A 56,327-nucleotide genomic window follows, 5' to 3' on the forward strand; every position below is an offset into this window, starting at 1 on the left:
GATCGACGGGCTGGTGATCGAGACCGACGACGCGGTGCCGCTCTACCTGCGCAAGAAGGGCCATCTCCTCGGGCTCCAGGCCCGCGGCCACTGGGGCGAGGACGGCTGGACCTGCGCCGAGCGGAAGCCCGCCGGCGACGAGACGCCGCTCGGCGAGACCTTCGTCAAGGAGGAGTGCCGCAAGGCCCTCGGGCCTAAGAGCGTGACGGTGACCCGCGACCTCTACGGCCACCAGGGCGCCGACCCCCGCGCCTTCGTCAGCCGGACGCGGATCGTGGTGGCGGCGACGAAGTAGCGACGATCGGCGCGGCGCGCGGTGGGCCTCGTGGCGGACCGGTTGCAGACGCGGCGGGACCGTTCCCGAGCCCTCGCGGCACGACGGAAAACACCCTTCCACCGCTCCGCATACCACAACCCCCTGGCAAAGGCCGGCAACCTGTGCTGGATATCCCGGTGCAGCAGCCGTGAAGCGCCGAGAGCGTCGCCGGCCAATCCCGGGGACGCGGTCTCGTCGTGCGCAGGTCCGGAGAGAGCACTGGGACGGCCCGGCCGCGCCTGACGCCCGACGCGCTCGCCGAGCGCGTCGCCGGGCTCGGGACGGGCGAGCGGCTCGCGGTCGTCGGCCTGACGCGCGACGGCGTCGGCGAGGTGCTGGCGGGGCGCGAGATCGGCCGCGGGGTGCTGCTGGTCGCCGCCGAGGAGCTTCGGACCGCCCGCGCGGTGATCGACCGCCTGCTCGACGACCTCGCCGACCTGGCGCTCGCCCGCTGGCCGGACTGGCCGGGACGCGACGGATCGGCGCCCGAGGTCTCGGGCCCGTGGCTGAAGGCGGCCGCGACCTTCGCGGCGGCCGGGCGGCCGCCGCGGTTCCGCCGGGCGGCGCCGGCGCTCGAGTTCGCGCAGCTGCTGCAGGCCCTCGATGCCGGCAGCGTGATCCTGGTGGCGGAGGTCGATCCGGCCTCGCCGGCGCGGGCCGCCCCGGTGATCGAGGCGCTGGAATGGTGCGCCGGCCTCGGCGCCGCCTGCGTCGCCGCCCTGCCGGCGCAGCCGCCCGACGCCCCGCCCTACGACCGCATCCTCTACGGCGCCTGCGCGATCGACCGGGTGCCGATGCCGGCCGCGTCGCGCTTCATCCCGCCTCACTCGCCGCCTCGCTCGCGGGCCCACCCGGCGAGCGCGATCGAGCGCCGGGTCGAGGCGGCGCTGGCGGGCGACCCGGAGCTCGCCGGCCTGTTCGTCGGCAATGCGCCCGTGCGCGTGCCGGGCGACGGCCGGCAGCCGTGGGTCGACCTCCTGTGCCGGGAGCACCGCATCGTCGTCGAGCTCGACGGGCCGGAGCACCAGGCCAACCCGAAATTCGGCGACGACCGCCACCGCGACTACGAGCTGATGGTCGCCGGCTACCTCGTGCTGCGTCTCACCAACGCGCAGGTCGACCACGACCTTCAGCGCGCGGTCGAGAAGATCCGCGCCGTCGTCCGGCTGCGCCGCCCCGCCCCCGCTGGAGACCCGACCCGATGAGCGAGACGCCGACGCCGCCCCAGGCGCTGATCCTCTGGCGCCTGCTCGGCCGGCAGGGCACCGCGCTGAACAGCGAGATCGCGCCGAAGAAGGCCGAGCGCGAGGCGCTGGTGCGGGCCGGGCTCATCGCGGTCGAGAAGGAGGGCCGCTCCTCGCGCCTGACCGTGACCGACAAGGGCTGGAACTGGGCCGGCGGCCACCTGCGCGAACCCCTGCCGCCGACCATGCGGGTGTTGCAGGACTGGCTGACGCGCCTCCACCACCACCTCGACGCCACCGGCGCGACGCTCGCCGAGTTCGTCGGCCCCGCCCCCGAGCGGGCGCCGCCGGCACCAAAGGTGCAGGCGAGATCCGCCAAGGCGCCGCGCAAGCCGAGCCCGCGCGAGCCGAGCCCGCGCAAGCCGAGCCCGCGCGAGCCGAGCCCGCCCGAGCAGGCCCCGCCCCCGCTCCGCACCCGGATCGAGGAGGCCTACCTCGCCTGCACCGGTGGGCGACGGGCCGAGGCGGTGCGCCTCAGCGCCCTGCGGGCCGCGCTGCCCGACCTCGACCGCGCCGCCGTCGATGCCGGGCTCGCCGCGATCCTGCGCGGCGACGCGACCATCCGGCTGACCCGGATCAGCGACCCGAAGGCCCTCGACGCCGCGGAGCGCGACGCCGCCTTCGATCCGGCCGGCGAGCCCTTCCACGAGATCTGGATCCAGGCATGAGCGATGCCCTCGACGCCCTGCGCCGCGTCAATTTCGACTGGGTGCGCACCCTCGACAGCGTCTGGCTCGACGCCGCGCCGACCGGTGCCCCGAACGAGGCCCTGGTTCCGCGGATCGTCGAGGCGCTGCACGCGCAAGGCCCGGGCGCCCGACCGCGGGGCCGGGTGCTCGTCGGCGAGCCGGGGATCGGCAAGACCCACCTCGTCGGCCAGATCCGGCGCGCGGTGTGGGAATCGGGCGGCTGGTTCGTGCTCCTCGACGTGCTCGGGCTCACCGATTTCTGGCGCAGCGCGGCGCTGAGCTACCTCACCGCCATGATGCACCCGATGCCGGACGGACGGCGCCAGTCCGACGCGGTGCTGGCCGGCGTCGCCCGCCGCTTCCGCGTCGAGGAGCAGGTCGAGCAGGCGTTCAACACCCCCAACATCGACACCCGCCGGATCGTCGACCTCCTCGTGCGGGCCCTGATGCACGTCGATACCGGGCGCGCGCTCAAGCACCAGGACGTCTTCCGCGCCCTGTGCCTGCTGCGCTCGCAGGATCTCGCGGCGGTCGGCCTCGCCCATGCCTGGCTGCAGGGCTACGAGGCCGACCCGGCCGCCCGCGCGGCCCTGGGCTTCACCACCCCGCCGCCCTCGCCGATCGACCTCGTGCGCGGCATGGCCTGGATCATGGGCTTGAGCGGCCCGACCCTCGTCGCCGTCGACCAGATCGACGGCGTGGTCGATACGAGCCGCCTGACGCTCGACGACGATTTCGACGCGGGCCCGGGCCTCGCCGAGATGCTGGCCGCGGGCCTGATGGAGCTGCACGAGGGCGCCGGCCGCGGCATGACGCTGGTCACCTGCCTCACCGATTCCTGGCGGCGGCTCGCGGAGCGCGGGCTGAAATCCGCCTTCGACCGGTTCGAGCCGCCGACGGTGCTCGAGGGGCTGAACGTGCCGGCGGCCGCGGCGGCGCTCATCCGCAGCCGCCTGGGCCCGGCCTACGCGGAGGCCGGCTTCACGCCGCCCTTCCCGACCTGGCCGTTCAGCGAGGCGGCGATCACGGCGGCGTCCCACGCGGCGATGCGGCCGCGCACGCTGCTGATGCGCTGCGACGCGTTCCGCCGCGACTGCCTGGCGGGCGAGGCCGTGACGATCTGCGACGACCTCACCGGGAAGGCGCCCGACCCGGCGACCGCCGCGAAGGCCCCCGGCTTCGACCTCGCGGCCGCCCGGCGCGCGGCCGACATCTCCGGCATCCTCGACGACGAGGAGGGCGGGCTCGGCGAGCTCCTGCGCGCCGCCTTCGACCTCTACGCCCTCGAGGACGACCCGCACGACGCCATCGACGTGGTGAGCAAGGGCGAGCCCGAGCAGCGGCTGCCGCCGCTCCATGGCCGGCTGACCTTCCTCCACCGCGACGAGAACGACCGCGAGCGCCACGTCTGCTACCGCGCCCTGCTCCAGCCGCACCCGATCGCGTTCCAGGCGCGCCTGCGCGCCGCGCTCACCGCCTCGGGCATCTCGACCAGGATCCCGGGCCGCGAGCTGCTGGTGGTGCGCCGCGGCCCGGTGCCGCCCGGCGCCAAGACCGACGCCCTCGTCGACCGGTTCCTGGCCGCCGGCGGCAAGCTGATCGACCCCTCGGACGACGACCTGCGCACCTTCGTCGCCCTGCGGTCCTTGCGCGACAAGGCGCTGCGCGACGGGGAGATGGACCGCTTCGAGCGCTGGATGCGCGACACCCTGCCGGTGCGCGGGACGGCGTTCTTCCGCAACGCCGGCCTGCCGGGGGACGGCACGGCGGCGCAGCCGGTGCGCCCGCGCCGCGCGCCCCTGCCGCCGCTGCCGCCCCGGCAGGCGAGGACCGAGCCCGACTTATCGCCCATCAGGGCCGGCGAGGCGGCGCCCTCGCCGCGGGACGGAGGCGAGCCCCGCTCCGCGGCCGCCGCGCCTCGCGGCGCGCCGGCACGAGCAGCCGGGACACCGGAGGCGGGGCTGGCCGGGGCTACGCCTTCCGCCGTCGCGGTGCCCACGCCCGGACCGGGCGTCACGGCCGAACCCGTCTCCGGCCGAGGCCGCGGGCCGGCCGCGAGCCCGGCACCACACGCCGCCCCGGCCCCCGTCCCCGACGCCATCCCGGTCGGCCACCGCCTCACGCCCGACGCCCCGCCGGTCGCCCTGCCGATGCGGCTCCTGCCGCGCCACACCGCGATCATCGCCGGCTCCGGCTCGGGCAAGACCGTGCTGCTGCGCCGGCTGGTCGAGGAGGCGGCGCTCGCCGGCATCCCGGCGATCGTGGTCGATCCCAACAACGACCTGTCGCGCCTCGGCGACCCCTGGCCGGAGCGGCCCGACAGGTTCACCCCGGAGGACGACCGCAAGGCCGGCCTCTACGCCGAGCGGGTCGAGGTGGTGGTGTGGACGCCGGGGCTGCATGCCGGCAACCCGCTCTTCCTCTCGGTGATGCCTGATCTCGCAGCGAGCGACGACCGCGACGAGCGCGCCCAGGCGATCGAGATGGCGGCCGAGACCCTCGGGCCCCTGGCGGGAGCCGGCAAGACCCTCCAGCGCGGCGTGCTCGCCGATGCGCTCCGGGCTTTCGCAAGCCGGGGCGGCGGGACGCTGGCCCGGTTCACCGACCTCCTCGCCGACCTGCCGGACGGCACCAGCCAGATCGGCAATGCCCAGAAGCTCGCCGCCGCCATGGCGGACCAGCTGCTCGCCGCGGTCGCCACCAACCCGCTCCTGCGGATCGAGGGGGCGGTGCTCGATCCGGCCCGCCTGTTCTACGGCGCCGACCCGGCCCGCACCCGGATCTCGGTCGTCAACCTGTCGGGCCTCGCCTCGGAGGCCGCGCGGGAGGACTTCGTCAACCGGCTGCAGATGGCCCTGTTCGGCTGGATCAAGGCGCATCCCTCGACCCGGGGCATGCTCTACGTCGTCGACGAGGCGCAGACCTTCCTGCCCTCGGGGCGCACGCCGCCGAGCCTTGGCAGCGGCATCAAGCTGGTGGCGCAGGGGCGCAAGTACGGGCTGGGCATGATCGTGGCGACGCAGGTGCCCAAGGGCATCCACAACCAGATCGTGTCGAACTGCACCACGCAGTTCTTCGGCCGACAGAGCGCGCCGGCCACCATCGCGGCCGCCCAGGAGATCATGGCGGCGAGCGGCGGCGCGGCGACCGATATCGGCCGGCTCGGGGCGGGGGAATTCTACTTCGCCACCGAGGGGTCGGGGAAACCGGCGAAGCTGCGCACGCCGCTCTGCCTCAGCCACCACCCGGCCAACCCGCCGACGCCCGAGGAGGTCGTCGCCCGCGCCCGGCGCTCGGCCGCGTCCGACGGACCGGCCGGGACCTGAGTTCCGACGGCCGCCCCCTTCCGGGCGCGCTCCTCGTAACCGTGAGATTGTTGACCTTCGGTGTCGGCCGGTGCCGCCTTGCCGTATGGTCACGGGGAACGCGCCAGGGATCCGACCAAACCCCAGATGGATGCCGTCAACCTCAAGTCTTACTCCCACGCCTTTCAGCACATCATCGAGGAATGCGGCCTCGCGGGCAGCTGGCACTGGTCCTTCGCCTCGGGCGAGCAGCGCTGGTCGCCGGGATTTTTCCGGCTGCTCGGCCTGACGCCGGACCTTGCCGCCGCTTACGACCTCTTCGTCGACCTCGTGCACCCGGACGACCGGGGGCGGCTGCCGTCCCCGAGCGAGATCCGGCACGGCGTCCTCGCGCCGCACGAGACCGTCCGGCTGATCCGGCCGAGCGGCGAGATGCGCACCCTCTCCGTCGTGTCGGAACTCCGCGTCTCGCCGGAGGGACGCCCGCTCTCGGCGCGCGGGGTCGCCCTCGACATCACCGACGGCGAGCGGCTGAGGCGGATGCAGGTGGCGGAGCAGCGGCAGCGCCACGCGCTCTACCTGACCTCCTACACGGCGACGTATTCCCTCGGTCCCGACCTCGTCCACGACTTCCCCACCGAGGTGGCGCAGGTGCACGGGCTGACGATGGAGGAGATCCAGGTCGATCCGTTCCTGATGGTCGTGCCCGGGGAGCGCGACGCCCTCCGCAACCGGGGCTGGGAGATGCACGACGATCATGCCCGCTTCCAGGCGACGGCGCATGAGCGCCTCGCCAACGGCGAGGTGCTGCGGTTCCGCCTCGTCGGCGTGCCGGTCTGGAGCGGGACGGGCGAGTATCGCGGCTGGACCGGCATGAAATACCCGATCCTCCAATCCGGGGTGTCCGTGTCGGGCCGCGACGCCGCCGAGGGTCCCGGGCTGCGCCTCGCGCTCGAGCAGGCCGTGCGGGGCCGCCACCTGCGGGCGGCCCGGGCGCTCCTCGACTGGTCGATGACGACGCTCGCCGCGGCCGGCGGCCTGTCGCTCTCGACGGTACGGCGCCTGGAGGAGGATGCCGAGGGCCAGGGCTCCCGCTCGCGCCACAAGGCGGTGGCGGCCCTGCGCGAGGCCGGCATCCGCTTCATCGCCATGGACGACGGCACGTTGGCGGTGGCGAAATGCTGAGGCCCGGTGGCCGGACCGCCCGGCACGGCCCCACCGCTTGAGCAGGCGGCGGGTTGTCGTGCATAGGGACGAGCCGCTCGACCGTCCCGAATCCGCGCGAATGAATGCCGCCGACCTGAAGTCCTGCTCGGACGTCTTCCTGCACATCATCGAGACGCACGGTTTCGCCGGGTTCTGGAGCTGGTCCTTCGCCTCGAACCAGCAGCACTGGTCGTCGGGCCTGTTCCGTATCCTCGGGGTGGATCCGTCCGTCACGACGGCCAGCTACGATCTTCTCGTCGGCCTCCTGCATCCGGACGACCGGATGCGCATGGCGAGCACGGCGGAGCTCCTGCAGGGCTACGTCTCGCCGGACGTCCTCGTTCGCCTGATCCGGCCGAGCGGCGAGATGCGGGCGCTCTCGGTCCTGTCCGAGCTCCGCGTCTCGCCGGAGGGCCGGCCGCACTCGGTCAGCGGGATCGTCCTCGACGTCACCGACCGCGAGCGGCTGCGGCGGATCCAGGCGACGGAGAAGCGCCGGCGCCAGGCGCTCTACCTCACGTCCTACACGACCACCTACGCGGTGGGCCCGGACCGCATCCACGACTTTCCCGCCGAGATGGCGCAGGTGCACGGCCCGTCCCTGCACGAGATCAACGTGAACCCGTTCGTGATGATCGTGCCCGAGGAGCGCGCGGCGTTCCGCGAGCGGGCCCTGGGCGTCCACGCTCCGCGGGCGCACTTCCAGGGCACGTCGCACGAGCGTCTCGCCGACGGCGAGGTCTGGCAGTTCCGCATCGTCGGCGTCCCGCTCTGGGACGAGGCGGGGCGCTATCTCGGCCGGGCCGGGCTGAAATACGCGATCGGCCCGTCGGGGGAGCCCGTCCACGCGGCCGAACCGGCGAGGAACAACCAGATCCGGCGCGCGCTCGAGCAGGTCGTGCAAGGGCGCCACCTGCGGGCGGCGCGGGGCCTGCTCGACTGGTCGATGGCGACGCTCGCCGCGGCCGGCGGCCTGTCGCTCTCGACGGTGCGGCGCCTGGAGGAGGATGTCGAGGGCCAGGGCTCCCGCTCGCGCCACAAGGCGGTGGCGGCCCTGCGCCGGGCCGGCATCCGCTTCGTCGCCATGGATGACGGCACGCTGGCCGTCGCGAAGGTCTGAGGACCGCCGGAGGGCGCGCGGACGGGGCCCGGGGGCGGTCCCCTACCCGCCGAAGACCGAGGTCAGCTGCTGCCCGCCGCGGTTGATCGTCACCTCCCACATCGAGGCGGGGGTCCGGGTCATCCGCTCGAGGTCCTTGGTCGAGGCAACCGGGGCGCCGTTCACCGCCACCACGAGGTCGCCCTTCTGCAAGCCGACCCGGTTGGCGACGGTGCCGGCCTCGACCTCCGAGATGATCACGCCGTCGCCCTGGGCCTGGGTCGGCATGTCGAGCTGCAGCTCCTCGATCACCGCCGGCGACAGGTTGACCGCGGTGGCGCCGAGGAAGGGCGAGCGGGTCTTCACCTTCAGGGCGTCGCGGGGCCGCGTCTCCGGCGCCGGCCCCAGGCGCACCGGCAGGGTCGTGCGGGTCGCGCCGCGCAGGACCGTCAGCTTGGTCTCGCCCTTGATGCCCTTGAGCGCGAAGCGGTAGCCGAAGGCTTCCGGGTCGTCGACCGTCTGCCCGTCCACCGCCAGGATCACGTCGCCGCGCTTCAGGCCCGCCTCCTCGGCCGGGCTCTTCGGCTGCATCGAGGCCACCAGCACCCCGGTCGGGTGGTCGAGGCCGACGCTATCGGCGATGTCAGGCGTCACATGCTGCAGGCGGGCGCCGAGCCAGGGCCGGCGCACCGTGCGGGCCCCGCCCTTGGCGGTCTCGACCACCGCCTTGACCATGCTGGCGGGGATGGCGAAGCCGATGCCGTGGCTGCCGCCCGACTGCGAGTAGATCGCCGTGTTGATGCCGACGAGGCCGCCGTTGAGGTCGACGAGCGCGCCGCCCGAATTGCCCGGGTTGATCGCCGCGTCGGTCTGGATGAAGAACTGGTAGTCCGCCGAGCCGACCTGGGTGCGGGCGAGCGCCGAGACGATGCCCTGCGTCACCGTCTGGCCGACGCCGAACGGGTTGCCGATCGCGATCACGAAGTCGCCGACCTGGAGCCCCTCCGAATCGCCGATCTCCATCGGCGTGAGGCCGCCGGTCGGGCTCTTGATCTTGAGGATGGCGAGATCGGTGCGGGGGTCGCGCAGCAGGATCTGCGCCTCGAACTCGCGCCGGTCGTTCAGCGCCACCTTCACCTCGTTCATGTTCTCGATGACGTGGTTGTTGGTGACGATCAGCCCCGAGGCGTCGACGATGACGCCCGAGCCGAGCGAGCGTTGCGCCCGCTCCTGGGGCAGGTTCGGGCCGGCATCGCCGAAGAAGCGGCGCAGGAACTCGTCCATCGCGCCGCGGTTGCCGGCGCGCTTCTCGACGTGGGTGCCGTAGACGTTGACGACGGACGGCGCGGCGCGCTTGACCAGCGGCGCGAAGGAGAGCTGCACCTGCGCCTTGGATTCGGGCAGGGCCCGGTTGTCCGTCAGGGCGCGGAACGGCGGCACCGACTCGGCCTGCGCGGCCGCCGATTGGGCGACCCCGAGGAGGAGCGCGGCGAGCAGCAGGGGGGTCGTCGGGCGGCGCATCGGCATTCGGCTCCTCAAGGGTCTGGACGCTCTCTCACATGACAGCACTGCGCTGAAAAGATGGCGCTCGCGGCCCGCCCGTCATCCCCGCGTAGAGGTCGCACAGCGCGTCCGCATGCGCCGCGAGGGTCATCGGGGCGGCCCAGTAGCGCGCATGGGCGGCGCGGCCGAGGGTGCGCACCACGGCGTCGTCCTTCAGCCGGCGGAAGGCGTCGGCCAGGGAACCGGCCTCCGGCGCGACCAGGAAGCCGGTCTCGCCCTGCCGGATCTTCTCGCCCGCCCCGGCCCGGTCGGAGGCGACCGCCGGGATGCCGGCGGCGAGCGCCTCGTAGACCGTCAGCGGGCCGGTCTCGAGCCAGCGCGCCGGCGCCGCCACGGCGCGGGCGCGGGCGCGCAGCAGCGCCTCGACCTCCGCCGGCGCGCGCCAGCCGACCACCTCCGCTCCGGGCACGGCGCGCAGTTCCGCCGCGAGCGGCCCGTCGCCGACGAACAGGGACGGCAGACCCGCCCGGTGGGCCGCCTCGGCGACGAGGTCCGCTCCCTTCTCGCGGGTGAACCGGCCGACGAAGGCGACGGCGTCGCCGCGGGCCGGATCGGCCGGGGCGGCGCGCTCGACCCGGACCGGGTTGTCGATCCGGTGGTGGCGGAAGACGGTCGCCCCCAGCATCGGTTCGAGCCGCGCCCGGCTGCCGTCGGAGACGTGGACGAGGTCGAGCGGGCGGCGGGCGAAGCCGCGGGCAATCGCCTTTCGCTGCACCAGCGAGCGCGCTACCCGCACCGCCTTGTGCGCCCGCGATTGCGGATCGCACGGTGCCGCGAGGCAGCTCCCCGAGAGCGGCCGCAGGGCGCAGGGCTCGGCCGCGTCGAAGCGGTAATAGACGCCGTTCGGGCAGGCGAGGAAGTAGTCGTGCAGGGTCACCGCCACCGGCAGGCCGCTGCGGGCCAGCACGGCGAAGACCGCGGGCGAGAGCGAGCGGGTCCATTGGTGCAGGTGGACGACGTCCGGCCCCGCCGGCAGCCCCGCGAGGGCCGCCTCCAGGCGCCGGGCCGCCTCGCGGTTCCAGATCCCGTCGATCGCCCCGCGCCAGGCCGGCCGCTCCCACACGTCGGTGAGGCCGAGCCCGATCCGGCGGATGCGGGAATGGTCGAGCAGCGGGTCGGCCGGCCCGTCGACCCCGTGGATCAGCGTGACGGCGACGCCCCGCTCGGCGAGGCCGCGCGCGGATTCGATCGCGACCTTCTCCGCCCCCCCTTTCGGGGTGGCGAAGTTCGTCAGGATGGCGGCGTGCATGGCTCGAGCCCTCGCGTCGGCGGACCCTAGCCGGCGAGACGCCACCGTCCCGTTAAAGACGCGAGGGACGCAACAGGCTCGGGCCCCGCGCGTTAGCCGGGCAGACCGTCCCGGCACCGGGACGCTCCGAGAGGAGAGAGCCCGATGGGCAACGACACCAAGACCCCGAACCAGGACCAGCCCGGCTTCCGCCGCGACAGCGCCTCGCCGGAGGACAAGGCGCGGCCGGAGAACCAGCAGAGCAAGCTCAACGAGCGCCTCGACGAGGGCCTGGAGGAGACGTTTCCCTCAAGCGATCCCGTCTCGGTGAAGATCACGAAGTAGCGACCGGCCCCCGCCGACTGGCCCCTGCCGATCGGCCGCAACGAGGAACGCCGCCGCGGGTCCACCCGCGGCGGCGTTCCTCGTTCAGGCGCGTCCGCGCCTGAGGCTCCATGCGCGTCCGCGCGCGGAGTTCACTGCACCTCGAGCAGGCGCCGGGCGATGACCTGGGCCTGGATCTCGGCGGCGCCCTCGAAGATCGACAGGATGCGGGCGTCGCAGAGCAGGCGGCTCACCGGGTACTCGAGGGCGAAGCCGTTGCCGCCGTGGATCTGGAGCGCGTTGTCGGCCGCCGCCCAGGCGACGCGGGCGGCGAGCAGCTTCGCCATCCCGGCCTCGAGGTCGCAGCGCTTGCCGGCGTCCTTCTGGTGGGCGGCGAAGTAGGTGAGCTGGCGGGCGATCGCGATCTCGACCGCCATCATGGCGAGCTTGTCGGCGACCCGCGGGAACGAGACCAGGGGCTTGCCGAACTGCACCCGCTCCTCGGCGTAGCGCAGGCCGACGTCGAGGGCCGATTGCGCCACGCCGACGGCGCGGGCCGCGGTCTGGATGCGGGCCGATTCGAAGGTCTGCATCAGCTGGGCGAAGCCCTTGCCCTCGACCCCGCCGAGCAGGTTGGCCTCCGGCACCGCGAACCCGTCGAAGGCGAGCTCGTACTCCTTCATGCCGCGGTAGCCGAGCACCTCGATCTCGCCGCCCGACAGGCCCGCGACCGGGAAGGGGTCCTCGTCGGTGCCGCGGGGCTTCTCGCCGAGCAGCAGCGACAGGCCCTTGTGGCCCGGCTCCTCGGGCTTGGTGCGCACCAGCACGGTCATCAGGTCGGCGCGGACCGGGTGGGTGATCCAGGTCTTGTTGCCGGTGATCCGCCAGGTGTCGCCGTCCTTCACCGCCTTGGTGCGCAGCGAGGCGAGGTCCGAGCCGGTATTCGGCTCGGTGAACACCGCGGTCGGCAGGACCTCGCCCGAGGCGATCCTGGGCAGGAAGCGGCTCTTCTGCTCCTCGGTGCCGCCCCCTAAGATCAGTTCGGCGGCGATCTCCGAGCGGGTGCCGAGCGAGCCGACGCCGATATAGGCCCGCGACAATTCCTCCGAGACCACGCACATCGAGATCTTCGGCAGGCCCATGCCGCCGTACTCCTCCGGGATGGTGAGCCCGAACACGCCGAGCTCGGCCATCTGGCCGATGACCTCGAGCGGGATGTAGGCGTTCTCCCGGTGCCACTCGTGGGCGTGGGGCGCGACCTCGGCCTGGCCGAAGCGGCGCATCTCGGCGCGGATCGCCTCCATGTCCTCGTCGAGGCCGGTCTCGCCCACCGTGGCGGAGCCCTGGCCCTCGCGGATCAGCCGCACCAGGGCGGCGCGGTTGCCCGCGGTGTTGCCCTCGGCGATCAGGGTCTCGACCGCCTCGGAGCGGTGGCGCGCCACCTCCTGGGCCTTGAGCCCGAGCGAGGTCGTCGGGCGCACCATCTCGCCCTGGCTCATCGGGATGCCGGCAAAGAGCTGCTCCAGGTACTCGCCCAGCCCGATGCGCACGAGGAGCGTCTCGGTCTCGCCCAGGCGGCCCTGGCCGGCGAGGTGGGCGGCGTAGTTGCCGAGCTGGGTGATCGCCTCGGCGTAGGTCGAGACCCAGGCGAGGCCGTGGGCGGCGTGCTGCTCGGCCTCGAGGCGCTCGGGCGAGAGCCGGCCGTCGGGCCCGAGCAGGCCGGCCCGCACCCGGCGGGCGGCGTCGGCGGCGAGCGCCTTGGCGGCGAGGCCGGCTTCCTGCGCCAGGGTGACGAGGTCGGTCGGGGCGGGGGCGGCCTGGGCGGACATCGGTCAGGTCTCCGGTGGTTTTGCTGCGGCGCATACAAATAGCGGCGAATCGCCGGCCTGTAGAGGGGCCAGCCTGCCGCTGGGATCCGACTTTTTGGGGAGCGACGGTTATTGCGCCGTGACGCCGCCGTCGATCACCATCTCGGCCCCGGTGACGAAGCCGGCCTCGTCCGAGGCGAGGTAGGCGGCGAGCCCCGCGATCTCCTCCGCCGCGGCGTTGCGGCCGAGCGGCACCGAGGCGCGCAGGCGCTCGGACAGCTCGTCGGGGGTGTAGCGGCTGCCGGCGGCGAGATCGCGCAGCATGTCGGTCTCGGTGAAGCCCGGATGGATCGAGTTGCAGCGCACGCCGTAGCCCTGGCGGGCGCAGTGCAGGGCGACCGACTTGCTCAGGAGCCGCACCGCTCCCTTCGAGGCGTTGTAGGCCGCGAGGTTGTGCCCGCCGACGATGCCGGAGACCGACGAGAGGTTGATGATCGCCCCGCCCCGCCCGGCCGGCGGCTTCATCGCCCTGACCGCGTGGCGGCAGCCCAGGAAGGTGCCGTCGACGTTGATCGCCTGGACGCGGTGCCAATCCTCCAGGGTGACGGATTCGATCGTGCCGACCACGGCGATCCCGGCATTGTTGACGAGAACGTCGAGCCCGCCGTGGCGGGCGACCGTGCGGTCGACGGCGCGGGTCCAGTCCTCGTCCCTCGTGACGTCGAGGGAGCAGGGATGGAAGGCCGGGTTCTCCGGCGCGACGCGCTCGGCCGCCGCCGCATCGATGTCGGCGAGGATCACCGCCGCCGCTCCCTCGCGGGCGAAGCGACGCGCGATCGCGAGCCCGATCCCCCGCGCGCCGCCCGTGACCAGGGCGACCTTGCCGGCCAGACGCTGCATCCGGATATCCTCCCTCGCGTCCCGCCTCTTGCCTCGAGCCTTTCCGTTGCGCTCTTGCCCCGGGCGGTCCGCCAGGGTGGCGCGGCGGGCGGGCGGCCGCAAGCGCCGGCTTCGGGGCCCCGCCGCGGCGGGCGCCCGCCCTTCGGCCGGGTGGCGTTCCGCACGGCACGGAATGCCTCGCATTTTCGCATTCCGCCGCGTGCCCGACGATTGACAACCGATCCGGGAGGCGCCCTTATGTCTAATCATATTAGCGGCCCGAGCCCGTCACTCGCCTCGCCTTCATCCAATGGGAGATCTGCATGAACAAGCGTATCTTCGTACAGATCACCCTCGGGCTGGGCCTCCTTGCGGCCACGACGATGATGGCGCACGCCCAGGACGCCCTGGCGCGGGTCAAGGCGGCGGGAATCCTGAAGGTCGGCACCGAGACTGCTTTCGCGCCGTTCGACTTCATCGACGCGACGGGCGAGCATGCCGGCTTCAACGTCGATGCGTTCAACGAGGTCGGCAAGGAACTCGGCGTCAAGATCGCCTGGGTCGAGCTGCCCTGGGACGGCGTGCTCCCCGCGCTCGAGGCCGGGCAGTTCAACATGGTGGCGGGGCCCGCCACCATCACCAAGGCACGGATGGAGCGCTACCGGTTCCTGTCGCCGGTCGCCGAGGCGACCGTCGCCGTCCTGCGGCGCACGAAGGACGACACGATCAAGGCGCCCCAGGACATCGCCGGCAAGACCGTCGGCGCCGGCAAGGCGACGGCGCAGCTCGCCCAGTTGAAGACCTACAGCGCGACGCTTCCCCGCCCGGTCGAGACGCGCGAATATCCGGGCTTCAACGAGGCCTATGCCGACCTCGCGGCGGGGCGCATCGCGGCCGTGGCGAACTCGCTGCCGAACATCGCCTACGTCGCCTCGAAGCAGCCCGCCGTCTTCGCGGTCGTGAAGCCGCCCTTCGGCCAGAAGAGCTATTTCGGCTACATCGGCACGAAGAAGCCGGACGACCAGGCCCTGCTCGATGCCGTGCAGACCGCGCTCCTGAAGATCAAGGCCGACGGCCGCATGGGAAAGATGCAGGAGAAGTGGTTCGGCACGGCCTTCGACACGCCGGACGTCGCGGCGGAGCCGAGCTTCTGACGCCGTCCCCGGCCCTGAGCGCCCGATGTCCGCCCGGCTGTTCGAACTGATGCTGAAGGCGGCCGGCTACACGGTCGTCATCAGCTTCGCCGCGATCGGGATCGGCCTCCTGATCGGCCTCGTCGTCTGCGCCGCCAAGCTCTCGCCGAGACCGTGGCTGCGCTGGCCGGCGAGCCTGTTCGTGAGCTTCTTCCGGGGCGTCCCGCTCCTCGTCCAGCTCCTCCTGATCTACAACCTCCTGCCGGCGATCGGCATCGCCGTCCCGAGCGTGGTGGCGGCGCTGACCGGCCTGTCGCTCTGCACCGCGGCCTATCAGGCCGAGAACCTGCGCGGCGGCTTCCTCAGCGTGCCGCGCGGCCTCCTGGAGGCGGCCGACATGGCGGGCCTGTCGCCCTGGCAGCAGTTCCGCCGCATCCGCGCCCCGATCGCCCTGCGGCTCACCGTTCCGGCCCTCGTCAACGAGGCGATCCTGATCCTGAAGGCGTCTTCGCTGGTCTCGGTGGTCGGCGTCATCGAGCTGACGCGCACGGCGCAGAACCTCGCCGCCTCGACCTACGAGCCGCTCCTGTTCTACTCGGTCGCCGGCGGCCTCTACCTGGCGATCAACTGGATCGTGGCGGCCGGCGGCAGCCTGACCGAGCGCGCCCTGCGCCGGGGGCGGCTCGCATGAGCTTCGACGGATCGGTCATCCTCGCGGCGCTGCCGGCGGTCCTGTCCGGGCTCTCGGTGACCCTCGGCATCTGGGCGGCGGCGACCGTGCTCGGCATCGCCCTCGGCTTCGCCGTCGCGGCGCTCAGGCGTTTCGGGCCGCGTCCGGTCGGCCTGTCCTTGCGGCTCGCGGTCGAGGTGCTGCGGGGCACCCCCTTCCTGGTCCAGATCTTCCTGCTCTATTTCGGCGGTCCGTTCGTCGGCCTGAGCCTCGATCCGGTGCCGGCCGGGCTGCTCGGCCTGAGCCTCTACGCCGCGGCCTACTTCTCCGAGATCTTCCGGGCCGGTTTCGCCGCCGTGCCGCGGGGCCACGTCGAGGCGGCGCAATGCGTGGGCTTGAGCCAGGCCCAGATCGTCCGGCGCATCCTGATCCCCGAGATGACGATGCTGGTCCTGCCGCAATGCGTGAACATGGCGGTGATCCTGGTCAAGGAGACGGCCGTCCTGTCGATCATCGCGGTGCCCGAGGCGACGGCGGTCATCAGCGCGCTCGGCTCGCAGCAATACGCCTTCGTGGAATCGCTCTTCCTGCTCGCCATCATCTACTGGGGGCTGGTCGAGGCCTGCGGCCGGGCCGGCCGGGCGCTCGAAACCCGGCTCTCGAAGTTCAGGTTCGCATGACGCTCCCCGCTCCCGCCATCGCCATCCGCCGCCTGTCGAAGAGCTACGGCCGGACCGAGGTCCTGCACGGCATCGACCTCGAGATCGCGCGGGGCGCGACCACCTGCCTGATCGGCCCGTCGGGATCGGGCAAGTCGACCTTGCTTCGCTGCATCGCCTTCCTGGAGGAGGCGACGAGCGGCACCATCCTGATCGACGGGCAGCCGCTCGGCTTCGAGGAGCGGCCGGACGGACGACGCGTCCGCCTGAGCCCGCCGCGGATCCGCAAGGTGCGGTCGGGCATCGGCATGGTGTTCCAGCAATTCAACCTGTGGCCCCACATGACGGCGCTCGGCAACGTCACGGAGGCGCTCGTCACCGTGAAGGGACTGTCGCGCCGGGAGGCCGAGGCGCGCGGCATGGCGCAGCTGCGCCGCGTCGGGCTCGAGGCGCGGGCCCGGCACTACCCGTCCGAACTGTCCGGCGGCCAGCAGCAGCGCGTCGCGATCGCCCGCGCCCTGGCGCTCGAGCCGGAGATCCTGCTGTTCGACGAGCCGACCGCCTCGCTCGATCCCGAGCTGACCGGCGAGGTGCTGAACGTGATGCGCGATCTCGGTGGCGAAGGCATGACGATGGTGGTCGTCACGCACGAGATCGGCTTCGCGGCGACCGTCGGCCAGCGCATCGCCTTCCTGGATCACGGGCGCGTCCTCCTGAACGGGACGCCGGCCGAGCTGTTCGCCGCGCCGCGCCATCCGCGCCTGACCCAGTTCCTCGAAACCTACCTCGATCGCGGAGCGGCCATGCTGCTGAAGCCGGCATGAGCGGGCCCGCCCGACCGAACCGGGCCGGAACCGGCGGCGAGACCGGCGCGAGAACCCCGGACGCGGCACGCGGAGCGACTTCGGCACCCCTTGCGCCCGGCGCGCCCGGATCCGGCGCGACCAAGGGGACGACCAAGGGGGCGACCAAGGGCGCGACCCGGCACGACCACATCGTCGAGGACATCCGGTCGCGCATCGTCGACGGGGGCTGGCCGCCGGGATCCCAGCTTCCGGTCGAGACCGAGCTCGCCGAGCGCTACGGCGTGTCGCGCATGACCATGAACAAGGCGCTCGGCCAGCTCGCGCGCGAGGGCTTCCTCATCCGGCGCAAGAAGAGCGGCACCCAGGTCGCGCAGCCGCGCGCCGAATCGGCCGTGGTGGCGATCGCCGACATCCGCGACGAGGTGCGCCGCTCGGGCCGGGCCTACCGCTTCCGCCTGATCGCCCGCCGGGTGCGGCCGGGCCGGGAGGAGGACGCGCTGCTTCTCGGCGGCGCCGCCGGGAGCGGGGAGATCCTGTGGCTGCAGGGCGTGCACCTGGCCGACGATCGCCCGTTCTGCCTCGAGACCCGGCTCATCAACCCCGCGGTCGCCGAGGGTGCGGGGGGCCAGGACTTCACCGAGATCGCCCCCGGGGCCTGGCTGCTCGAGGCCGTGCCCTGGAGCGTGGCGAGCCATCGCGTCCGGGCGGTGAACGCGACCGCGTCCGAGGCCAAGCTCCTCGAACTCGCGGTCGGCGAGGCCTGCCTGGAGATCGTCCGGCGCACCCAGGCCGCGGGCGACTGGGTCACGGGCGTGCGGCTGCTCTATCCCGGCAGCGAGCATCAGCTCGTCGCGAATTTCGGCCCGGGATCCGGCGACGCGCCCGCCCGGGGTTGAACGCCACGGGCCCGGAGCAGCGCCCGATCTTCGATGGTGCAGCAGCGCCCGAGGGCGCGCGCGACCCGGGGACGGGCTCACGCCTGCGCGGTCGCGAACCGCCCGTAACCGCCGTCGCAATACAGGAGGGGATCGGCCGCCCGGTCGCCGATCGCGCCCACGATGCGGGCGATCAGGACGGAATGCGTGCCGTAATCGCAGCACGCGTCGATCGCGCAGAACAGCGTCGCCTGCGCCTCCTCCAGACAGGGCAGCCCCTCGATCGCGTCACCCGCATCCTGCAGCCGCCGCCAGGTGCCCTGCGCGAAGCGCATCGCCGACGGCGCCCCGGCGATCGCCGCCGCGAGATCCCGGTGCGGCGACGCCATGATGCCGAGCGAGAAGGCGCCGCGCCCGCGCAAGGCCTCGTGCGCCGAGGCGGTGCGGTTGACGCAGACGAGGAGCGAGGGCGGGTCCATCGAGACCGAGCTGACGGCGGTCGCCAGCATCGCGTGACGCTCGGCCCCCCCGCGCGGTGGCGATCACCGCGACGGTCGAGCCGACGCCGCGCCAGATCTGCCGGAAGGTCTCGGCATCGCCCGGCCGGAGCACGGGGCGGGTCTCGTCGTTGCTCGTCGCACCCGCGCCCCGATCGGGGCCCCTGCCACGCGGCCCCTCCCGGGGCGTCCGGACCGCCATCGTCATGCTCGCGCCCTCCCCCGGGCCAGGGCGTGGCGGGTCGGCGGCGTGGACAGGCCGAGACTGGCCCTGAGCGTCGTCCCCTCGTACTCCTCGCGAAACAGGCCGCGGCGCTGCAATTCGGGCACGACGAGGCGGGTGAAGTCCTCGAGGCTCGACGGCAGGGTCGGGCACATCAGGATGAAGCCGTCCGCCGCGCGGGTCTCGAACCATTCCTGCATGAAGTCGGCGACCTCGGCCGGCGTGCCGGTCAGCCCGTTGCCGGTGTGCCGCCGGGCGTAGTGCGTGATGAGTTCGCGCATCGTGTGGCCCTGGCTGACGAACTCCTTCAGCTCCTCGAACATCGCCTTCGACCCCTTGGCGGTCGCGGGCATCCGGTCCATCGGGAAAGGCTTGTCGAGGTCGGCGCCGTGAAGGTCGGTCTCGAGGAATTCCTGGAGCATCAGGAGCCCGACATCGGGGTGCATCAGCCTGACCAGCGCTTCCGCCTTCGCCTCGGCCTCCTCCCGCGTCTCGCCGACATTGATGACGATGCCGGGCATGATCTTGAGATCGTCCGGGTCGCGGCCGTAGGCCGCCATCCGCCCCTTCACGTTGGCGTAGAAGGCGCGGTTCTTCTCGATGTTCGAGGCGAGCGAGAACACCATCTCGGCGGTGCGGGCGGCCAGCTCCATGCCCTGCTCGGAGCCGCCGGCCTGCGCGATCACCGGCCGCCCCTGCGGCGTGCGGGCGATGTTGAGCGGGCCGCGGACCTGGAAGTGCTTGCCCTTGTGGTCGAGCGCGTGGAGCTTGTCCTTGTCGTGATAGACCCCGCTCTCCCGGTCGAGGAGCAGGGCATCGTCCTCGAAGCTGTCCCAGAGGCCGAAGACGGTGTCGATGAACTCCTCGCCGCGCTCGTAGCGCTCGGCGTGCGGCGCCAGCCCCTCGCGGTTGTAGTTGTAGCCGGTCTCGTCGTGGTCCGAGGTCACGACGTTCCAGGCGATCCGCCCGCGGGAGATGTGATCGGCCGAGGCGAACAGCCGGGCGACGTTGTAGGGCTCGTAGTAGCTCGTCGAGGCCGTCGCCACGAACCCGATCCGGTCGGTGTGCTGCGACAGGGCCGTGATGGCGGTGATCGGCTCGAAGCGGTTCATCTTGGTCGGATTGCGGGCGAGCGCGCCCGCATCGCCGACCGCGCTCGCGGGGCTGTCGGCGAAGAACATGAAGTCGAGCTTCGCGGCTTCCGAGATCCTGGCGCAGCGGGTCAGGTGGCCGAGGTCGTTCGCGCCGCGCACGTCGCTGTCCGGATGCAGCCACGCCGCCGGGTGGAAGCCGAACGTGTAGACGAACGTGCCGAGCTTGAGCTTGTCCGGTCGGGGCACTCGCGGTCTCCTGAGAAGCGGGGTCGCGGGCTGCGGGGCCGCGGACATCCCGGCGCGGTCTTTCCGGCCTCAGTATGCCCGGGCGCGGACGTCCGGAGAGGGGAGAGAATCTGCTACACGCTTTAGAAAATCTGTCGGATCGTACGGGAGCGGCGACACCGTCGCGTCGGGGTCTCCGTGCCGGGATCGTCATGCTGGAATCGTCATGTCCCCCCTCCCACCGCTGAAGGCGCTGCAGGCTTTCGACGCCCTCGGGCGGACGGGCAGCCTCGCGCTGGCCGCCGCCGATCTCGGCGTCACGCCGGGCGCGATCAGCCAGCAGCTGCGCAAGCTCGAGGCGGCGGTGAGCGCGCGGCTCGTGGAGCAGGCCGGCCGCGGCCTGCGCCTGACGCCGCTCGGCGCGACGTACCACGCGCAGATCCGCCAGGGCTTCGCCGCCTTCGCCGAGGCCGCGACGATCCTGCGCGACGCGACCGCCGACGTCATCGTCCTCTCCTGCCTGACGACCGTGCTCGGCAAGTGGATCGGCCGCCGGATGCGGGACTGGACGGAACTCGACGCCCAGGCCCGGGTCTCCCTCGTGGGCAGCGACGCGGAGCCGGACCTGTCGCAGGGCGCGGTCGACCTGCGCATCTATTACGGCGGCCGGCTCCATCCGCCGCACCGCGCCGAACTCTTCGTCGATCACATCGTGCCGGTCTGCGCGCCCGCGCTGATCGAGGGGCACCGGCTGTCCGGCCCCGAGGACATCCTGCGCTTTCCCCTGCTGCACATCGTCTGGGATCCGCGGTTCGGCGCGAATCCCGGCTGGACGGAATGGGGCCGGCTGATCGGAGCACGGCCGCCGCCCGCCAACCTGACCTACGGGCTGTCCGGCAGCGCGATCGATGCCGCCCTCGCCGGCCAGGGCTTCGTCCTCGGGCAGCTCGCCTTCATCGGGCCGGAACTGGAGACGGGCAAGCTCGTCATTCCCTTCGACCTGCGTCTGCCCCTGCCCGAGCCCTATTACCTGGCCTGGAACCCCGACTCCCTGCGCAAGACCGGCGCGCGGGCGTTCCACCGCTGGCTCCTCGGCGAGGGCCGGGCCCAGGGCCTCGTCTCCGCCACACCGCTATGAGGCCGCGACGGCGTCGATCTCGACCACGAAGAGATCGACCGGGTCGCCGCCGCCGATCGTCGCCCCGCCCTCCCCCAGGAGCGCGTCGCGGCGCGCGAGCGGCACCCATCGGCCGTCCACCACGACGGACGACGCATCGACGGCGACCACGACGATCCAGCGCCCGCTCGCCGCGAAGGGCGGGACGAGACCGGAGAGCCGCGTCACCCGCTGGCGGACAGCCGATCGCCGGGTCATCACGTTGAGGTCGGTGACCGGCCCGGCGACGAGGCGGGCTTCGGCCGGCGCGTCGCCGGGGAAGGCCAGCGGCACGCGATCCCGCGTCAGGCGATGCGCGCCGTGGCCCTCGACCGCGAGATCCATGCCCGCGCCGTCGAGGATCGCCAGCGTCCGGTCGATGCCGGGAAAGAGCGAGAACGGGCCGTCCGCAGCGACCGTCGCCATGGAGACGCGCCAGTCGAACCCGCCGAGCCCGGTGCCCGGGGGGTGAGCGGCGATCTCGACGGTCTCGCCGCCGCCGTTCTTCCAGGCCATGCGCAGGTGGTCTTCGGCCTTCAGGTGGCGCATGGGGCGTGATCCTTCGCATCCGACGCGGGGCGGTCGGGGGTTGGGCGAAGCGCTGGTTCCCCCCTCTTCCCCGGACAGCCTTGCCGTTGCCGGACACGGCCGGCAGGCCTGGTTCAGGGTGAAGCGCCCGGCCGCCCATCGCGGCACCGGCCCCTCTCGGCCAGAGCAGCGCCCGATCGCGTTGCGATCGGGCGCTGCTCGAGTCCTTTCATCTTGCTGCATTTTCTGTGACGAACCGTTATCCGCTTCGTCGCAGAAAATGCTCTAGGCGCCCTTCAGGGCCTCGGCCGCCGCAGCGAGGCGGCCCAGGACCGCGCCGAGGACGGGCCGGAGGCGCGCGGCCTTGTCGGCATCGAGCGCGAAGGGCGGCGCTTCCGTCGTCAGGTGCGACACTTGCGCCAGTTCCATCTGGATCGCGTGGATGCCGGCCTCGGGGCGGCCGTAACGGCGCGTCGTCCAGCCGCCCCGGAAGCGGCCGTTGACGACGCTCGTGTAGCCGTCGGCGGCGGCGCAGATGTCGGCCGCCGCGCGCTCGATCGCCGGGTCGCAGGTCCGCCCGCCATCGGTGCCGATGTTGAAGTCCGGCAGCGTGCCCGGGAACAGGAACGGGATCCGCGAGCGGATCGAGTGGCAGTCGTAGAGCACCGCGATCCCGTGCCACGCCCGCACGCGGGCGATCTCGCCGGCGAGCGCCGCGTGGTAGGGCGCGTGGAACCGGGCGACCCGGTCCGCGACGTCGGCCTCGCCCGGACCGGCGCCCTCCCGCCAGATCGGCGCGCCGTCGAAATCGGTGAGGGGCACGAGTCCGGTGGTGTTCTGCCCGGGATAGAGGCTCGCCCCCGTCGGGTCCCGGTTGGCGTCGATCGCGTAGCGGTGGACCGTCGCCCGCACGGTCGTCGCGTCCGGCAGCAGCCTCTCGTAGAGCCGGTGGATGTGCCAGTCGGTGTCTCGCAGCCGGCTTCCCTCGTCGTTCAGCCGCGCGAGGATGTCCGGCGGGAGCCACGTCCCGGTATGGGGAAAGGCCAGGATGACGGGCGAGGAGCCCCGGGCGACCTCGAACGGGCTCACCGCGCCGCCTCCAGGCCCGGCAGGAGGCCGGGGGACGGGGCGCCCTCGATCGCACCGTCCGCCACCAGGGCGGCCGCGGCGCGCAGGTCGCCCGCGAGGTAGCGGTCCTCCTCCAGGGACGGGACGGCGGCGCGGATCGCGGCGAGCGCCCGCTCCAGCTCCGGGCTCGTCCGCAGCGGCCCGCGCAGCTCGACGCCCTGCGCGCCGGCCAGGGCCTCGATGCCCAGGATGCCGAACAGGTTCTCGGTCATCGGCAGGAGGCGGCGGGCGCCGTGGCAGGCCATGGAGACGTGGTCCTCCTGGTTGGCGGAGGTCGGCGTCGAATCGACCGAGGCCGGGTGGGCCCGCTGCTTGTTCTCGCTCATCAGCGCCGCCGAGGTCACCTCGGCGATCATCAGCCCGGAATTGAGGCCCGGCTTCCTCGCCAGGAAGGCCGGCAGGCCGAAGGACAGGGCCGGGTCGACCAGGAGCGCGATCCGGCGCTGCGCGATCGAGCCGATCTCGCAGACCGCGAGCGCGATCTGGTCGGCCGCGAAGGCGACCGGCTCGGCGTGGAAGTTGCCGCCCGACACGACCTCGCCGTCGGACAGGACGAGGGGATTGTCGGTCACGGCGTTGGCCTCGATCTCGAGCGTGCGCCCGGCCTGCCGCAGGAGGTCGAGGCAGGCCCCCACGACCTGCGGCTGGCAGCGGATGCAGTAGGGATCCTGCACGCGCTCGTCGCCCTCGACGTGGCTCGCGCGGATCGCCGAGCCGTCGAGGAGCGCCCGCAGGGCCGCGCCGGCATCGATCTGACCCTGATGGCCGCGAAGCTGGTGGATCTCGGGATGGAACGGGGCGGAGGAGCCCATCGCCGCGTCGGTCGACAGCGCGCCGGTGACGAGCGCGCTCCGGAGCGCCCGGAAGGCCCGGAACAGCCCGGCGAGCGCGAGCGCCGTCGAGACCTGCGTGCCGTTGATGAGCGCGAGCCCTTCCTTCGCCGCCAGCACGACCGGCTCCAGCCCGGCGCGCCGCAAGGCCTCCGCGCCCGGCATCCGCTCGCCGTCGAGGAACGCCTCGCCCTCGCCGATCATGACGGCGGCCAGGTGGGCGAGCGGCGCGAGGTCGCCGCTCGCGCCGACCGAGCCCTGACCGGGAATCGCCGGCACGACGCCGCGCGCGAGCATCGCCTCGATGAGGCGCACGATGGCGAGCCGCACGCCAGACGCGCCCCGGCCGAGCGAGATGAGCTTCAGGGCCATGACGAGCCGCACCACGTCGGCCTCCAGCAGCTCGCCGAGGCCGCAGCAATGCGACAGGATCAGGTTGCGCTGGAGGGTGGCGAGGTCGCCGGGCGCGATCCGGATCGAGGCCAGTTTCCCGAAGCCGGTATTGATGCCGTAGATCGGCGCCTCGCCCTCGGCGATGGCCGCGATCCGCGCGGCGCCCCGTTCGATGCCGGCGTCGAAGCCCGCCTCCAGCCGCGCCGCCTCGCCGCCGCGATAGACGCGCTCGAGATCCCGGAGCGTCACGCGGCCCGGATGGAGGGTCAGGGTCATGGCTGGGTCCTCGTTCCGTTCACGATGCGCGTGCCGCGCGTTGAAGCCGATGCGCCGTCCGGCGCGCCCGGGCCTGCGCTCGCCTCGCAGGGACAGAGCGGAGCGGCATCGACGCTCCCTCCGATCGAGGCAGGCGAGCGCATCGGACACCTGCTTCGTTGCAGGCATTATGTATATACCTGTAACGCTGCTTGGCAAGCGCGCCGCGCCGGCTCCGCGAGGGTGGCGGAGATCGTCGAGGGGGGAGAGCGGTGTTCCGTACGCGGGACGCCTCGGCCCGAGCGGATCGGGGTCGCCTTTCTCAGGGGGACAGCCGAGGGGATCGCCGGGGCAGGCGTCGCGACGGGTATCGGGCAGCGGGCGCGGGGAATGGCGGGCAGGATCCGGTGGCGTCGGAAGCGGCCCGGCTCTCGTTCGCCCCGAGGGCGGCCATTCGACCGACGCCGTCACGCATGCGGCTGTCGTCCAGCATCAGGCCGGCACGGCAGGGCGCGGCGCGGGGAACCTCGCCGCCGACCGGGATGAGCCCGCGGTCATGGATCCCCCTTCAACCGGCACCGGCGGGGGATCGCCGCAATCCAATCTTGGAAAAATGTCTATACATGCTGCACGAGGGCTCGCGACCGCGGGGAAAGCGGCCGCCTTTGCCGCTCCTGCCGCGGTAACGCCCGGGGCCGACCGTCGCGCGGGGTGGCGATCGGTTCGGCATGTCGGGATGGAGCCGGCAGAGACCGCCCCTGCCGGCCGCTGGAGCACTTCACGATCGCGTTGCAGCACGGTCCACGACACCGGCAAGAGGCCTGCACCGCTCGTCTCCCCCACCTGCGAGCTCATCCTGAGGTGCGACCGTGAGGGAGCCTCGAAGCAGGGCTCCAGGGATCGCCGTGGTCTTTGGAGCCCTGCTTCGAGGCTGCTGCAAGCAGCAGCACCCCAGGATGAAGCCCCACTTGGGACGGGGTGACATCACGGATGAAATACGGCTGTCTTGTACCGTGACGTTGCAATCGATCGCTGCGCCAGGCCTGTGGTTTTGCCGCATCGTTTGAGTGGAGCTGCGTCCACCTTAGCGGAGCATGCCCTAGAACTTCACTGCGGCGCCGCCGCGCACGGTGTTGAGGTTCAGCTTGTGGCCGTCGAAGTCGTTGAACAGCACGTACTGGTATTCGGCGCGCAGGATCAGGTTGGGCGTGATCGCGTACTCGATGCCGGCCCCGGCCGCGATGCCGCCGACGATCTTCTCCTTGGTCGGCCGGAAGATGTCGGGTGCGGCCAGTACGCTGCTGCCGGGATCGTTCTGCAGGAAGGTCTTATAGCCGTAGTTGTTGACGTAGACCCGCTGTGAGGGATCCGCCGTCTGGTTGCTGCGGTAGGCAGCCTGATCGTACTCGTAGCCGCGCACCGCCACGGTCTGGGCGATCTGCGCCCGTCCGATCGCGAAGCCTCCGGTCACGAACGGCAGGAAGTCGCCGATGGCGTAGCCGACGCGGGCTCGCAGGGTCGCGTAGTCGTCCATCCGCGTCGACGCGTCGCCGGAAAGCTTCGCGCCCCTGAGGTAGCCCGCGCTGTCGATCTGGTAGCGGTTGATCGCGTCGCTGCTGCGCCCGGTCAGGCCGAGATGCGTGTAGTCGAGCTCGACGCCGACGACGGTATCGTCGAACTGGTAGTTCACGCCCGCGAAGGCGCCGAAGCTGGTACCGTCCCGCCGCATGTCGCGCGCATGCATGAGGCCGGACGCACCGAGCGTCGTCTCGATCGCGGTGGCGCGAAGCGCCTGTGCGACGGGGTCGCGGAAGACATCGCCGAAGCCGAAGCTCGCGCTCGACCAGCCGCCATGGCCGCCGACATAGATGCCCTCCCAGTTCGCCAGGGAGGGCGCGGCGGCCGGCTCGTAGCTGCCGCCGCGCAAGACGCCGAAGTCGAGATCCGCGGCCCGCACCGTCACCGGCGCAGCCATGCCCAGCCCGACAAGAACTCCGAAGATCGCGAAACGCATTTGGACCGCCCCCGGCAGATTGATCGGCAGTGGCCGCCGCGCCGTTGTGCCCAGAATGTCTCGGTAACCTTAAGATTGAGTTGCGGATGCACACAGTGCCGTGCATCGTTGCAAAAAGCAGATCGCCCGGTGCGGCGGGCGCACCGGGCGATCGGCTTGTGACGGGACGATGCGATCAGTACGCCAGGCCGCCCAGGCCCGGCAGGGCGAGGCCGTTGCCGAAGGCCCAGCGCAGGCCAACCCGGAACTCGTTGGCGGCGATGTCCTTGATCCGGGTGTTCTGGTTGTAGGCGTCGAACCCGGTGCGGGCCTTGCCGACCTCGAGGTAGCGGTAGTTGGCGTCGATGCTGACGCCGGCGCCGATCTCGTAGGAGATGCCCGCCATCGCCGCCCAGGCGAGGCCGACCGCGGTGTGGTTGGCGCGGGCGTCGAACCCCTGCGCGCCGATTCGGTAGGCGCCGTCGACGCCGCTGCCGCAGGCGGTGGTGAAGCAGGTGGTGCCGGTCCAGGCATCGTGGAAGCGCTTGCTCGCCATGCCGACGCCGGCGCCGACATAGGGCGTGAAGCCCCACCAGGTGCCGAGATCGACGTAGACGTTGAACAGGCCGGTCAGCACGTCGAGCTTGCCCGCCTCGGTGTTGAAGCCCTCGACGAAGTTGGTGCGCGAGGAATAGTCGCGGAAGCGGCTGCGGGTGCGTCCGTCGACCGTGACGTCGGCGCGCAGGAAGCTGTTGAAGCGGTAGCCGATGCCGCCGCCGTAGCCGTCGGTGTTGCCGAGGCGGAAGCCGACGAGCTTGGCGCCCTCGGTGCCCGGCAGCGTGTCGTCCTTCGGGTGGCGGAAGTCGCTCGCCGTGTAGTCGCCGCGCAGGTACCAGCCCGAGCCGACCTCGACGGGCGCGGCGAGCGGCGGGGGCGGAGGGGGCGGGGGCGGCAGCAGGTCGGCGGCGACCGCCGGCGCGCCGAGCAGGCCGAGCCCGAGGACCGCGACCGGGAAGCAGTGACCGAACCGTGCCATGGGCGACCTTTCCTGCCCCTTCGACTCCTCGGCCGGGGCGTACTTCGCGAGGTGTCGGGCCGGTCGGCCCGATAAAGACATGTAAGGCCGGAAGGTTAGCGGCCGCTTAACCCTAACGCGCCGCCGGATCCGCCTCCGGCGCGAACGCGCACTGGAGGCGGAACGATCGTCAGTACTTGCGCACCAGCGGCATCATCGGGGGCGGCGGCGGCTCGTAGGCGGCGGCGAGGACCGGCGCACCGAACATCCAGCGCATGCCGAGCTTGATGTCGTGCGCCTCGATGTCCTTGACCTTGATCGGGGTCAGCGTGCTGCCGCAGAAGCAGTTCAGCACGCCGGTGCTGCCCTCGCCGAGGTTGAGGTAGCGGTAGGCCAGTTCGAGCTTGAGGTTCGGCGTCACCGCGTAGGACAGACCGGCATGCAGCGCCCAGGCGAAGCTCGTCTTCGTCTGGTTCTTGTAGCTGCCGCCGCTGATGTTCTGGTAGCCGGTCTTCCCCCAGTCCGGATAGTCCGCGTAGGAGTAGCTGCCGTTGATCTGGCTCGAATCCGACACGCCGGAGAAGTGGTGGAACGCCGCGCCGACGCCGGCGCCGACGAACGGCACGAAGCCGTAATAGTTGCCGAGATCGGCGTAGCCGTTCACCAGGACGACGGCCGACGAGTAGTTGCCGGCGGTGGTCTCGTAGGTGTTGTCGTAATGGTCGCGGCGCAGGCCGTTATCGTCGTAGGTCGAGTACTTCGACTTGATCCGGTCGTTGGCACGGAAGCCGCTGGAGAAGCGGTACTCGCCGGTGACGTCGCCGCGCAGCCAGGAATTGAACTGGTAGCCGACACCGATGCCGGCGAAGCCGCCGCCGCCGAGATCGGTGTTGTAGTAATCGACCACGTCCGGGCTCGGCGCGGTCGACAGCTTCGGCCGGGTGTAGATGCTGGCGCCGACGTCGCCGCGCAGGTACCAGCCGCCGGCGAACTCCACCGGCGGGGGCGGCAGCGGCGGGGGCGGAGGCGGCAGGAGGTCGGCGGCGTGAACGAGCCCCGGCGCGGCCACGCTCGCAGCGAGCGTGAAGATGCGCGCCAGCGCGAGTGGCTTGCTGCGGCCCATGACGGTTCCTTGCTGTGAAGGGCCGCTGATGACGGAGGGCGGCCGTTCCGGAAGACGTCACGACTTTCACCGCGTTCGGTAAACCTGCGCTTAACGTTAAGCCTCACGGCTGAGAAAGTGTTGCTTCCGATGTTTTCGCGCCGGTGAAGACACGGGCCCCGCGCGTGCCGGTGCGCGCAGAGCGGTCCGCGCTGCGCGCACCGGCTGCGGCGCGGACGTCGGGAGGCGGGCGGGACGAAGGCGGCCTGCCGCCGTCCCGCCGGCGCGATTGGATCAGGCCGCGACCTTGCGCAGCGCCTCGACCACGTCGTCGACCACCCGCACCACGAGGTCGCGGTCGTCGCCCTCGGCCATCACGCGGATCACCGGCTCGGTCCCGGACGGGCGGATGACGAGGCGGCCGCCCTCGCCCAGGCGCTGGCGGGCGCCCTCGATGGCGGTGACGACGCTGTCCTGGCGCAGCGGCTCGCCGCCGAGGCCGTAGCGCACGTTCTTGAGCACCTGCGGCAGCGGGTCGAAGCAGTGGCAGACCTCGCTCACCGGGCGCTGCTGGCGCTGGACCACCGAGAGGAGCTGGAGCGCCGCCACCAGCCCGTCGCCAGTGGTGGCGTAGTCCGACATGATGATGTGGCCGGACTGCTCGCCGCCGAGGTTGTAGCCGTGCTCGCGCATGTGCTCGAGCACGTAGCGGTCGCCGACGGCGGTGCGGACCATGCCGAGCCCCAGGCCCCCGAGATAGCGCTCGAGGCCGAGGTTCGACATGATCGTCGTCACGACCCCGGGACGGGTCAGGCGGGCATCCTCCTGCCATGAGCGGGCGACCACCGCCATCAGCTGGTCGCCGTCGACCCGCTGGCCCTTCTCGTCGACGACGAGCACCCGGTCGGCGTCGCCATCGAGCGCGATGCCGATATCGGCGCGCAGCTCGCGCACCTTGGCGACGAGGGCCTCCGGCGCGGTCGAGCCGACGTCGCGGTTGATGTTGAAGCCGTCCGGCTCGGTGCCGATGGCGATCACCTCGGCGCCGAGCTCCCACAGGGTCTCGGGCGCGACCCGGTAGGCGGCGCCGTTGGCGCAATCGACCACCACCCGCAGGCCGTCGAGGGTCAGGTTGCGCGGGAGCGTGCGCTTGGCGAACTCGATGTAGCGAGCATGCACGCTCTCGATGCGCTTGGCGCGGCCGAGATCGTGGGAGCCCGCGAGCTTCGTCGTCACGTCGGCCTCGATCAGGCGCTCGATCTCGCGCTCGACTTCGTCGGAGAGCTTGAAACCGTCGGGGCCGAAGATCTTGATGCCGTTATCCTCGAACGGATTGTGCGAGGCCGAGATCATCACCCCGATATCGGCCCGCATCGAGCGGGTCAGCATCGCGACGGCCGGCGTCGGCATCGGGCCGAGCAGCAGCACGTCCATTCCCACCGAGGTGAAGCCCGCCACCAACGCGGTCTCGATCATGTAGCCCGAGAGGCGGGTATCCTTGCCGATCACCACCCGGTGGCGATGGTCCCCGCGCTGGAACACGAGCCCGGCGGCTTGTCCCACCTTGAGCGCGAGTTCCGGCGTGATCACGCCGTTGGCCCGGCCCCGGATGCCGTCGGTCCCGAAATACTTGCGCACGGTCGTCAACTCCCTGTCCCGTCCCGGGCCACTTGTGCCCGCCGTCGCGCGGCCCCGCGCAAGGCCAGTGCCGCCCGTTGCCGCACGCGGTCGCACCGGGTTTGGGTTATTTTGAGGCTCGCCGGCAACGACAAGGGGCGGCGGGAGTGATCCCGCCGCCCCTCGTGACGAAAACCGACCGGTGTGGATTCCGGGTCTCAAGCCTGCGGCTGGGGCTCGTAGCCGCCGTCGTTCTCCCGCGGCCGGCCGCGGCCGGCGGAGGGGACCGGCGAGCCGCGGGTCGGGTTGGTCGGGTAGTCGCCGGAATCGCGCACCGGGGGCTTGCCGTTGATGAGGTCGCGGATCTCGTCGCCCGACAAGGTCTCGTACTCGAGCAGGCCGCGGGCCAGCGCCTCGAGGTCGTCGCGGCGCTCGTCGAGGATGCGGCGGGCATCCTGCAGGCCGGCCTCGACCAGGCGGCGGACCTCGGCGTCGATCTTCTGGGCGGTGGCCTCCGACACGTTCTGCTGCCGGTTGACCTGCATGCCGAGGAAGACCTCGTCGTTGTTCTCGCCGTAGGCGACGGTGCCGAGCTCGGGGCTGAAGCCCCAGCGGGTCACCATCATGCGGGCGAGCCGGGTCGCCTGCTCGATGTCCGACTGGGCGCCGGAGGTGACCTTGTCGTGGCCGAAGATCATCTCCTCGGCGACGCGGCCGCCCATCATGATGGCGAGGCGCGAGGTCATCTGCTCGAAGGACATCGACAGCTTGTCGCGCTCCGGCAGCTGCATGACCATGCCGAGCGCCCGGCCGCGCGGGATGATCGTCGCCTTGTGGACGGGATCGGTCGCCGGGACGTTGAAGGCCACGATGGCGTGGCCGCCCTCGTGATAGGCGGTGAGCCGCTTCTCGTCCTCGGTCATGACGAGGGTGCGCCGCTCGGCGCCCATCATCACCTTGTCCTTCGCGTCCTCGAACTCGTGCATCGTCACGATGCGCTTGCCGCGGCGGGCCGCCAGCAGGGCCGCCTCGTTGACGAGGTTCATCAGGTCGGCGCCCGAGAAGCCGGGCGTGCCGCGGGCGATCACCTTCAGGTCGACGTCGGGCGAGAGCGGGACCTTGCGGACGTGGACGCGCAGGATGCGCTCGCGGCCGATCACGTCCGGGTTCGGCACGATGATCTGGCGGTCGAAGCGGCCCGGGCGCAGCAGCGCGGGGTCGAGCACGTCGGGGCGGTTGGTCGCCGCGATGATGATGATGCCCTCGTTGGCCTCGAAGCCGTCCATCTCGACGAGGAGCTGGTTGAGGGTCTGCTCGCGCTCGTCGTTGCCGCCCCCTAAGCCCGCGCCGCGATGGCGGCCGACGGCGTCGATCTCGTCGATGAAGATGATGCAGGGCGCGTTCTTCTTCGCCTGGTCGAACATGTCGCGGACGCGGCTGGCGCCGACGCCGACGAACATCTCGACGAAGTCCGAGCCCGAGATGGTGAAGAACGGCACGTTGGCCTCGCCCGCGACCGCCCGGGCGATCAGGGTCTTGCCGGTGCCGGGGGGGCCGACCAGCAGCACGCCGCGCGGGATGCGGCCGCCGAGGCGCTGGAACTTCTGCGGGTCGCGCAGGAACTCGACGATCTCCTGCAGGTCCTCCTTGGCCTCGTCGACGCCCGCCACGTCCTCGAAGGTGACGCGGCCGTGGGCCTCGGTCAGGAGCTTCGCCTTGGACTTGCCGAAGCCCATGGCCCGGCCGGCGCCGGACTGCATCTGGCGCGACAGGAAGATCCAGGCGCCGATGAACACCAGGATCGGCAGCCAGTTGACGAGCAGCGCGATGAACCACGGGGTGTTGTCGGAGGGCGGACGGGCCGTGATGGTCACGCCCTTGCCCTGGAGCTTCGACACCAGCGAGGGGTCGTTCGGCGCGTAGGTCGTGAAGGTGCCGCCGCTCGTGTAGGTGCCGCTCACCTCCTGGCCGGAGATGACCACGTTCTGGATGCGGCCCGCCTCGGCGTCGTTCAGGAGCTGGCTGTAGGCGATCTCCCCGCCTCCCGAGCGGTGACCCGGATTCTGGAACAGGGTCACGAGGGCCAGCACCAGCAGGAAGATGACGACCCACAGGGCGAAATTGCGGAAGTTGGGGTTCATCGAAAGGTCAATCCCTGAGGAGCGCGGCGCCGCGCGGGCGTGCTGGGGTGGGCACCGGCACTCGGACCGCAATGTAGGCACCCGCCGGAGGCTTGCCAAGTAATCGCCCGCGCCTGCGGCGCCGCGCGCCCCGCCGCACCGTCATTCCATCCGGGACCGGACGCGGCGCGGCGGCTCGGGCGCCAGGGTCAGGCGGCCGCCCCCGGTCGAGAACAGGAGGCCCGCGACGGTGCGCCGGCAGGGGCGGCCCTCCCGCAGGGCCGGCAGGACGGCCTCGAGGACCACCCGCTCCAGGCGCTCCAGCCGCGGCGGGTAGGGCGAGGGCGCGTCCGCCGCCCCCTGCGCCGCCTCGGCGTGCAGGGCCGCGACCGCGAGGCCGGCGACCCGCAGGGCGACCGCCTCCGGCAGCGCCGCGAGGCCGGGGCCGTCGAGGACGAGGCGCCCCTCCCCGCCGGGCGCGTCGCGCCGGAGGTCGCGCAGGGCCGCGGCGGCAGCACCGCTCAAGGCGGCCTCGTCGCGGCGCAGGCGCGCGGAGAGGCGGGCGAGGCGGGAAGCGGTGAGCCCCTCCGCGGCGAGCAGCGGCAGCAGCCCGCGCAGCCGGGCGCGGCCGAAGCGCGGATCGACGTTCGAGGGATCGCGCACGAACGGCCACTCCCGCGCCTCGCAGGTCGCGACGAGGCGCGCCTTGGGCACGCCGAGGAACGGCCGGGCGAGGGTGAGCCCGCCGAGGGCGCGGGAGGGCGCCATGCCGGCGAGGCCGGCCGGCCCCGAGCCGGCGCACAGGCGCATCAGCACGGTCTCGGCCTGGTCGTCGAGGGTGTGGGCGGTGAGGACGAGGTCGGCTCCGACCTCGCGGGCGAGGCCGGCGAGCAGGCCGTAGCGCGCCGCCCGGGCCGCCTCCTGGATCCGCGCCGCCGGCTTCGCGCCGGTCCAGGCGAGGCGGCGATGGGCCAGGCCGAGGCGGGCGGCGAGAGCGGCCACGCCCTGCGCCTCGGCCTCGGATCCCGGCCGCAGGCCATGGTCGACGGTGGCGACGACGAGCGGAACCCCCGCCGGACCGAGGGCGGCGCAGCCCATCAGGGCCGTCGAGTCGGGGCCGCCGGAGACCGCCAGCACGGCGCCGCGGAACGGCGCGCCCGGCCCGATCCAGGGCGCGAGGAGGCGCCTTCCCTCCTCCGGGTCGAGCGGTCCGTCCGCGAGAGGTTCGTCCGCGGACGGCCCGTCGGGGCGGCTCACCCCGCGCCGCTCACGCGGCGCAGCGCGCGCGCCGCTGCTCCCGGTCGACGCCCTGCTTCACGGTCGAGGAGGCCTGCGGGAACTTGCGCTCCAGCTCGGCCAGGGTGGCGCAGGCCTGCTCGCGGGCGCCGAGCGCGTTGAGCGAGGCGCCGAGCTTCAGCATCGCGTCGGGCGCCTTGCGCGAGCGGGCGTAGTCGGTCGAGACCTTCAGGAACTGCTCGGCCGCCTCGCGGGTGCGGTTGCGCTGGAGGTAGCTCTCGCCGAGCCAGTAGGTCGCGTCCGGCACCAGCCCGTCGCGGGGATGCGACTGGATGAACTGGCGCAGGCTCATCTCGGCCTGCTCGTACTGGCGCTGCAGCACGTAGGCGTAGGCGGCCTCGTAATCGGCCTTGGCGTCGCCGGTGCCGGTGGCGGCGACGCTGGCGGAGGGCCGCGGCGCCGGGGCCGGAGCGGCGGCGGCCGGCCGGGACGGCGGGCGCAGGTCGACCGGCTCGCCGTAATCGGGGGTCTCGTCTTCGATCGCCGCGCGGGGCGGGGCGAGGGCCGCGGTGGCGCCCGGCGTCGCGGGGGCGGCCGCCGCCGCCCGGGGCGCCTGGGACGGCGTGGTGGCACCGAGCGCCTGGGGAGCGCCCGGGGCGCCCGGGTTCTGCGAGGGATCGAAGGCGTCGCTGCGCTTCTGGGGCTTCGGCTGCGGGGTCGCGGCCGCCGGGCGCTGCCCGCCCTTCGACTCCTGGAAGCGGAACTCGACGTCCTCTTGGAACTTGCGCAGCTGCTCCTTGAGCTGGCGGTTCTCGTACTGGAGCGACTCGATCTGGCCCGCCATCTGGCGCGACTGGTTCTCCAGCCGGTTGAGGCGCACCACGAACTCGGCGGCATCCTGGGCCGCGGCCGGGCACGCGGCGACGAGGGCCAGCCCGGACACGGCGAGGGCGGGGGCGAGGAGCAGGCGGCGAAGCATGGCGGGGCGCATCACGGCTCGGGTCGGGCGGCAGGTCCGCACTCGGGAGCGCGGGTTAGCAGATGCCGCGGCTCCCGGCAAAAGGAACGGCGAGCGTTGCGCCCCCGACCTCGCGGAAATCGGCGCGCCGGGAACGCGGGCGCCGCCCCTCCCCGGCCGTCACGCCGCCGCGAACAGCGCCCGCGCCCGCTCCACCAGTTGCGCCGCCGCGTGCGCCGGATAGGGCTCGCGGGTGCCGTGCCCCCAGACCGGCCCGGGCCAGGCGGGATCTGACAGGAACCGGCCGACCACGTGGACGTGGAGTTGCGCCACCACGTTGCCGAGCGCGCCGACATTCACCTTGTCGGGCTTGGCGAGCGCCTGCATCACCCCGACGGCGAGGCGCGTCTCCTCCATCAGCCGGGCGGCGTCCCCGGGCGACAGGTCGGTGATCTCGGAGACGCCCGCGCGGCGCGGCACCAGGACGAGCCAGGGGAAGCGCTTGTCGTCGAGGAGCAGCACGCTCGAGAGGGCGAGGTCGCCGAGCGCGATGGTATCGGCGGAGAGCCGCGGGTCGAGGGCGAAGTCGGTCATGCGGGGAGGTCGGTCATGCGAATCCGTCAATGCGCCATCAGCACCGGCATGGTGGCGTGCGCGAGGATGTGGCTGGTGGCGCCGCCGAAGATCATCTGGCGCAGGCGGCTCTGGGTGTAGGCGCCCTTGACGAGGAGGTCGCAGCCGATCTCCTGGGCCTCGGTGAGGAAGATCTCGCCGGGGGTGCGGCGGCCGGCGGCCAGCGTGCGCCCCTGCGCCGACAGGCCCTCGCGGTTGAGGGCGGCGGCCAGCTCCTCGGCGCTCGGGCCCGGCACCATGCCGGCATCGACGCCCAGCACCTCGATCCGCGTCGCCTGGCGCAGGAACGGCGCCGCGAAGGCGACCGCGCGGGCGGTCTCGGTCGAGCCGTTCCAGGCGATCACCACGGTCTCGCCGATGCTCCCGGGCGGGGTCGGCGGGGCGATCACCAGGGGGCGCCCGCTCTCGAACAGCACCGCCTCGAGGGTCGTCATGCGCGGCGCGCCCTCGCCGCCGCCGGGCCGGCCGACGATGGTGGCGCCGAACAGGCGGGCGTGCTGGGCGAGGTAGCCGTCGCCGGGGGGCGCGTCGGGCAGCCAGCGCCAGCGCGGGCCGGTCCTGGCCGCGTCGGCGCTGTCGCGGGCGATGGCGTGGCGCTCCATCGCGGCGGTGAACAGGCCGCCGCAATCGCGCGCCTCGACGAGGTCGGTCTCCTCGTCGCGCACCCAGGTCATGCCCCCGACCATGTCGACGGGCACGTATTCGGCGAGCGCCGGGCGCAGGCCGAACCCCTCGATGCTGGCGCCGAAGCGTCGCGCCATGAGCACGGCGGTGTCGAGCACCGAGTCGAGCAGGGTGTGGCGGGCGACCGGAACGAGGAGCGTCTTCATGGCGGCGCACTCACCTCAGGAGCCTCGGGACGAACGACGCGATAGCATCACGCCGGCCTCCGCCCTGTCCAGGGGGGCCCCGGGGTCAATCCCCGGCAAGGATCGTCCCCGCGGGCCCCTAGGGCCCCGCCGGCGCCCCGACCTCGCCGCGGCGCGGCTCCGCGTCCCCGGAGGGCTCGCCCTCGGGAGATCCGGCTTCCGGGGATTCCCCGTCGGGAGACTCGCCCTCGGGCGACTCGCCTTCGGGAGGCTTGGCCTGGCTGCAGGCGCCCCCGGCGCCGTCCTGGCCGCCCGGGGCGCAGGTCTCCTCGAGCCACAGCGCCATCATCAGGGCGAGGCCGGCCGGCACGGCGAGCGCCAGGAAGGCCCAGGTCCAGCCGAGATGCAGCGCGAGCAGGCCCCCGACCCAGCCGGAGAGCGCGCCGCCGACGCCCTGCACCGCCGCGACGGTGCCGAGCGCGGTCTGGGTGCGGCCCGAGCCCCAGGTGAGGTCGGCCACCACCACCGGCACCGCGACGCCGATCACGCCGGAGGCGACGCCGTCCAGCACCTCGGCGAGCACCAGCCAGTATGGATCGGACAGGAAGGCGGAGAGCAGCGCGCGCGCCGGCAGCACCGCACAGGCGACGAGGAGGAGCTGGCGCCGGCCGCGCCGGTCGGCGAGCGAGCCGGCGAAGAGCGCGACCGGGATCATCACCGCCTGGGCGACGATGACGTAGCGCGCGGTCCAGCCGGTGCCGTCCTGTCCGGACGCGACGAGCTTCTGGCCGAGCAGGCTCAGCATCGAGCCGTTGGCGAGGTTGAACAAGGCGAGCGCGCCCGAGAGGATCAGCAGGCGCCGGTCGGACAGGACCTTCAGGACGGCGGAGCGCTCCGGCTTGTCGTCCGGGTCGTCCTCCTTCCAGCCGACGGCGCGGCGGCCGTTGTAGGATTTCCCGGGCGTCGTCAGCGCCGCCACGATGGCGCAGGCGGAGAGGCCGCCCAGCACCCAGAAGGCGATGCTCGGGCCCATGTACGGTGTGCCGAAGCTGATCGCGAGGGCGGCGCCCAGGATGCCGACGTGGTTCCAGGCCTGGTTGCGGCCCTGCTGCTTCGGGAAGGCCTGCTTGCCGACCATGCCGAGGGTCAGCGCCGTCACGGCCGGCACCACCAGGGTGCCGCCGGCCGCGGCGATGAACTGGGCGACGAGCACCGTCATGAAGGCGCGGGCCGGCAGCAGCAGGAGTGTCCCGACGAGGATCGCCGCGCAGGCCGCCGCGATCAGCATCCGGGGCCGGCCGAGCCGGTCGACGAGCGCCCCGAGGGGCCCGCTCAGGGCGAGGGTCGCGAAGCCCACGATGGTGGTGACGAGGCCGACCTGGCTCGGACCCCAATGCGCGGCCTGCGCCAGCCAGGTGCCGAGGAAGGGGCCGAGCCCGCCCTGGATGTCGCCGACGAAGACGTTGATCAGGGCGAGGTGGGTCGTGGGATTCATCAACGCGGAGGCGCTCCGGCTAGTCCGTCCGGGTCTTTCGCCCGTTCGGGTCTCTCGAGGGACCCAGACGGACCAACGCGCCTGAACGGGGAATGATCGTGTCCTGACGGTTATGCTCTCCCCGAGCATGTTTCGCCGAGCGTGTTTCGCCGAGCACGTCTCGCCCCGCGGGGCCCCGTCGCGACGGGGCGGCGCAGGTCACGGGCTCGGCACCGCGCAGGCCGCGGCGAGGCGGGCGAGCATCGGGTCGGGGATGCCCATGGCGACGAGCTGGTCGTGGGTGTGGCGGACGTAGTCCGGGTTGGCGCCCGAGCGGCCGAGGCCCTGGCGCACCAGCCGCACCAGCTCGGCCTCCGGCAGGCGGCCGGCATATTGCGGGTGACGGCGGTCGACGAGGTAGGTCACCGCCTGGATGCTCCGCCCGTCGTCGAGGGTGACGCCGAGCACCCGCTCGACGTAGACCGCCGTGACCTGCTCGCGCTCGCGCAGGTAGCCGAGCGTGGCGGCGGCCTGCGGCCCCGCGACCCGGAAGGCCATGCCGCGGCAGGAGCCGCCGCGGTCGAGCCCGAGCACCAGGCCCGGCCGCTCCGGCGTGCCGCGATGGACGTGCGAGAGCACGCAGAGCGAGCGGTGATAGCCGCGCAGGCGGCCCGCAAGGCTCTCGACGAAGGGAAAGCCCGGCCGCCACATCAGCGAGCCGTAGCCGAACACCCAGAGATCCGACGGTTCCCCCGCCTCCATCGCGCCACGCCCCCCATTTCCTCCCGGCCGGAAGTCTTCGCCACGACCTCGTGAGCGCGCCTCCGGACCGGTCTCCCTTGCCGGGCGCGGCCGGTAGCAGCTACGGGGACGCGGTTCAATCCGCGCGGTTCGAGGTCGGACCGCCGCAGCGCCGGGATCATGCCGATGGACAGGCCGACCACCGTTGGGCCGACGAACGGGACGACGCGCGGCGGGGGAACCCGCCGCGGGCCCGGCCTGCGCCTCGGCCTGTTCGCGCCGTTCGCGCTGCTCGTCCTGCTGGCGCTCGCCTGGACGGCCGGCTGGTTCTGGCTGCGGGGCAGGGCCGACTCGGAGATCCAGGGGTGGTTCGCCCGCGAGGCGCAGGCCGGGCGGCAATGGACCTGCGCCGACCGCTCGCTCACCGGATTCCCGTTCCGCTTCGAGCTGCGCTGCGCCTCGCTGGGCTTCTCCCGCTCCGACGTGCGCTTCACCGTCGGCCCGGTGGTGGCGGTGGCCCAGGTCTATCAGCCGCGCCACGTGATCCTGGAGGCGACCGGGCCGTTCCGGGTGCAGCAGGGCGGGCTCGACGCCGACGTGACCTGGAGCGACCTCGAGGCGAGCCTGCACCTCACCGGCGACGGCTTCCAGCGCGCCTCCGTGGTGGTCGACGGGCTGAAGGGCAGCGTCACCGGCGCCGACCCCTCCCCGATCGACTTCTCGGCCGGCCATCTCGAGATGCATGCCCGGCCGACGCCGGGACGCTTCTCCACCGACGGCGCCGTCGATCTCAGCCTGCGGGTGATGCGGGCCGGCCTGCCGCTGCTCGACCCGCTGCTCGGCGGATCCGAGCCCGCCGACATCGCGCTCGACGCCACCGCGACCCGGGCGGCGGGCTTCCGGACCCGCACCCTGGCGCAGGAGCTCGAGCGCTGGCGCGAGGCCGGCGGCACCGTGGAGATCACGAGCCTCGCCGCCGAGAAGGGCAGCCGTCGCCTGCGCGCACAGGGCGTGCTCGGCCTCGACGACCAGCACCGGCCGAGCGGCCAGCTCGACGTGCGCACCGCCGGACTCGAGCAGGTGATCGCCCCGCTGATCAGCGAGCAGCTCGGCGCGCGGCTCGGCGGCGACGGCGCGGCGCTGGTCGGCAACATCGTCGGCCAGTTCCTCGGCGGGCGCCGCCGGGAGCCGGCCCCGGGCCAGCCCGCGCCGGGCGCACCGGACCGCCCCGGCGAGCCGCCCCTGAAGGTGCTGCCGACCTTGCGCCTGACCGGCGGCCGGGTGGTGGTCGGGCCGTTCGCGGTGCCGAACGTGCGGCTGCAGCCGCTGTACTGAGGATGCAGGATTGACGGGGCCGGCGGTTGCCGCCCCGCCCGCGGCGTCGTACCCCAGGGGGCATGAGCCAGACCGCCCGTTTCCAGAGCTTCGAGGATCCCAGCCACCGGGAGGGCGCGGCGCGGATCGCCGCGCTGCGGGCCGCGATGGCGCAACGGGGCTATGCCGGCTTCGTGGTGCCGCGCGCCGACGAGCACCAATCCGAGTACGTGCCGGCGAACGCCGAGCGGCTGGCCTGGCTCACCGGGTTCACCGGCTCGGCCGGCACGGCCGTCGTTCTCGCCGACAGGGCCGCCCTGGTGGTCGACGGGCGCTACACCCTGCAGGCCGCCGAGCAGGTCGATACCGGCGTGGTCACCCCGGTGCCGCTCGCCGAGACCGGCGTCGAGGCCTGGATCGAGGCCAACCTGCCGGCGGGCGGGGTGCTGGCCTACGATCCCTGGCTGCACACGCCGGACGGGCTCGCGCGCCTCGAGCGCGCCGCCGCGGCCGCGGGCGGGCGCGTCGAGCCGACCTCCCTCAACCTCGTCGACCTCGTCTGGATCGACCGCCCGGCCGCGCCGCGGGCGTCGGTGGTGCCCCATCCCGAGCACCTCGCGGGCGAGGCGGCGGCGGGGAAGCTCGACCGGGTGCGCGCGGCGCTCGCCAAGGCGCGCCTCGACGCGCTGGTCGTCTCCGATCCGCACAACCTCGCCTGGTTGTTCAACATCCGCGGCGGCGACGTCCCGCACACGCCGCTGCCGCTCGGCTACGCGGTGATCCCGCGCGACGGCCGCCCGCGCCTGTTCCTCGATCCCGAGAAGGTCACGGCCGAGGCGGCGCACGCCCTCGACGGCCTCGCCGAACGGTCCGAGCCGGCGGCCCTGCCGGCCGCCCTCGACGGCTTGGGCGCCGCCGGGGCCCGGGTGCGGGTCGACGCCGCCACCGGCGCCGTGGCGCTCGGCCGGCGGATCGAGGCGGCGGGCGGGTCGCTCGATGTCGGGCCCGACCCGATCACCGCCATGAAGGCGGCGAAGAACGCGGCCGAGATCGCCGGCTCCCGCGCCGCGCACCGGCGCGACGGCGCCGCCGTGACCCGCTTCCTCGCCTGGCTCGCCCGCGAGGCGCCCGGCGGCGCGGTCTCCGAGATCGACGCGGTGGTGCGGCTCGAAGGGTTTCGCGCCGAAGCGAACAACCTGCGCGAGATCGCCTTCCCGACCATCTCCGGATCCGGGCCGAACGGCGCCATCGTGCATTACCGCGTGACCCGCGGCACCGACCGTCGGGTTCAGCCGGGCGAGCTGTTCCTGATCGATTCCGGCGCGCAGTACGGCGACGGCACCACCGACATCACCCGCACGGTCGCGGTCGGCAGCCCGAGCCCGGAGATGCGCGACCGCTTCACCCGCGTGCTCAAGGGCCACATCGCCATCGCGACCGCGGTCTTTCCCCGCGGCACCACGGGAGCGCAGATCGACGCCTTCGCCCGCCGCCCGCTCTGGGAGGCCGGCCTCGACTTCGACCACGGCACCGGCCACGGCGTCGGCGCCTTCCTGTCGGTGCACGAGGGGCCGCAGCGCATCGCCAAGACCGGCACGGTGGCGCTCCAGCCCGGGATGATCGTCTCGAACGAGCCCGGCTACTACAAGACCGGCGCCTTCGGCATCCGGCTCGAGAACCTCGTCCTGGTCGAGGAGCGGGCGGTTCCCGGCGGCGAGCGCCCGATGCTCGGCTTCGAGACCCTGACCCTCGCGCCGTTCGACCGGGCGCTCGTGGTGCCGGAGCTGCTGACGCCGCAGGAGACCGCCTGGCTCGACGCGTATCATGCCCGGGTGCGGGAGGCGCTGTCGGCCCTCGTCGATCCGGAGACCCGGGCCTGGCTCGAGGCGGCGACGCGGCCGGTCTGGGCCTGACGCACCGGACCGGCCGCGGAGGTCACGCCCCCGGATGGTCGGCCGCCACGTCGAGCACCCAGGTGATGCCGAACCGGTCCGTCAGCATGCCGTAGAGCGGCGACCACACCGCCGGGCCGAGCGGCACCACCACCGCCGCGCCCTCGCTCAGCCGCGCCCAGTACGCCTCGATTTCGCCTGGCGCGGTCCCGCGCAGCGAGACGTAGAACGCGTTCTCGCCCGGATGCCACGCCGTCTCCGGCTGGACGTCGTAGGCCATGACGCGGAAGCCGTCCGGAGAGACGACCTGGCCCCAGATCACCGCGTCCCGGCGCGCCGCGTCGGTCTCGCCGGCGAGCTCGCCGTAGGTGACGACCGTCTGCTCGCCCCCGAAGACCGAGCGGTAGAAGCCGAGGGCCTCGCGGGCCCGGCCGCGGAAATTGAGGTGGGTCGTGGTCTGGACGCTCATGGCGGTCTCCGCTGCGGGGCGCGTTGCCTGTCCCCGTGGAGCCGCTATAGCGTCCCCCAACTGACAGAATCCGGCAGTTGGACGATGGCCCGAACCGACCGGCTGCTCCGGCTCCTCCAGGCGATGCGGGTCCTGGCCGCGCCGGTGACCGCCGCCCGGCTGGCGGAGGAGACCGGGGTCTCGCTGCGCTCGCTCTACCGCGACATCGACAGCCTGCGGGCGGCCGGCGCGCGCATCGAGGGCGAGCGGGGTTACGGCTACCGGCTGCTCGAGGACGACGCGCTGCCGCCCCAGACCCTGACCCGTCTCGAGGTCGAAGCGCTGGCGATCGGCATGGCCGAGGTGCGCAGCATGGGCGATCCGGCCCTGGCGGAGGCGGCGGCCGCAATCCTGGCCAAGGTCGCCGCGACGCTGTCCGGCGAGCGCGAGCAGCATCTGCTGCACGTCATCTCGAAGGTCTACCGCCCGGATGCGCGGTACCCGCCCTCCGAGGCCCTCGACGTGATCCGGCGGGCCTGCTGGCGCGAGGACGCCCTCGCCATCCGCTACGAGGACGAGCACGGGGCGCTCACGGCGCGGACGATCCTGCCGCTCGCGATCGTGTACTCGGAGCGCCGCCTGATCGTGCTGGCGTGGTGCCGCCTGCGCGAGGCGTTCCGCATGTTCCGGATCGACCGCATCCGGGAGGTGTCCCCGGACGGGGCGAGCTTCCGCCCGCGCCGGGTCGCGCTGCTGCGGACCTATCTCGCGCAGCTGGGTGCCTGAGATCCCGGCCGGCGGTCGGATGCCTCAGTTGGCGTCGCAGGGATCCGTGTCCGCGAGGTGGGCTCCGAGCGTCAGGGCCCGGGTGTCGATGTGGAGCCCGGGCCGCGCCTCACCGGTCGGCGGATGCGTCAGCATCGTGCCCCAGAACAGGCCGGTGGCGACGGCGAGGGCGCAGAGGGCGGTCAGAACACGCATGGCGGCCTCCTGGCGGCCCGCATCGGCGGGCCGGACGGGTCTTATCGGGGCTCGTTCTCGATCGGGCACGCGTCGCCGGTCGCGCCGGTTCGCCCGATCACGGTCTCGCGGGCCGCGCTTCTCCAAGGTTCGATCCAGTCGCGCGCGGTCGCACGCAGGGTCCGGCGTGCCGGAGACCCGCGATCATCCGTCCGCCACAGCAACGATCCGGCGGCTTACGTTCGATCTGCTTCTTTATTCCCGACAGGCGTAGGGACACCCGGGAACTGCGTCATCCCTCATTCGGATGAGGGGGCGTTCGCGCCGAGATGTCGTTGCACGACGAGGGCGAGCGTCAGCCCCGTCCCACGCGCGACCTCATCCCGAGGTGCTGCGCAGCCGCCTCGAAGGAGGGCTCCAGGGATCACCGGGCCTTCTGGATCCCTCCGTCGAGGCTCCCTGCGACCGCACCTCGGGATGAGGTTGCGGGCGGGCCGATAAAATACCGGATGAAACAAGTATCGAGGACATCAGATATGACGAAATGAGACCGTGAGGCAGACGTATCGATCTTCCACACCCGCCGGCACCTCTCCCCGTCATCCCGGGTTCCGCTGCGCGGCCCCGGAATGACGTGGAGGATGAGAACGCAATCGGCTGTCTCGAATAGGCCCGGAGCTTGCGGCCAGGACACCGATGCTCCCTCACTCCGCCGGCTGGTGCCGGCCCGCCTCCCCCTCGCCCCGTGCCGCCGGCAGGCGTCCGCGCCGCAGCGACAGGACGAGCCGCGTCGCCCCCGTGCCGAGGCGGTCCATGTAGAGGTAGAGCACGGGCGTGATGAACAGGGTGAGGAGCTGCGACACCAGGAGCCCGCCCACCACCGCGACGCCGAGGGGCTGGCGCAGTTCGGCGCTCGCCCCATGGCCGATGGCGATCGGGAGCGTCCCCATCACGGCCGCCGCCGTCGTCATCATGATCGGGCGGAAGCGGAGCGCACAGGCCTCGCGGATCGCGGCCGCCGGCGTCCAGTTCTGCTCGCGCTGCAGCACCAGGGCGACGTCGATCATCATGATGGCGTTCTTCTTCACGATGCCGATCAGCATCAGGACGCCGATGATCGCGATGACCGAGAGGTCCATCCCGTAGAGCTGGAGCGCGCCGAGCGCCCCGATCGCCGCCGCCGGCAGGCCGGTGAGGATGGTCAGCGGGTGGATGAAGCTCTCGTAGAGGATGCCGAGCACGAGGTAGATGGTGATGACGGCCGCGGCCAAGAGCAGGCCCTGGTTCGCCAGCGCGTCCTGGAACACCTGGGCGGTGCCGGCGAAGGTCGTCGTGATGGTACCCGGCACCCCGAGCGAGTCCTTGATCTCGGCGATGCGGTTGACCGCCTGGCCGAGCGCGACGCCGGGGGCGAGATCGAACGAGATCGTCACCGCCGGCAGGAGGCCGAGCTGGTTGATCGAGAGCGGGCCCGGCACCCGGGTGATGCTCGCCACCGCCGAGAGCGGGACCAGCTTGCCGCCCGCCGCCCGCAGCCGGATGTCGTCGAGGCGGTCGGCGGTCCAGTTCAGGCGCGGGTCGAACTCGGTGATGACCTGGTAGCTGTCGGCGGTGCCGTAGATCGTCGAGATCTGGCGGGTGCCGAAGCCGGTATAGAGGGTCTGGCGGATCTGGTCGGAGGTGATGCCGAGCGCCTGCGCCTTGTCGGTATCGACCGTGACCTTGGCCTGGAGCGCGGCGTTCTGCAGGTCGCTGGTGACGCCCGCGAAGGTGGCGCGGTCACGGGCCAGGGCCTCGGTCAGCCGCTCCGACCAGCGCTCGAGCCCGGGCCGGTCGAGGCCCTGCACGACGTACTGGTACTGGCTCTTCGACTGGCGCCCGCCGAGGCGCAGGTTCTGCACCGGCGTGATGAACGAGGTCAGGCCCGGCACCGCCGCGAGGTCGCGGCGCAGCTCCGCGATGGTTCTGCCCAGCGGCGGGCGCAGGTCCCTGTCCTTCAGTTCGACGAAGAACGAGCCCTGGTTGAGGGTGCCGGAGAAGCCGTTCGAGCCTGCCCGGCTGACCACGTGGGCCACCGCCGGGTGGCGGGCGAGGATCACCTCGGCCTCGTGCTGGAGCGCGGTCATCGCGTCGAAGGAGACGTCCTGGCCGGCTTCCGTGGCGATCTGGAGCTGGCCGATATCCTCCGAGGGGAAGAACCCCTTCGGGATGACGACGAACATCCAGGCGGTGAGCGCGACGCTCGCGAAGAACACCATCAGCACCGCGAAGGGCCAGCGCAGGCAGAGGTCGACGCCACGCTCGTACCACCCTTGCATCCGGGCGAAGCCGCGCTCGAACAGGTTCTTCTTGACGCCGTGGCCGGCCGCGTCGGCCGGCAGGCGGGCGGCGAGCATCGGGGTGAGCGTCAGCGAGATCACCGCCGAGGCGACGATGGCGATCGTCACCACGATGGCGAACTCGTTGAAGATGCGCCCGACGACGCCCCCCATCAGCAGCACCGGGATGAACACCGCGACGAGCGAGATGGTGATCGACAGGATGGTGAAGCCGATCTCGCCCGCGCCCTTCAGCGCCGCCTCGAACGGCTTCATCCCCTCCTCGACGTGCCGGACGATGTTCTCCAGCATCACGATCGCGTCGTCGACGACGAGGCCGACCGCGAGGGTGAGGCCGAGGAGCGAGATGTTGTCGATCGAGTAGCCGAGCAGGTACATCGCCCCGAAGGTGGCGATGATCGAGATCGGCACCGCCACCGACGGGATCAGCGTCGCGGCGAGCCGCCCGAGGAAGAGGTAGATCACCGCGACGACGAGCACGATGGTGAGCACCAGCGTGAACTGCACGTCGTGCACCGCCTCGCGGATCGAGAGCGAGCGGTCGTTGACGACGTCGATGGTGCCGCTCCCCCCCAGCTGCTCCTGGAACTTCGGCAGCATGGCGCGGACGCGATCGACCACGTCGACCGTGTTGGCGTCGGGCTGGCGCTGGACGGCGAGCACCAGCCCGCGGGTGCCGTCCTTCCACGAGGCGATGCGGTTGTTCTCGACCGAATCGATGACCCGGGCGACCTCGCCGAGGCGCACCGGCCTTCCGTTGCGGACCGCCACGATCACGTCGCGGAACCCGTCGGCATTCATCAACTGCGTGTTGGTCTGGATGGTGAGGTTCTGCCCCCTCCCCTCGACCACGCCGACCGGGGTCGAGGTGTTGGCGTTCTGGATCGCCGCCTGGACCTCGTCGACGCCGATGCCGCGGGCGGCGAGCACGTTGGGGTCGAGCTGGACCCGGACGGCGAATTTCTGGCTGCCGAAGACCAGCACCTGGCCGACGCCGGTGATGGTCGAGAGCGAGGGCGAGATCACCGTCTGGGCGAAGGCGTCGAGCGTCGGCAGCGGCGTCGTCTCGCTCGACAGGGCGAGCAGGATCACCGGCGCGTCGGCGGGGTTGAGCTTGCGGAAGCTCGGCGGGATCGTCAGCTCGATCGGCAGGCGGCGCAGGGTGCGGGTGATCGCCGCCTGCACGTCGGCGGCGGCCTGGTCGATGTTGCGCGAGAGCTCGAACTCGACGGTGATCGAGGTGAAGCCCTGGTAGTTCGTCGCCGAGATCGTGGCGATCGACGGGATCGTCGAGAATTCCTTGATCAGCGGCGTCGCCACGGACGCCGCCATCGATTCCGGCGAGGCGCCAGGCAGCTGCGCGGTGACCGAGATGGTCGGGAAGTCCACGGTCGGCAGGGCCGCCACCGGCAGGAAGCGGTAGGCGAACAGCCCCGACAGCGTCAGGGCGATCGAGAGCAGGATCGTGGCGACGGGCCGGCGGATGAACGGGGCCGAGAGGTTCATGCGCGGGCTCTCACTCGATGCGGGTGGATGCGCCGGGGGCCGCGGCCTGCGCCTCGGTCGCGTCCTGCGGGCGCTCGGTGACGGGAAGGCCGGGGCGGACCCGGAACTGGCCCTCGACCACCACGCGCTCGCCGGCCTTCAAGCCCTGCGCCAGGGCGGCGCGGCCGTCGCGGGAGGCCAGCACCTCGACGGTGCGGCGCTCCGTCGTGCGGTCGGGCCGCACCACCCAGACGAAGCTGCCCTCCTGCCCCGGCTGCACCGCCGCCTGCGGCACCGTGACGGTGCCGGGCCGGGAGCCGAGATCGACCTCGATCCGGACGTACTGGCCGGGCCAGAGCCGGTCGTCCTCGTTCGGGAACAGCGCCCAGGCGGTGACGGTGCCGGACGCCTGGTCGACGGCCGAGTCGACGAAGGAGAGCCGGCCGGTCGCCAGCACCGCCTCGCCGCCGCTCGGATAGACCCTGACCGGCGCGGTGCCGGGCCGCGCGAGCGCGGCGCGCAAGCCGTCGAGGTCGCGCTCTGGCAGCGAGAAGGTGGCGCGCAGGGGCCGCATCTGGGTGATGGTGACGAGGCCGGTACCGGCCGATTCGTTGCCCTTCACGAGGTTGCCGGTGGTGACGAGCACCCGGCCGAGGCGGCCCGCGATCGGCGCCCGCACGATGGTGTAGTCGAGCCGGACCTTGTCGGCCTCGATCGCCGCTTGCGACGCCGCGACGTTGGCCGCCGCGACCTTGGCCTCGGCGGTGGCGACGTCGAACTGCGCCTGCGAGGCGGAGGAGCGGGACAGCAACTCGCCGACGCGGCGGACGTCGTTCTGGGTCCGGACCTGGGTCGCCTGGTCGCGGGCGAGCGCCGCCTCGTCGCGGGCGATCTGGGCGCGGATCTCGCGGTCGTCGAGGCGGTAGAGCACGTCGCCCGCCTTCACCACCTGGCCGTCGCGGGCGAGCTGCTCGGTGATGACCCCGTCGATGCGCGGGCGCACCACGACGCTCGCCATCGGCTCGACCCAGCCCACCGCCGAGCGGGTGAGCGCGAGGTCGGTGACGCCCGCCGCCACCGTGGTGACGACGGGGCGGGCGGCGGCGGGATTCGCCGGGGCCGGGGGAGCCGGCGGCGCGTAGGCGACCGGCAGGTGCTCGGGCAGGGCTTGCGCGATGGCGCCCGGCAGCGCCCCCCGGGCCGCGCTCCAGGCCGCGCGGGTGTCGCCGCCGTGGCGTTGCACGAGCCATCCCGCCCCGGCCGCGAGCGCGACCAGGAGAACGAGGACGAGGCGGATCATCGTGGGGCTCCGTCAGGCTGTGCGGCGGCGCTGAGGCCGTGGAGGAAGAAATCGGCGACGGCGGCGGATGCGGGCGCGCGCCGGCCGGTGCCGTGCACCGCCATGCGGATGCCGCCGAGGATCATCAGCACCGCGAGGTCGATGTCGGGCACGGCGAGCTCGCCCGCGGCGACGCCGTCGCGCAGGAGGCCGGCGAGCGCGTCGCGCAGGCCGTCGAACCCCTCGCGCAGGACCCGCCGGCTGCGCTCGCCGAACTCGGCGCCGCGCCCCTCGATCGCGGTGAGCGCCGGCGACAGGGCGCCGATGCGCTCGAGCACCAGCCCGACCGCCCGGCGCAGGCGCGCGGACGCCTCGCGCTCCGGGATCCGCCCGATCGCGTCGCGCAGCTCGGCCAGCGTCCAGGCGAGGCCGGCGATGAACAGCGCTTCCTTGGTGGGGAAGTAGCGGTAGAGCGTCGGCTTCGCGACCCCGGCCGCGGCCGCGACCGCGTCCATGTGGACGGCGGCGTAGGGCATGGCGGCGAACAGCCCCATCCCGGCCTCGAGGATGCGGCGGCGGCGCTTCGGGTCGAGCGGACGCTCGGGCTGCGGCCGCACGACCGGGGGGCGATCGACCTTGGGACGATCGGCGTGGCGTGCGGCGTCGCTCATGAAGGCCTGACTGAACTGGTGGGTTCAGTTGTGATGGGCACCGCGCCGGATTGGCAAGGCTGAAACATCGCGACAAATAACCGCAATCTTTGCGACATGCGGCCGGCCCTCGAAGGCGGAGCGCTCCGGGTCCGCACGCGTACACCACGTCCGAGCTTGACGACGGAGAAAAGCCATGCCTCATCATTATAGCTCTTGCTATATCACTGAGGCCTCGGTTTCATGTCACGCTTGTCCTATATCGGCATCCGGATCCTCGGTGCGGCGTCGCTCGGCCTGGGAGCGCCGGGGGCCGGAGCCGAGGAGATCGCGCTCGACGAGATCTCCGTGGCGGCCGCTTCGCCGGTGGCGGGCGCGGGGACGGGCGGAGGAACAAGCGGCCCGGGGCGCGTCCCGCTCGGGGTGCTGCCGGTCGTGACGGACGCGTTCTCGTCCGTGACGGTGGTGCCGGCGAGCGAGCTGATCCGGTCGCAGCCGACCTCCCTCGGCGACGCCCTGTTCGACAAGCCCGGCCTCTCGGCCTCGACCTTCGCGCCGGGCTCCGCCTCGCGCCCGATCGTCCGCGGCCTCGACAACAACCGGGTGCGGATCCAGGAGAACGGCACCGGCGTGCAGGACGTGTCCGATCTCGGCGAGGACCACGCCGTGCCGATCAACCCCCTGGTCAACGACCGCATCGAGGTCATCCGGGGTCCGGCGGCCTTGCGCTACGGCAGCCAGGCGGTCGGCGGCGTCGTCTCGGCCGAGAACAACCGCATCCCGACCTTCATCCCGCCGTCGGGGCTCGCCGGCCGGGTCACCACGGGCCTCTCCAGCGTCGATGGCGGCCGCAACGCCGCCGCGACGCTGGACGCGGGCGCCGGCACCGTCGCGGTCCACGCCGACGGCTTCCGCAGCGAGGCCGGCAGCTACGGCACGCCGCTCGGCCGCCAGCGCAACTCGGCGGCGACCTCGCAGGGCGGCGCCGTCGGCGTCTCGCACGTGTTCGAGCGCGGCTTCGTCGGCCTGTCGTTCAGCCACTACGACGCGCTCTACGGGATCCCGGGCGTCGCCTCGGCGGCGCGCCGCACCCGCCTCGACCCGGTGCAGGACAAGCTCCAGGCCCGCGGCGAGTACCGGCCGCTCGAGGGCCCGTTCGCGGCCGTGCGGTTCTGGCTCGGCGGCGCCAATTACCGGCACGACGAGATCGGCCTCGGCGAGGACGGGATCGACGGCGTCCAGGCCACGTTCAAGAACCGCGAGGCGGAGGGGCGGATCGAGTTCCAGCACGTGCCGGTCGAGACCCCGTTCGGGGTGCTCACCGGCACGCTCGGCCTCCAGTCGGACCGGCGCAAGCTCGGCATCTCGGGGGCGGAGGGCGGCCTGCTGCGGCCGACCGAGACCCGGACCAACGCCGCCACCCTGTTCGAGGAGCTGGCGCTCGCCGGCGGCCTGCGGCTGCAGGCGGCGGGGCGGGTCGAGGGCAGCCGGGTGGCCGGCGTCGCCGCGATCTTCCCGCCGGGCCTCCTCCCCTCCGGCCCGGGCGACGAGCCGGAGGAGTTCGCCCGCCGCCGCCGCTTCGCCCCGAAGAGCGTGAGCCTCGGGGCGCTGCAGGACCTCCCCTTCGGCTTCGTGGCGAGCCTGACCGGCTCCTCCGTCGAGCGCGCGCCGGTCGCCGCCGAGCTGTTCTCGCGCGGCGCACACGACGCCCCCGCCACCTTCGAGATCGGCGATCCGAACCTGAAGCTCGAGCGCGCCCGCACGCTCGAGGCCGGCCTGCGCCGCGCCGAGGGGCCGTTGCGCCTCGACGCCACGGCCTACGTCACCCGCTACGCGGGATTCGTCGCCAAGCGGCTCACCGGGTTCACCTGCGGGGCGACCTTCGACACCTGCGGCCCCGACGGCGGCGACCTGCGGCAGGTGGTCTACAGCCAGGCCGACGCGACCTTCCGCGGCGCCGAGATCGCCGGCCAGCTCGACCTCGTCCCGGTCGGCGACGGTTTCCTGGGGGTGAGCGCCCAGTACGACTTCGTCCGGGCGCGGTTCGACGACGGCACGAACGTGCCGCGGATCCCGCCCCACCGGATCGGCGGCGGCCTCTACCTGCGCTCGGGCGCCTGGTACGCCGCCGTGACCCTGCTGCACGCCTTCGCGCAGACCCGGACGGCGCCGCTCGAGACGGCGACGCCCGGCTACGACGACCTGAAGGCGGAGGTCGCCTATACGCGGCCCCTCGACCCGGCGGCCTACGGCGCGAGCGAGGTCACGCTGGGCCTGCGCGGCACCAACCTCCTCGACGACGTCATCCGCAACGCCGCCTCGTTCAAGAAGGACGAGGTCGTCCTCCCCGGGCGGAACCTGCGGGTGTTCCTGACGGCGCGGTTCTGAGGCTCGGTCCGGTCCCGCGCGCCTCTCAGATCAGGTGGACCGCGTGCGGGGCGAACAGCCCGATCGCCAGCATGGCGATGCCGGCGATCCCGAGCGCCCCGCCGGCGAAGCCGAGGGCGGCGATGCCGGTGATGACCTGGGCCGAGGCGAGCACGATGCCGATCTGGAAGGCGGCGGAGCCGAGCTCGTAATGGTGGTAGCGGGCGAGGGAGAGGTCGCGCTTCTCCTCGGCCTTCTTGGCCTTGGCGGCGAGTTCCTTGCGGCCGTCGCCGGAGGCCGGGTCGGATTCCCAGCGGGCCATGGTCCTGGCCCATTCCTCGACCTGCTTCTTGACCGCCTCCGGGGCGGCGCCCTGTTCGAGGGCGATCTCCTCGCTGGCGGTCTTCAGCACCGTGGCGCGGATGGTGCGGGCCTGGAAATAGGCCCAGAGGTTCGAGGATTCGACGTTGGCGCCGAGCGCGTCGGTCTGCGCGCTCTTCGCCAGGGTCTCGCCGAGGGCGAGGAACAGCGCCAGGACCGAGATCAGCAGCGCGATCTTCTTGTTGGAGCCGTCGACGGCTCCGTGACCACCCGACATCGTCGTCTCTCCGAAAAAAACTGTCGCGACGGTCCTGCCCGTCGCCCCATCTCGCGAAACCCTGCGACAGGGCGAAGAACAGCCGCACCGGGCCCGCGCGGCGAATCGGCGGCGCCCGCGCCTTCATAGCCGGGCCGCAGCGCCGCGCCAGCCCCCGCTTGCGGCGCAGGGGAAGACCGGGCACCCCTTCGCGACGGCCCCGCTCGAAGAGACGTCCCCTGATGCCGCACGCCCGCCACCTCCTGCCGCTGCTCGCCTGCCTCGCCGTGACCCAGCCCGCCCGCGCCGCGGGACCGGACTGGCCCGACACCTACCTGTCCCGGGTCGAGGCCGTGGCGGTGGTGCAGAGCCTCAACGCCGCCCTGCTCGCGAGCCGCAGCGCCACCGCGACGCTGGAAGGCTGGTGCGCCGCCCACCGCATGGCCGAGGCGCCGCGCCTCGTCGCCCGGCTGGAGCGGGGCGTCGACAAGCCGGCCGGCCCGGAGACCCGCAAGCGCCTCGCGGTCGGGCCCGACGAGCCCCTGCGCTACCGCCGGGTGCGCCTCGCCTGCGGCGACCACGTCCTGTCGGAGGCCGACAACTGGTACGTGCCCGCCCGCCTCACCCCGGAGATGAACCGGGTGCTGGAGACCACCGACACGCCGTTCGGCCGCGCGGTCTCGTCGCTCGGCACCACCCGCCAGACCGTCGGCGCCGAGCCGCACTGGCAGCCCCTGCCCGAGGGCTGGGACCAGGCGCCGCCGCCCGCCCCGGCCTGCGGAAGGCTGGCCGTACCCGAGCACCTGTTCAGCCACCGCGCGGTGCTGTTCACGGGCGAGCGGCAACCCTTCTCGGAGGTGGTCGAGACCTACACGAGCAGGGTTCTCGACTTCGCCCGCGCCCCGCGCCCGGCCGATCCGGCCTGCCCGAAGCCCTGACGTCCCGTCCGGGCCTTTCCCCCGACAGGCAGCAGAGTTGCATGGCGGGCAGGAACCCGGATGCCCCCGATCTGTATGCTCAGGCCGGACCGGCACGGTGAACCGACCGGCCGGGCCGGATGAGGACGACCGACGCGGATGGACGCCACGCTGACCCTGCTCGACCTCTGCGGCGCGGTCGCGCTGCTGCTCTGGGGCATCCACATGGTGCAGACCGGGGTGCAGCGCGCGCTCGGCCCCAACCTGCGCCGCCTGCTCGGGGTGGCGCTCGGCAACCGGGTGAAGGCGCTGGCGGCGGGCCTCGGCGTCACGGCGCTGCTCCAGAGCAGCACCGCGACCGGCCTGATGGTGGCCTCCTTTGCGGGGGCCGGGCTAGTGGCGGTGGTGCCGGCGCTCGCCGTGATGCTCGGCGCGAATGTCGGCACCACGCTCATCGTGCAGGCCCTGTCCTTCGACGTCGCCCGGGCGGCCCCGGTCCTGGTGCTGGTCGGCGTGATCCTGTTCCGCCGCGGCTCCGAGCCGCGCACCCGCGACCTCGGCCGGGCGGCGATCGGCCTCGGGCTGATGCTGATGGCGCTCTCGCGCCTCGTCGAGGTGATCACGCCCTACGAGGACGTGCCGGCCCTGCGGGTGCTGCTCGGGGCCGTCGCGACCGACCGGCTGATCGCCCTGACGATCGGCGCGGTGCTCACCTGGGCGGCGCATTCGAGCGTCGCGATCGTGCTCCTGGTGATGTCGTTCACGCAAGGAGGCGTGCTGCCGCTCGAGGCCGGGATGGCGCTGGTGCTGGGAGCCAATCTCGGCTCGGCCCTCAACCCGGTGCTGGAGGGATCTCGCGACGGCGAGGCGGCGGGGCGCCGGGTGGCGCTCGGCAACCTCCTCACCCGGAGTCTCGGCTGCGCGGTCGCCCTGCCCTGCCTCGGGCTGATCGGCCCGCACCTCGTGACCTGGCAGCCCGACCTGTCGCGGGCGGTGGCCGATTTCCACACTGCCTTCAACCTCGTCCTCGCCGTAGTCTTCCTGCCGCTCCTCACCCCCGTCGCGGCCCTGCTGCGCCGGCTGGTGCCGGAGCGGATCGACGCGCACGACCCGGGCAGGCCGATCCACCTCGACGAGGCGGCGCTGGAGACGCCGCCGGTGGCGCTCGGCGCGGCCGGCCGCGAGGCCCTGCGGATGGCCGACGTGCTGGCCGAGATGATGGCGGGCGCCGGCGAGGCGCTCACCGGCGGCGACCGGGCCAAGGTGGCGCAGATCCGCCGGATGGACGACACGCTCGACCGGCTCAACGCCGCGATCAAGGCCTACCTCGTGCGCCTCGACCCCGAGGCCGCGAGCGAGGACGACGAGCGCCGGATCGCCGCCCTCCTCGCCTTCACCACCAACCTGGAGCATGCCGGCGACATCCTCTCGCGCAACGTGATGACCCACGCGGCCAAGCGCCTGAAGCGCGGGCTGACCTTCTCGGCCGAGGGCGAGGCGGAGGTGGGGGCGCTGCTGGCGCGGCTCCAGGCCAATCTCGGCGCGGCGGGCGCCGCCTTCCTGACCGAGGACCCCCGCGCCGCGCGCCGCCTCGCCGACGAGAAGGCGGTGTTCCGCGATCTCGAGGCGCGGGCGACCGAGGGCCATTTCCGCCGCCTGCGCGAGGCCGGATCCGCCGCCGGCCCCGTCCCGGCCGAGGCCGCCGCGCTCTATCCCGACCTCGTGCGCGACCTGAAGCGGGTCAACGACCACCTCGTCGCCGGCGCCGCCTACCCGATCCTGGAGAGCCGGGGCGCCCTGCGGTCGAGCCGCCTCGAGGCGCCGTGACCGGAGGCCTTCACCGGGGCGCCGGCGCCGCCGCGATCCCGGCGAGGTGCCGCGCCGCCGCCTCGACCGCCCCGCGCTCGACGGCGCGGTAGCCGGCGATCAGGCGCTCGCCGGGCGGCGCCGCCACTCGTGCCCGTCGCCGAGATCGGGCCGTGGGCGGCGATGGCCTCGAGCAGGCGTGATCTTGCCCGGCCCGACCCGGATACCGGGCGCGAGGTCGAGGCGGATGCTGAGCGTGAGCGTGGTGCCGGCCTTGCGGGCCGTAGGAGGCCGCGCCGGTGCGCGGCCCCGCTCCCGCCCTCCGCCCATAGCGCCCAGGCCCCGCCGCGTCGTCCCTTCGTCGATCTGACAGGTCAGCCTTGACAGACTGACATGTCAGTAGGAAGCTCGCGGGAGGGAGACGGCTCGGATGAAGCAGCGCGACCAGGCCTACGACGCCTTCGTCCGGCACCTGCTCGACGGGCACCTGGCGCCGGGCTCCTTCGTGACGCAGCGCGAGCTGGTGGCGCTCACCGGCCTGCCGCTCGGCGCGGTGCGCGAGATGATCCCGCGGCTCGAGGCCGACGGGCTGCTCTCGACCCTGCCGCAGCGCGGGTTGCAGGTCGCCGCGGTCGACCTGCGGCTGGTGCAGGAGGCGTTCCAGCTCCGGGAGATCGTCGAGGCCGCGGCGGTGGCGCATTTCGCCCGCACGGCGCCGGCCGCCCTGGTGGCCGCCCACCGGGCCGCGCACGACCGCGTCAGCGCGCAGGCCGAGGGCGGCATCACCGGGGCGCTGATCGCCGAGGCGCAGGCGATCGACTGGGGGTTTCACGACGCGATCGTCGCCCATCTGGGCAACGGCCTCGTCTCCGAGATCCACCGGGTCAACCTCGTCCGCATCCGAGTCATCCTGCGGAGCCGCATCGCGCTCTCGCCCGAGGTGCTGCCCCCCGCCTTCGCCGAGCACGCGGCGATCCTGGCCGCGGTGGAGCACCGCGACCCCGAGGCCGCGACGGCGGCCCTGCGCCGCCATCTCGAGACCTCGCGCCGCCGGGCGCTGGGGCTCGGCGCCGAGCCGGGCACGGGCGAACCGCCCTCGCCTCTCGATTCCCACGGGCGCGGAGCGCCCCCGTCCCTCGATTCCCACGGGCGCGGAGCGCCCTCCTCCCTCGATTCGGACCGGCGCGGAGCGCCCTCTCGGAGAACCCCATGACCAACGCCATCACGGGCCTGTGGGTCGCCCTCGCCACGCCCCTCGACGAGCGCGGCGCCGTCGATCACGGCGCCCTCGTACGCCACGTCCGGTTCCTGATGGAGCGGGGTTGCGACGGCGTGGTGCCGTTCGGGACCACCGGCGAGGGCACCTCGTTCTCGGGCCCCGAGCGCCTCGCCGCGGTGGAGGCGCTGCTCGCCGCCGGCATTCCGGCGTCGCGGATCGGGCTCGGGGTCGGGATGCCGGCTATACCCGACGCGGTCGCCCTCACCAGGGCGGCCCTCTCGCTCGGCCTCGTCCACGCCCTGGTGCTGCCGCCGTACTTCTACCGCGACGCGACCGAGGCCGGGCTCGTCGCCGCCTTCGCGGCCATTCTCGACGGCGTCGGCGACGACCGCCTGCGGGCGACGCTCTACCACATCCCGCAGACCTCCGGCGTCGCCTTGCCGCCGACCGCGGTCGCCACCCTGCGGGCGCGCTACGGCCGGCTCGTCGCCGGCGTGAAGGACAGCTCGGGCGACTTCGCCCAGTTCCGGGCGTTCCGGGCCGCGGCGCCGGAGGTCGCGGTCTGCGTCGGCAACGAGGCGGATATCGGCCGGGCGCTCGCCGAGGGCGGCGTCGGCACGATCTGCGGCATGGCGAACCTCGCGCCCGACCTGGTGCGGGCGATGTTCTCCGATCCCGCCGCCGAAGGCCCGATGCGGGCGGCGATCGGCCTGATCCGCGGCCCGTTCGTCCCGGTGCTCAAATCCGCGGTCGCGGCGACGACCGGCGAGGCCGCTTTCGGCCGGGTGCGCGCGCCGCTGGTCGCGGCCGAGCCGGAGACCGGGCGGCGCATCGCGGCCGAGATCGCCGGCCTCTCCCGCGCCGCGGCGGCCTGAGATAGACCGGCGACGATCGAGACGAGCGGCGGTTCCGCGTCGCCGCGGGAGGAGAGAAGCATGACGGCGCGACCGGAGGAGAGCCGCGGCGAGGCGGCAGCGGGGGACCTTTCGGCCTCCCGCTCGGCCGGCCTCTTGGCAGCCCTCGTGGCGGAACTGGGCGCGACGGCGGTCCTCTCCGGGCCCGAGCGGCCGGCCCGCAACGCGTCCGACTGGAGCACGCTCGGGGCGCAGGCGCCGCTGGCGGTGGTGCGGCCCGCCACCACCGAGGCGGTCGCCGCCGCGATGCGGATCTGCGCCGCGCACGGGGTGCCGGTGGTACCGCAGGGCGGCCTCACCGGCCTGTGCGGCGGCGCCCGGCCGCTCCC

At 73.0% G+C, this 56,327-nt stretch carries 48 protein-coding genes (2 of these 48 cut by a window edge); 22 read left to right on the forward strand and 26 right to left on the reverse strand.

Going from position 1 to position 56,327, the window contains the following annotated elements; all coding sequences use genetic code 11:
- The 6 genes from DK419_RS07315 to DK419_RS07340 form a co-directional block, all read left to right on the forward strand.
- Positions 1 to 295, forward strand: the end of a protein-coding gene (locus tag DK419_RS07315; protein ID WP_109958498.1) for a hypothetical protein. Its footprint begins 332 nt before the window's first position; 295 of the gene's 627 nt are visible here — the last part of the coding sequence; the start codon falls outside the window, past its left edge; its stop codon occupies positions 293 to 295.
- 218 nt (positions 296 to 513) lie between these two features.
- Positions 514 to 1,521 (forward strand): endonuclease domain-containing protein, encoded by a 1,008-nt coding sequence (locus DK419_RS07320; RefSeq protein ID WP_245442862.1) that lies wholly within the window; start codon positions 514 to 516, stop codon positions 1,519 to 1,521.
- Positions 1,518 to 2,228: a hypothetical protein gene (locus DK419_RS07325; RefSeq protein ID WP_109958499.1), complete on the forward strand. Its 711-nt coding sequence runs from the start codon at positions 1,518 to 1,520 to the stop codon at positions 2,226 to 2,228. The genes DK419_RS07320 and DK419_RS07325 overlap by 4 nt, the downstream gene beginning before the upstream one ends.
- Positions 2,225 to 5,575, forward strand: a complete 3,351-nt coding sequence (locus DK419_RS07330) for an ATP-binding protein (RefSeq protein ID WP_109958500.1) — start codon at positions 2,225 to 2,227, stop codon at positions 5,573 to 5,575. The genes DK419_RS07325 and DK419_RS07330 overlap by 4 nt, the downstream gene beginning before the upstream one ends.
- Positions 5,576 to 5,701: 126 nt before the next feature.
- Positions 5,702 to 6,739 (forward strand): PAS domain-containing protein, encoded by a 1,038-nt coding sequence (locus DK419_RS07335; protein WP_109958501.1) that lies wholly within the window; start codon positions 5,702 to 5,704, stop codon positions 6,737 to 6,739.
- Positions 6,740 to 6,839: 100 nt separating this feature from the next.
- A complete protein-coding gene (locus tag DK419_RS07340) occupies positions 6,840 to 7,880 on the forward strand; it encodes a PAS domain-containing protein (RefSeq protein WP_109958502.1) in 1,041 nt (346 codons plus the stop codon).
- 42 nt (positions 7,881 to 7,922) lie between these two features.
- On the opposite strand, the gene DK419_RS07345 is transcribed toward DK419_RS07340, so the two are convergent.
- Together DK419_RS07345 and DK419_RS07350 are read right to left on the reverse strand one after the other, a co-directional pair.
- Positions 7,923 to 9,380, reverse strand: a complete 1,458-nt coding sequence (locus DK419_RS07345) for a DegQ family serine endoprotease (protein WP_109962175.1) — start codon at positions 9,378 to 9,380, stop codon at positions 7,923 to 7,925.
- Between the two features lie 34 nt (positions 9,381 to 9,414).
- Entirely contained in the window at positions 9,415 to 10,671 is a 1,257-nt protein-coding gene (locus tag DK419_RS07350; protein ID WP_109958503.1) for a glycosyltransferase family 4 protein, read from the reverse strand.
- Positions 10,672 to 10,815: 144 nt separating this feature from the next.
- On the opposite strand from DK419_RS07350, the gene DK419_RS07355 reads away from it, so the two are divergent.
- Positions 10,816 to 10,995 carry a hypothetical protein gene (locus DK419_RS07355; RefSeq protein WP_099955703.1) on the forward strand — a complete coding sequence of 60 codons (180 nt, stop codon included), beginning with the start codon at positions 10,816 to 10,818 and terminating at the stop codon, positions 10,993 to 10,995.
- A 131-nt stretch (positions 10,996 to 11,126) separates the two neighbouring features.
- Here the strand turns inward: DK419_RS07355 and DK419_RS07360 are convergent, their stop codons facing one another.
- Complete coding sequence (locus DK419_RS07360) at positions 11,127 to 12,803, reverse strand: acyl-CoA dehydrogenase family protein (RefSeq protein ID WP_109958504.1); 1,677 nt, start codon at positions 12,801 to 12,803, stop codon at positions 11,127 to 11,129.
- 108 nt (positions 12,804 to 12,911) lie between these two features.
- Positions 12,912 to 13,682, reverse strand: a complete 771-nt coding sequence (locus DK419_RS07365; RefSeq protein ID WP_109958505.1) for a glucose 1-dehydrogenase — start codon at positions 13,680 to 13,682, stop codon at positions 12,912 to 12,914.
- Between the two features lie 362 nt (positions 13,683 to 14,044).
- On the opposite strand from DK419_RS07365, the gene DK419_RS07370 reads away from it, so the two are divergent.
- Genes DK419_RS07370 through DK419_RS07390 form a run of 5 tightly spaced genes read left to right on the forward strand, consistent with a single transcriptional unit; the run spans position 14,045 to position 17,825 of the window.
- A complete protein-coding gene (locus tag DK419_RS07370; RefSeq protein ID WP_425352663.1) occupies positions 14,045 to 14,815 on the forward strand; it encodes a transporter substrate-binding domain-containing protein in 771 nt (256 codons plus the stop codon).
- A gap of 25 nt (positions 14,816 to 14,840) precedes the next feature.
- Positions 14,841 to 15,485, forward strand: a complete 645-nt coding sequence (locus DK419_RS07375) for an amino acid ABC transporter permease (RefSeq protein WP_109958507.1) — start codon at positions 14,841 to 14,843, stop codon at positions 15,483 to 15,485.
- Positions 15,482 to 16,144 carry an amino acid ABC transporter permease gene (locus DK419_RS07380; RefSeq protein WP_109958508.1) on the forward strand — a complete coding sequence of 221 codons (663 nt, stop codon included), beginning with the start codon at positions 15,482 to 15,484 and terminating at the stop codon, positions 16,142 to 16,144. Before DK419_RS07375 ends, DK419_RS07380 begins: the two co-directional genes overlap by 4 nt.
- Positions 16,141 to 16,947 (forward strand): amino acid ABC transporter ATP-binding protein, encoded by an 807-nt coding sequence (locus tag DK419_RS07385; RefSeq protein ID WP_109958509.1) that lies wholly within the window; start codon positions 16,141 to 16,143, stop codon positions 16,945 to 16,947. The genes DK419_RS07380 and DK419_RS07385 overlap by 4 nt, the downstream gene beginning before the upstream one ends.
- The gene (locus tag DK419_RS07390; RefSeq protein ID WP_109958510.1) at positions 16,944 to 17,825 is read left to right on the forward strand and encodes a histidine utilization transcriptional repressor HutC; all 882 of its coding nucleotides are present in this window, start codon (positions 16,944 to 16,946) and stop codon (positions 17,823 to 17,825) included. Before DK419_RS07385 ends, DK419_RS07390 begins: the two co-directional genes overlap by 4 nt.
- Positions 17,826 to 17,902: 77 nt before the next feature.
- Here the strand turns inward: DK419_RS07390 and DK419_RS07395 are convergent, their stop codons facing one another.
- Positions 17,903 to 18,313, reverse strand: coding sequence for a flavin reductase family protein (locus DK419_RS07395; RefSeq protein ID WP_109958511.1), 411 nt, complete (start codon positions 18,311 to 18,313; stop codon positions 17,903 to 17,905).
- 192 nt (positions 18,314 to 18,505) lie between these two features.
- Positions 18,506 to 19,864, reverse strand: a complete 1,359-nt coding sequence (locus DK419_RS07400) for an LLM class flavin-dependent oxidoreductase (RefSeq protein WP_109958512.1) — start codon at positions 19,862 to 19,864, stop codon at positions 18,506 to 18,508.
- Positions 19,865 to 20,069: 205 nt separating this feature from the next.
- Here DK419_RS07400 and DK419_RS07405 point away from each other — a divergent pair, with 205 nt between their 5' ends.
- A complete protein-coding gene (locus DK419_RS07405; protein WP_109958513.1) occupies positions 20,070 to 20,981 on the forward strand; it encodes a LysR substrate-binding domain-containing protein in 912 nt (303 codons plus the stop codon).
- Here the strand turns inward: DK419_RS07405 and DK419_RS07410 are convergent.
- From DK419_RS07410 to DK419_RS07475, 14 genes are all read right to left on the reverse strand, one after another.
- A complete protein-coding gene (locus DK419_RS07410) occupies positions 20,976 to 21,548 on the reverse strand; it encodes a HutD/Ves family protein (protein ID WP_109958514.1) in 573 nt (190 codons plus the stop codon). The genes DK419_RS07405 and DK419_RS07410 overlap by 6 nt on opposite strands.
- 264 nt (positions 21,549 to 21,812) lie before the next feature.
- Positions 21,813 to 22,616, reverse strand: a complete 804-nt coding sequence (hutG, locus tag DK419_RS07415; protein WP_109958515.1) for an N-formylglutamate deformylase — start codon at positions 22,614 to 22,616, stop codon at positions 21,813 to 21,815.
- Complete coding sequence (hutH, locus tag DK419_RS07420) at positions 22,613 to 24,154, reverse strand: histidine ammonia-lyase (RefSeq protein ID WP_109958516.1); 1,542 nt, start codon at positions 24,152 to 24,154, stop codon at positions 22,613 to 22,615. The genes hutG and hutH overlap by 4 nt, the downstream gene beginning before the upstream one ends.
- Before the next feature lie 1,078 nt (positions 24,155 to 25,232).
- Positions 25,233 to 26,147 (reverse strand): outer membrane protein, encoded by a 915-nt coding sequence (locus DK419_RS07425; protein ID WP_109958517.1) that lies wholly within the window; start codon positions 26,145 to 26,147, stop codon positions 25,233 to 25,235.
- A gap of 175 nt (positions 26,148 to 26,322) precedes the next feature.
- A complete protein-coding gene (locus tag DK419_RS07430; protein WP_109958518.1) occupies positions 26,323 to 27,162 on the reverse strand; it encodes an outer membrane protein in 840 nt (279 codons plus the stop codon).
- Between the two features lie 169 nt (positions 27,163 to 27,331).
- Positions 27,332 to 28,264, reverse strand: coding sequence for an outer membrane protein (locus tag DK419_RS07435; protein WP_109958519.1), 933 nt, complete (start codon positions 28,262 to 28,264; stop codon positions 27,332 to 27,334).
- Between the two features lie 273 nt (positions 28,265 to 28,537).
- Positions 28,538 to 29,881: a phosphoglucosamine mutase gene (gene glmM, locus DK419_RS07440; protein WP_109962176.1), complete on the reverse strand. Its 1,344-nt coding sequence runs from the start codon at positions 29,879 to 29,881 to the stop codon at positions 28,538 to 28,540.
- A gap of 197 nt (positions 29,882 to 30,078) precedes the next feature.
- Positions 30,079 to 32,001 (reverse strand): ATP-dependent zinc metalloprotease FtsH, encoded by a 1,923-nt coding sequence (ftsH, locus tag DK419_RS07445; RefSeq protein WP_109958520.1) that lies wholly within the window; start codon positions 31,999 to 32,001, stop codon positions 30,079 to 30,081.
- A gap of 141 nt (positions 32,002 to 32,142) precedes the next feature.
- Positions 32,143 to 33,237, reverse strand: coding sequence for a tRNA lysidine(34) synthetase TilS (tilS, locus tag DK419_RS07450; protein WP_109958521.1), 1,095 nt, complete (start codon positions 33,235 to 33,237; stop codon positions 32,143 to 32,145).
- A gap of 10 nt (positions 33,238 to 33,247) precedes the next feature.
- Entirely contained in the window at positions 33,248 to 34,195 is a 948-nt protein-coding gene (ybgF, locus tag DK419_RS07455; RefSeq protein WP_109962177.1) for a tol-pal system protein YbgF, read from the reverse strand.
- Between the two features lie 159 nt (positions 34,196 to 34,354).
- Positions 34,355 to 34,768, reverse strand: a complete 414-nt coding sequence (locus tag DK419_RS07460) for an HIT domain-containing protein (protein WP_109958522.1) — start codon at positions 34,766 to 34,768, stop codon at positions 34,355 to 34,357.
- Positions 34,769 to 34,794: 26 nt separating this feature from the next.
- Positions 34,795 to 35,637 carry a universal stress protein gene (locus DK419_RS07465; protein ID WP_109958523.1) on the reverse strand — a complete coding sequence of 281 codons (843 nt, stop codon included), beginning with the start codon at positions 35,635 to 35,637 and terminating at the stop codon, positions 34,795 to 34,797.
- Positions 35,638 to 35,755: 118 nt separating this feature from the next.
- On the reverse strand, positions 35,756 to 37,111 hold the full coding sequence (locus tag DK419_RS07470) for an MFS transporter (RefSeq protein WP_109958524.1): 1,356 nt from the start codon (positions 37,109 to 37,111) through the stop codon (positions 35,756 to 35,758).
- Between the two features lie 198 nt (positions 37,112 to 37,309).
- Positions 37,310 to 37,852: a gamma-glutamylcyclotransferase gene (locus DK419_RS07475; RefSeq protein WP_109958525.1), complete on the reverse strand. Its 543-nt coding sequence runs from the start codon at positions 37,850 to 37,852 to the stop codon at positions 37,310 to 37,312.
- 159 nt (positions 37,853 to 38,011) lie between these two features.
- Here DK419_RS07475 and DK419_RS07480 point away from each other — a divergent pair, with 159 nt between their 5' ends.
- On the forward strand, positions 38,012 to 39,166 hold the full coding sequence (locus tag DK419_RS07480) for a DUF2125 domain-containing protein (RefSeq protein WP_425352640.1): 1,155 nt from the start codon (positions 38,012 to 38,014) through the stop codon (positions 39,164 to 39,166).
- Between the two features lie 62 nt (positions 39,167 to 39,228).
- Positions 39,229 to 41,058, forward strand: a complete 1,830-nt coding sequence (locus DK419_RS07485) for an aminopeptidase P family protein (protein WP_109958527.1) — start codon at positions 39,229 to 39,231, stop codon at positions 41,056 to 41,058.
- A 22-nt stretch (positions 41,059 to 41,080) separates the two neighbouring features.
- Here DK419_RS07485 and DK419_RS07490 read toward each other — a convergent pair whose 3' ends face one another.
- A complete protein-coding gene (locus DK419_RS07490) occupies positions 41,081 to 41,506 on the reverse strand; it encodes a VOC family protein (protein ID WP_109958528.1) in 426 nt (141 codons plus the stop codon).
- 84 nt (positions 41,507 to 41,590) lie between these two features.
- On the opposite strand from DK419_RS07490, the gene DK419_RS07495 reads away from it, so the two are divergent.
- Positions 41,591 to 42,271, forward strand: coding sequence for a helix-turn-helix transcriptional regulator (locus DK419_RS07495; RefSeq protein WP_109958529.1), 681 nt, complete (start codon positions 41,591 to 41,593; stop codon positions 42,269 to 42,271).
- Between the two features lie 24 nt (positions 42,272 to 42,295).
- Here the strand turns inward: DK419_RS07495 and DK419_RS29020 are convergent, their stop codons facing one another.
- The 4 genes from DK419_RS29020 to DK419_RS07510 all read right to left on the reverse strand — a co-directional run bounded on the left by DK419_RS29020 (position 42,296) and on the right by DK419_RS07510 (position 48,219).
- Complete coding sequence (locus tag DK419_RS29020; RefSeq protein WP_167450831.1) at positions 42,296 to 42,466, reverse strand: hypothetical protein; 171 nt, start codon at positions 42,464 to 42,466, stop codon at positions 42,296 to 42,298.
- A gap of 683 nt (positions 42,467 to 43,149) precedes the next feature.
- Complete coding sequence (locus tag DK419_RS07500; RefSeq protein WP_109958530.1) at positions 43,150 to 46,290, reverse strand: efflux RND transporter permease subunit; 3,141 nt, start codon at positions 46,288 to 46,290, stop codon at positions 43,150 to 43,152.
- Positions 46,291 to 46,300: 10 nt separating this feature from the next.
- Positions 46,301 to 47,569, reverse strand: a complete 1,269-nt coding sequence (locus DK419_RS07505; RefSeq protein WP_109958531.1) for an efflux RND transporter periplasmic adaptor subunit — start codon at positions 47,567 to 47,569, stop codon at positions 46,301 to 46,303.
- Positions 47,566 to 48,219, reverse strand: a complete 654-nt coding sequence (locus DK419_RS07510; protein ID WP_245442863.1) for a TetR/AcrR family transcriptional regulator — start codon at positions 48,217 to 48,219, stop codon at positions 47,566 to 47,568. The genes DK419_RS07505 and DK419_RS07510 overlap by 4 nt, the downstream gene beginning before the upstream one ends.
- Before the next feature lie 222 nt (positions 48,220 to 48,441).
- Here DK419_RS07510 and DK419_RS07515 point away from each other — a divergent pair, with 222 nt between their 5' ends.
- A complete protein-coding gene (locus DK419_RS07515; RefSeq protein ID WP_109958532.1) occupies positions 48,442 to 50,586 on the forward strand; it encodes a TonB-dependent receptor in 2,145 nt (714 codons plus the stop codon).
- A gap of 25 nt (positions 50,587 to 50,611) precedes the next feature.
- On the opposite strand, the gene DK419_RS07520 is transcribed toward DK419_RS07515, so the two are convergent.
- On the reverse strand, positions 50,612 to 51,163 hold the full coding sequence (locus DK419_RS07520) for a DUF4337 domain-containing protein (protein ID WP_109958533.1): 552 nt from the start codon (positions 51,161 to 51,163) through the stop codon (positions 50,612 to 50,614).
- A gap of 221 nt (positions 51,164 to 51,384) precedes the next feature.
- Here DK419_RS07520 and DK419_RS07525 point away from each other — a divergent pair, with 221 nt between their 5' ends.
- The 5 genes from DK419_RS07525 to DK419_RS07545 all read left to right on the forward strand — a co-directional run.
- Entirely contained in the window at positions 51,385 to 52,080 is a 696-nt protein-coding gene (locus DK419_RS07525; protein ID WP_109958534.1) for a hypothetical protein, read from the forward strand.
- A 138-nt stretch (positions 52,081 to 52,218) separates the two neighbouring features.
- Positions 52,219 to 53,886 carry a Na/Pi cotransporter family protein gene (locus DK419_RS07530; RefSeq protein WP_109958535.1) on the forward strand — a complete coding sequence of 556 codons (1,668 nt, stop codon included), beginning with the start codon at positions 52,219 to 52,221 and terminating at the stop codon, positions 53,884 to 53,886.
- A gap of 409 nt (positions 53,887 to 54,295) precedes the next feature.
- A complete protein-coding gene (locus tag DK419_RS07535) occupies positions 54,296 to 55,078 on the forward strand; it encodes a GntR family transcriptional regulator (protein WP_109958536.1) in 783 nt (260 codons plus the stop codon).
- Positions 55,075 to 55,959 (forward strand): dihydrodipicolinate synthase family protein, encoded by an 885-nt coding sequence (locus DK419_RS07540; RefSeq protein ID WP_109958537.1) that lies wholly within the window; start codon positions 55,075 to 55,077, stop codon positions 55,957 to 55,959. The genes DK419_RS07535 and DK419_RS07540 overlap by 4 nt, the downstream gene beginning before the upstream one ends.
- Before the next feature lie 60 nt (positions 55,960 to 56,019).
- Positions 56,020 to 56,327, forward strand: the 5' end (the start) of a protein-coding gene (locus DK419_RS07545) for an FAD-binding oxidoreductase (RefSeq protein WP_109958538.1). 1,135 nt of this gene lie beyond the right edge of the window; 308 of the gene's 1,443 nt are visible here — the first part of the coding sequence; the start codon lies at positions 56,020 to 56,022; its stop codon lies beyond the right edge, outside the window.

Source organism: Methylobacterium terrae (assembly GCF_003173755.1).
Taxonomy (GTDB): Bacteria; Pseudomonadota; Alphaproteobacteria; order Rhizobiales; family Beijerinckiaceae; genus Methylobacterium; species Methylobacterium terrae.

What these genes read in the sequence shown, in the direction of transcription:
- DK419_RS07540 (WP_109958537.1), top strand. Translation starts at nt 55,075, where the DNA reads ATGACCAACGCCATCACGGGCCTGTGGGTCGCCCTCGCCACGCCCCTC.
- DK419_RS29020 (WP_167450831.1), bottom strand. Translation starts at nt 42,466, where the DNA reads ATGCGTGTTCTGACCGCCCTCTGCGCCCTCGCCGTCGCCACCGGCCTG.
- DK419_RS07335 (WP_109958501.1), top strand. Translation starts at nt 5,702, where the DNA reads ATGGATGCCGTCAACCTCAAGTCTTACTCCCACGCCTTTCAGCACATC.
- DK419_RS07375 (WP_109958507.1), top strand. Translation starts at nt 14,841, where the DNA reads ATGTCCGCCCGGCTGTTCGAACTGATGCTGAAGGCGGCCGGCTACACG.
- DK419_RS07490 (WP_109958528.1), bottom strand. Translation starts at nt 41,506, where the DNA reads ATGAGCGTCCAGACCACGACCCACCTCAATTTCCGCGGCCGGGCCCGC.
- hutH (WP_109958516.1), bottom strand. Translation starts at nt 24,154, where the DNA reads ATGACCCTGACCCTCCATCCGGGCCGCGTGACGCTCCGGGATCTCGAG.
- DK419_RS07430 (WP_109958518.1), bottom strand. Translation starts at nt 27,162, where the DNA reads ATGGCACGGTTCGGTCACTGCTTCCCGGTCGCGGTCCTCGGGCTCGGC.
- DK419_RS07480 (WP_425352640.1), top strand. Translation starts at nt 38,012, where the DNA reads ATGCCGATGGACAGGCCGACCACCGTTGGGCCGACGAACGGGACGACG.
- DK419_RS07370 (WP_425352663.1), top strand. Translation starts at nt 14,045, where the DNA reads ATGATGGCGCACGCCCAGGACGCCCTGGCGCGGGTCAAGGCGGCGGGA.
- DK419_RS07470 (WP_109958524.1), bottom strand. Translation starts at nt 37,111, where the DNA reads ATGAATCCCACGACCCACCTCGCCCTGATCAACGTCTTCGTCGGCGAC.
- ftsH (WP_109958520.1), bottom strand. Translation starts at nt 32,001, where the DNA reads ATGAACCCCAACTTCCGCAATTTCGCCCTGTGGGTCGTCATCTTCCTG.
- DK419_RS07345 (WP_109962175.1), bottom strand. Translation starts at nt 9,380, where the DNA reads ATGCGCCGCCCGACGACCCCCCTGCTGCTCGCCGCGCTCCTCCTCGGG.
- DK419_RS07505 (WP_109958531.1), bottom strand. Translation starts at nt 47,569, where the DNA reads ATGATCCGCCTCGTCCTCGTTCTCCTGGTCGCGCTCGCGGCCGGGGCG.
- DK419_RS07510 (WP_245442863.1), bottom strand. Translation starts at nt 48,219, where the DNA reads ATGAGCGACGCCGCACGCCACGCCGATCGTCCCAAGGTCGATCGCCCC.
- DK419_RS07525 (WP_109958534.1), top strand. Translation starts at nt 51,385, where the DNA reads ATGCCGCACGCCCGCCACCTCCTGCCGCTGCTCGCCTGCCTCGCCGTG.
- DK419_RS07365 (WP_109958505.1), bottom strand. Translation starts at nt 13,682, where the DNA reads ATGCAGCGTCTGGCCGGCAAGGTCGCCCTGGTCACGGGCGGCGCGCGG.
- DK419_RS07325 (WP_109958499.1), top strand. Translation starts at nt 1,518, where the DNA reads ATGAGCGAGACGCCGACGCCGCCCCAGGCGCTGATCCTCTGGCGCCTG.
- DK419_RS07425 (WP_109958517.1), bottom strand. Translation starts at nt 26,147, where the DNA reads ATGCGTTTCGCGATCTTCGGAGTTCTTGTCGGGCTGGGCATGGCTGCG.
- DK419_RS07405 (WP_109958513.1), top strand. Translation starts at nt 20,070, where the DNA reads ATGTCCCCCCTCCCACCGCTGAAGGCGCTGCAGGCTTTCGACGCCCTC.
- DK419_RS07355 (WP_099955703.1), top strand. Translation starts at nt 10,816, where the DNA reads ATGGGCAACGACACCAAGACCCCGAACCAGGACCAGCCCGGCTTCCGC.
- DK419_RS07330 (WP_109958500.1), top strand. Translation starts at nt 2,225, where the DNA reads ATGAGCGATGCCCTCGACGCCCTGCGCCGCGTCAATTTCGACTGGGTG.
- DK419_RS07380 (WP_109958508.1), top strand. Translation starts at nt 15,482, where the DNA reads ATGAGCTTCGACGGATCGGTCATCCTCGCGGCGCTGCCGGCGGTCCTG.
- DK419_RS07410 (WP_109958514.1), bottom strand. Translation starts at nt 21,548, where the DNA reads ATGCGCCACCTGAAGGCCGAAGACCACCTGCGCATGGCCTGGAAGAAC.
- DK419_RS07515 (WP_109958532.1), top strand. Translation starts at nt 48,442, where the DNA reads ATGTCACGCTTGTCCTATATCGGCATCCGGATCCTCGGTGCGGCGTCG.
- DK419_RS07390 (WP_109958510.1), top strand. Translation starts at nt 16,944, where the DNA reads ATGAGCGGGCCCGCCCGACCGAACCGGGCCGGAACCGGCGGCGAGACC.
- DK419_RS07465 (WP_109958523.1), bottom strand. Translation starts at nt 35,637, where the DNA reads ATGAAGACGCTCCTCGTTCCGGTCGCCCGCCACACCCTGCTCGACTCG.
- DK419_RS07500 (WP_109958530.1), bottom strand. Translation starts at nt 46,290, where the DNA reads ATGAACCTCTCGGCCCCGTTCATCCGCCGGCCCGTCGCCACGATCCTG.
- DK419_RS07475 (WP_109958525.1), bottom strand. Translation starts at nt 37,852, where the DNA reads ATGGAGGCGGGGGAACCGTCGGATCTCTGGGTGTTCGGCTACGGCTCG.
- DK419_RS07350 (WP_109958503.1), bottom strand. Translation starts at nt 10,671, where the DNA reads ATGCACGCCGCCATCCTGACGAACTTCGCCACCCCGAAAGGGGGGGCG.
- DK419_RS07520 (WP_109958533.1), bottom strand. Translation starts at nt 51,163, where the DNA reads ATGTCGGGTGGTCACGGAGCCGTCGACGGCTCCAACAAGAAGATCGCG.
- DK419_RS07485 (WP_109958527.1), top strand. Translation starts at nt 39,229, where the DNA reads ATGAGCCAGACCGCCCGTTTCCAGAGCTTCGAGGATCCCAGCCACCGG.
- ybgF (WP_109962177.1), bottom strand. Translation starts at nt 34,195, where the DNA reads ATGCTTCGCCGCCTGCTCCTCGCCCCCGCCCTCGCCGTGTCCGGGCTG.
- DK419_RS07460 (WP_109958522.1), bottom strand. Translation starts at nt 34,768, where the DNA reads ATGACCGACTTCGCCCTCGACCCGCGGCTCTCCGCCGATACCATCGCG.
- DK419_RS07535 (WP_109958536.1), top strand. Translation starts at nt 54,296, where the DNA reads ATGAAGCAGCGCGACCAGGCCTACGACGCCTTCGTCCGGCACCTGCTC.
- DK419_RS07530 (WP_109958535.1), top strand. Translation starts at nt 52,219, where the DNA reads ATGGACGCCACGCTGACCCTGCTCGACCTCTGCGGCGCGGTCGCGCTG.
- DK419_RS07360 (WP_109958504.1), bottom strand. Translation starts at nt 12,803, where the DNA reads ATGTCCGCCCAGGCCGCCCCCGCCCCGACCGACCTCGTCACCCTGGCG.
- DK419_RS07435 (WP_109958519.1), bottom strand. Translation starts at nt 28,264, where the DNA reads ATGGGCCGCAGCAAGCCACTCGCGCTGGCGCGCATCTTCACGCTCGCT.
- DK419_RS07340 (WP_109958502.1), top strand. Translation starts at nt 6,840, where the DNA reads ATGAATGCCGCCGACCTGAAGTCCTGCTCGGACGTCTTCCTGCACATC.
- DK419_RS07495 (WP_109958529.1), top strand. Translation starts at nt 41,591, where the DNA reads ATGGCCCGAACCGACCGGCTGCTCCGGCTCCTCCAGGCGATGCGGGTC.
- DK419_RS07395 (WP_109958511.1), bottom strand. Translation starts at nt 18,313, where the DNA reads ATGCTGGCGACCGCCGTCAGCTCGGTCTCGATGGACCCGCCCTCGCTC.
- DK419_RS07385 (WP_109958509.1), top strand. Translation starts at nt 16,141, where the DNA reads ATGACGCTCCCCGCTCCCGCCATCGCCATCCGCCGCCTGTCGAAGAGC.